This is a genomic window from Spirosoma endophyticum (assembly GCF_900112365.1).
In the GTDB taxonomy this organism is placed as follows: domain Bacteria; phylum Bacteroidota; class Bacteroidia; order Cytophagales; family Spirosomataceae; genus Spirosoma; species Spirosoma endophyticum.
Window position 1 is genome coordinate 48,054 of record NZ_FOLQ01000021.1, and the last position, 48,795, is coordinate 96,848.

At 48.6% G+C, this 48,795-nt stretch carries 52 protein-coding genes and 1 pseudogene; 25 read left to right on the forward strand and 28 right to left on the reverse strand.

From position 1 onward, the window contains the following. Positions 1–660: 660 nt before the first annotated feature. Positions 661–2,355, reverse strand: a complete 1,695-nt coding sequence (locus BM202_RS29865) for a hybrid sensor histidine kinase/response regulator (protein WP_093833141.1) — start codon at positions 2,353–2,355, stop codon at positions 661–663. 616 nt (positions 2,356–2,971) lie between these two features. Here BM202_RS29865 and BM202_RS29870 point away from each other — a divergent pair. After that, complete coding sequence (locus tag BM202_RS29870) at positions 2,972–3,499, forward strand: hypothetical protein (RefSeq protein WP_177236734.1); 528 nt, start codon at positions 2,972–2,974, stop codon at positions 3,497–3,499. Positions 3,500–3,520: 21 nt separating this feature from the next. Here BM202_RS29870 and BM202_RS29875 read toward each other — a convergent pair whose 3' ends face one another. From BM202_RS29875 to BM202_RS29885, 3 genes are all read right to left on the reverse strand, one after another. Then, positions 3,521–3,742 (reverse strand): hypothetical protein, encoded by a 222-nt coding sequence (locus BM202_RS29875; protein WP_093833144.1) that lies wholly within the window; start codon positions 3,740–3,742, stop codon positions 3,521–3,523. A 1-nt stretch (position 3,743) separates the two neighbouring features. Further along, positions 3,744–4,076: a hypothetical protein gene (locus tag BM202_RS29880; RefSeq protein WP_093833146.1), complete on the reverse strand. Its 333-nt coding sequence runs from the start codon at positions 4,074–4,076 to the stop codon at positions 3,744–3,746. Between the two features lie 86 nt (positions 4,077–4,162). Continuing rightward, positions 4,163–4,402 carry a hypothetical protein gene (locus tag BM202_RS29885; protein WP_218160624.1) on the reverse strand — a complete coding sequence of 80 codons (240 nt, stop codon included), beginning with the start codon at positions 4,400–4,402 and terminating at the stop codon, positions 4,163–4,165. A gap of 955 nt (positions 4,403–5,357) precedes the next feature. Between BM202_RS29885 and BM202_RS29890 the strand changes: the two genes are divergently transcribed. Continuing rightward, positions 5,358–5,540: a hypothetical protein gene (locus BM202_RS29890; RefSeq protein WP_093833150.1), complete on the forward strand. Its 183-nt coding sequence runs from the start codon at positions 5,358–5,360 to the stop codon at positions 5,538–5,540. A 513-nt stretch (positions 5,541–6,053) separates the two neighbouring features. Here the strand turns inward: BM202_RS29890 and BM202_RS37515 are convergent. From BM202_RS37515 to BM202_RS29905, 4 genes are all read right to left on the reverse strand, one after another. Next, positions 6,054–6,206, reverse strand: coding sequence for a hypothetical protein (locus tag BM202_RS37515; RefSeq protein WP_177236735.1), 153 nt, complete (start codon positions 6,204–6,206; stop codon positions 6,054–6,056). A 7-nt stretch (positions 6,207–6,213) separates the two neighbouring features. Next, the gene (locus tag BM202_RS37520) at positions 6,214–6,423 is read right to left on the reverse strand and encodes a hypothetical protein (RefSeq protein WP_093833152.1); all 210 of its coding nucleotides are present in this window, start codon (positions 6,421–6,423) and stop codon (positions 6,214–6,216) included. Positions 6,424–6,560: 137 nt separating this feature from the next. Then, positions 6,561–8,978 (reverse strand): hybrid sensor histidine kinase/response regulator, encoded by a 2,418-nt coding sequence (locus tag BM202_RS29900; protein ID WP_093833154.1) that lies wholly within the window; start codon positions 8,976–8,978, stop codon positions 6,561–6,563. Positions 8,979–9,855: 877 nt separating this feature from the next. Then, a complete protein-coding gene (locus BM202_RS29905) occupies positions 9,856–10,044 on the reverse strand; it encodes a hypothetical protein (RefSeq protein WP_093833156.1) in 189 nt (62 codons plus the stop codon). Between the two features lie 377 nt (positions 10,045–10,421). Here BM202_RS29905 and BM202_RS37525 point away from each other — a divergent pair, with 377 nt between their 5' ends. The 11 genes from BM202_RS37525 (at position 10,422) to BM202_RS29960 (ending at position 19,788) form a co-directional block, all read left to right on the forward strand. Further along, the gene (locus tag BM202_RS37525; protein WP_093833158.1) at positions 10,422–10,607 is read left to right on the forward strand and encodes a hypothetical protein; all 186 of its coding nucleotides are present in this window, start codon (positions 10,422–10,424) and stop codon (positions 10,605–10,607) included. A gap of 55 nt (positions 10,608–10,662) precedes the next feature. Further along, positions 10,663–10,935 carry a response regulator gene (locus BM202_RS29915; RefSeq protein WP_093833160.1) on the forward strand — a complete coding sequence of 91 codons (273 nt, stop codon included), beginning with the start codon at positions 10,663–10,665 and terminating at the stop codon, positions 10,933–10,935. A gap of 110 nt (positions 10,936–11,045) precedes the next feature. After that, on the forward strand, positions 11,046–13,880 hold the full coding sequence (locus tag BM202_RS29920; protein ID WP_093833162.1) for a PAS domain-containing sensor histidine kinase: 2,835 nt from the start codon (positions 11,046–11,048) through the stop codon (positions 13,878–13,880). Beyond that, entirely contained in the window at positions 13,877–14,983 is a 1,107-nt protein-coding gene (locus tag BM202_RS29925; RefSeq protein WP_093833164.1) for a response regulator, read from the forward strand. The genes BM202_RS29920 and BM202_RS29925 overlap by 4 nt, the downstream gene beginning before the upstream one ends. Before the next feature lie 172 nt (positions 14,984–15,155). Next, on the forward strand, positions 15,156–15,719 hold the full coding sequence (locus tag BM202_RS38440; RefSeq protein ID WP_245776841.1) for a fatty acid desaturase family protein: 564 nt from the start codon (positions 15,156–15,158) through the stop codon (positions 15,717–15,719). 134 nt (positions 15,720–15,853) lie between these two features. After that, complete coding sequence (locus BM202_RS29935) at positions 15,854–16,228, forward strand: hypothetical protein (RefSeq protein WP_093833167.1); 375 nt, start codon at positions 15,854–15,856, stop codon at positions 16,226–16,228. 94 nt (positions 16,229–16,322) lie between these two features. Beyond that, the gene (locus tag BM202_RS29940) at positions 16,323–16,679 is read left to right on the forward strand and encodes a hypothetical protein (protein WP_093833169.1); all 357 of its coding nucleotides are present in this window, start codon (positions 16,323–16,325) and stop codon (positions 16,677–16,679) included. A 168-nt stretch (positions 16,680–16,847) separates the two neighbouring features. Then, complete coding sequence (locus BM202_RS29945) at positions 16,848–17,327, forward strand: response regulator (RefSeq protein WP_093833171.1); 480 nt, start codon at positions 16,848–16,850, stop codon at positions 17,325–17,327. A gap of 313 nt (positions 17,328–17,640) precedes the next feature. Continuing rightward, positions 17,641–17,994: a hypothetical protein gene (locus tag BM202_RS29950; protein WP_093833173.1), complete on the forward strand. Its 354-nt coding sequence runs from the start codon at positions 17,641–17,643 to the stop codon at positions 17,992–17,994. Positions 17,995–18,966: 972 nt separating this feature from the next. Next, positions 18,967–19,224 carry a hypothetical protein gene (locus BM202_RS29955; protein ID WP_093833175.1) on the forward strand — a complete coding sequence of 86 codons (258 nt, stop codon included), beginning with the start codon at positions 18,967–18,969 and terminating at the stop codon, positions 19,222–19,224. Positions 19,225–19,455: 231 nt separating this feature from the next. After that, complete coding sequence (locus BM202_RS29960; RefSeq protein ID WP_093833177.1) at positions 19,456–19,788, forward strand: hypothetical protein; 333 nt, start codon at positions 19,456–19,458, stop codon at positions 19,786–19,788. 119 nt (positions 19,789–19,907) lie between these two features. On the opposite strand, the gene BM202_RS29965 is transcribed toward BM202_RS29960, so the two are convergent. Further along, positions 19,908–20,234 carry a hypothetical protein gene (locus tag BM202_RS29965; RefSeq protein ID WP_177236736.1) on the reverse strand — a complete coding sequence of 109 codons (327 nt, stop codon included), beginning with the start codon at positions 20,232–20,234 and terminating at the stop codon, positions 19,908–19,910. A gap of 681 nt (positions 20,235–20,915) precedes the next feature. Here BM202_RS29965 and BM202_RS29970 point away from each other — a divergent pair. Together BM202_RS29970 and BM202_RS29975 are read left to right on the forward strand one after the other, a co-directional pair. Further along, positions 20,916–25,085, forward strand: coding sequence for a hybrid sensor histidine kinase/response regulator (locus tag BM202_RS29970; RefSeq protein WP_245776842.1), 4,170 nt, complete (start codon positions 20,916–20,918; stop codon positions 25,083–25,085). Positions 25,086–25,664: 579 nt separating this feature from the next. Continuing rightward, on the forward strand, positions 25,665–26,015 hold the full coding sequence (locus BM202_RS29975) for a hypothetical protein (protein ID WP_093833181.1): 351 nt from the start codon (positions 25,665–25,667) through the stop codon (positions 26,013–26,015). 744 nt (positions 26,016–26,759) lie between these two features. On the opposite strand, the gene BM202_RS29980 is transcribed toward BM202_RS29975, so the two are convergent. The 3 genes from BM202_RS29980 to BM202_RS29990 all read right to left on the reverse strand — a co-directional run bounded on the left by BM202_RS29980 (position 26,760) and on the right by BM202_RS29990 (position 28,810). Continuing rightward, positions 26,760–27,701 (reverse strand): YihY/virulence factor BrkB family protein, encoded by a 942-nt coding sequence (locus tag BM202_RS29980; RefSeq protein ID WP_093833183.1) that lies wholly within the window; start codon positions 27,699–27,701, stop codon positions 26,760–26,762. Positions 27,702–27,835: 134 nt separating this feature from the next. After that, positions 27,836–28,276 carry a hypothetical protein gene (locus BM202_RS29985; RefSeq protein WP_093833185.1) on the reverse strand — a complete coding sequence of 147 codons (441 nt, stop codon included), beginning with the start codon at positions 28,274–28,276 and terminating at the stop codon, positions 27,836–27,838. Positions 28,277–28,546: 270 nt separating this feature from the next. After that, positions 28,547–28,810 carry a hypothetical protein gene (locus BM202_RS29990; protein ID WP_093833187.1) on the reverse strand — a complete coding sequence of 88 codons (264 nt, stop codon included), beginning with the start codon at positions 28,808–28,810 and terminating at the stop codon, positions 28,547–28,549. Here BM202_RS29990 and BM202_RS38820 point away from each other — a divergent pair. After that, positions 28,809–28,940 (forward strand): hypothetical protein, encoded by a 132-nt coding sequence (locus tag BM202_RS38820; protein ID WP_262507725.1) that lies wholly within the window; start codon positions 28,809–28,811, stop codon positions 28,938–28,940. The two genes, BM202_RS29990 and BM202_RS38820, sit on opposite strands and share 2 nt — an antisense overlap. Before the next feature lie 19 nt (positions 28,941–28,959). On the opposite strand, the gene BM202_RS29995 is transcribed toward BM202_RS38820, so the two are convergent. From BM202_RS29995 to BM202_RS30015, 5 genes are all read right to left on the reverse strand, one after another. Beyond that, on the reverse strand, positions 28,960–30,186 hold the full coding sequence (locus BM202_RS29995) for an OmpA family protein (protein WP_093833189.1): 1,227 nt from the start codon (positions 30,184–30,186) through the stop codon (positions 28,960–28,962). Between the two features lie 70 nt (positions 30,187–30,256). Further along, positions 30,257–30,508, reverse strand: coding sequence for a hypothetical protein (locus BM202_RS30000; RefSeq protein WP_093833191.1), 252 nt, complete (start codon positions 30,506–30,508; stop codon positions 30,257–30,259). Between the two features lie 86 nt (positions 30,509–30,594). Beyond that, positions 30,595–31,509, reverse strand: a complete 915-nt coding sequence (locus BM202_RS30005) for a YsnF/AvaK domain-containing protein (RefSeq protein WP_093833193.1) — start codon at positions 31,507–31,509, stop codon at positions 30,595–30,597. A 69-nt stretch (positions 31,510–31,578) separates the two neighbouring features. Then, the gene (locus tag BM202_RS30010; RefSeq protein ID WP_093833195.1) at positions 31,579–32,031 is read right to left on the reverse strand and encodes a YsnF/AvaK domain-containing protein; all 453 of its coding nucleotides are present in this window, start codon (positions 32,029–32,031) and stop codon (positions 31,579–31,581) included. Positions 32,032–32,429: 398 nt separating this feature from the next. After that, positions 32,430–32,696 carry a YtxH domain-containing protein gene (locus BM202_RS30015; RefSeq protein ID WP_093833197.1) on the reverse strand — a complete coding sequence of 89 codons (267 nt, stop codon included), beginning with the start codon at positions 32,694–32,696 and terminating at the stop codon, positions 32,430–32,432. A 592-nt stretch (positions 32,697–33,288) separates the two neighbouring features. Between BM202_RS30015 and BM202_RS30020 the strand changes: the two genes are divergently transcribed. Then, positions 33,289–33,690, forward strand: coding sequence for a hypothetical protein (locus tag BM202_RS30020; protein ID WP_093833199.1), 402 nt, complete (start codon positions 33,289–33,291; stop codon positions 33,688–33,690). Positions 33,691–33,800: 110 nt separating this feature from the next. Here BM202_RS30020 and BM202_RS30025 read toward each other — a convergent pair whose 3' ends face one another. Next, positions 33,801–34,895 carry an IS110 family RNA-guided transposase gene (locus tag BM202_RS30025; RefSeq protein WP_093833200.1) on the reverse strand — a complete coding sequence of 365 codons (1,095 nt, stop codon included), beginning with the start codon at positions 34,893–34,895 and terminating at the stop codon, positions 33,801–33,803. 410 nt (positions 34,896–35,305) lie between these two features. After that, positions 35,306–35,530, reverse strand: coding sequence for a hypothetical protein (locus BM202_RS30030; RefSeq protein WP_093833202.1), 225 nt, complete (start codon positions 35,528–35,530; stop codon positions 35,306–35,308). A 298-nt stretch (positions 35,531–35,828) separates the two neighbouring features. On the opposite strand from BM202_RS30030, the gene BM202_RS30035 reads away from it, so the two are divergent. Both BM202_RS30035 and BM202_RS30040 read left to right on the forward strand, forming a co-directional pair. Then, on the forward strand, positions 35,829–36,164 hold the full coding sequence (locus BM202_RS30035) for a LytR/AlgR family response regulator transcription factor (protein WP_093833204.1): 336 nt from the start codon (positions 35,829–35,831) through the stop codon (positions 36,162–36,164). Positions 36,165–36,287: 123 nt separating this feature from the next. Continuing rightward, positions 36,288–36,764 carry a response regulator gene (locus tag BM202_RS30040; RefSeq protein WP_093833206.1) on the forward strand — a complete coding sequence of 159 codons (477 nt, stop codon included), beginning with the start codon at positions 36,288–36,290 and terminating at the stop codon, positions 36,762–36,764. Between the two features lie 403 nt (positions 36,765–37,167). Here the strand turns inward: BM202_RS30040 and BM202_RS30045 are convergent, their stop codons facing one another. Then, positions 37,168–37,578, reverse strand: a complete 411-nt coding sequence (locus BM202_RS30045) for a response regulator (RefSeq protein WP_093833208.1) — start codon at positions 37,576–37,578, stop codon at positions 37,168–37,170. Positions 37,579–37,622: 44 nt separating this feature from the next. Next, a complete protein-coding gene (locus tag BM202_RS30050) occupies positions 37,623–37,928 on the reverse strand; it encodes a hypothetical protein (protein WP_093833210.1) in 306 nt (101 codons plus the stop codon). A 133-nt stretch (positions 37,929–38,061) separates the two neighbouring features. Between BM202_RS30050 and BM202_RS38445 the strand changes: the two genes are divergently transcribed. Then, positions 38,062–38,145 (forward strand): hypothetical protein, encoded by an 84-nt coding sequence (locus tag BM202_RS38445; protein WP_245776847.1) that lies wholly within the window; start codon positions 38,062–38,064, stop codon positions 38,143–38,145. A 522-nt stretch (positions 38,146–38,667) separates the two neighbouring features. Here the strand turns inward: BM202_RS38445 and BM202_RS30060 are convergent. Both BM202_RS30060 and BM202_RS30070 read right to left on the reverse strand, forming a co-directional pair. Beyond that, positions 38,668–38,874, reverse strand: a complete 207-nt coding sequence (locus BM202_RS30060) for a hypothetical protein (protein WP_093833212.1) — start codon at positions 38,872–38,874, stop codon at positions 38,668–38,670. 1,550 nt (positions 38,875–40,424) lie between these two features. Further along, a complete protein-coding gene (locus BM202_RS30070) occupies positions 40,425–40,898 on the reverse strand; it encodes an RNA polymerase sigma factor (protein ID WP_177236737.1) in 474 nt (157 codons plus the stop codon). A gap of 423 nt (positions 40,899–41,321) precedes the next feature. Here BM202_RS30070 and BM202_RS38825 point away from each other — a divergent pair, with 423 nt between their 5' ends. Beyond that, a complete protein-coding gene (locus tag BM202_RS38825) occupies positions 41,322–41,453 on the forward strand; it encodes a hypothetical protein (RefSeq protein WP_262507727.1) in 132 nt (43 codons plus the stop codon). Positions 41,454–41,615: 162 nt separating this feature from the next. Here the strand turns inward: BM202_RS38825 and BM202_RS30075 are convergent, their stop codons facing one another. Further along, entirely contained in the window at positions 41,616–44,159 is a 2,544-nt protein-coding gene (locus BM202_RS30075; protein ID WP_093833218.1) for a PAS domain-containing protein, read from the reverse strand. Between the two features lie 676 nt (positions 44,160–44,835). Between BM202_RS30075 and BM202_RS37905 the strand changes: the two genes are divergently transcribed. The 4 genes and pseudogenes from BM202_RS37905 (at position 44,836) to BM202_RS30085 (ending at position 47,433) form a co-directional block, all read left to right on the forward strand. Beyond that, a complete protein-coding gene (locus tag BM202_RS37905) occupies positions 44,836–45,039 on the forward strand; it encodes a hypothetical protein (protein WP_143100794.1) in 204 nt (67 codons plus the stop codon). Between the two features lie 36 nt (positions 45,040–45,075). Next, positions 45,076–45,456, forward strand: a pseudogene (locus tag BM202_RS39150) (sugar-binding domain-containing protein); the annotation flags it as partial. 75 nt (positions 45,457–45,531) lie between these two features. Continuing rightward, entirely contained in the window at positions 45,532–46,665 is a 1,134-nt protein-coding gene (locus BM202_RS30080) for a glycoside hydrolase family 2 protein (RefSeq protein WP_394333814.1), read from the forward strand. 282 nt (positions 46,666–46,947) lie between these two features. Then, positions 46,948–47,433, forward strand: coding sequence for an SMI1/KNR4 family protein (locus BM202_RS30085; protein ID WP_093833220.1), 486 nt, complete (start codon positions 46,948–46,950; stop codon positions 47,431–47,433). 13 nt (positions 47,434–47,446) lie between these two features. Here the strand turns inward: BM202_RS30085 and BM202_RS38450 are convergent, their stop codons facing one another. The 4 genes from BM202_RS38450 to BM202_RS30095 all read right to left on the reverse strand — a co-directional run. Next, positions 47,447–47,971 (reverse strand): transposase, encoded by a 525-nt coding sequence (locus tag BM202_RS38450; RefSeq protein ID WP_245776843.1) that lies wholly within the window; start codon positions 47,969–47,971, stop codon positions 47,447–47,449. 22 nt (positions 47,972–47,993) lie between these two features. After that, entirely contained in the window at positions 47,994–48,179 is a 186-nt protein-coding gene (locus BM202_RS38455) for a hypothetical protein (protein WP_245776844.1), read from the reverse strand. Between the two features lie 28 nt (positions 48,180–48,207). Next, the gene (locus tag BM202_RS38460; protein WP_245776845.1) at positions 48,208–48,453 is read right to left on the reverse strand and encodes a hypothetical protein; all 246 of its coding nucleotides are present in this window, start codon (positions 48,451–48,453) and stop codon (positions 48,208–48,210) included. Between the two features lie 39 nt (positions 48,454–48,492). Continuing rightward, positions 48,493–48,795, reverse strand: a 303-nt coding sequence (locus BM202_RS30095) for a transposase (protein ID WP_143100795.1), incomplete at its 5' end; no start/stop codon positions are given.

Consider the following 48,795-nt stretch of genomic DNA (forward strand, 5'->3'; position numbering starts at 1 on the left):
GCTATTGCAAAACCTCACTGTACAACAATCATTGTACACTAGCTTACATACGAAAAGCGTACAATGTGTGTATGTTGTACAGACAGAATCCAGTGTCCAGAAAAAGGACTATGCTAGTAAGTGGGGCTGCTACATTTTACTGGACATTAGATTAAGGACAATCTATCTTAGTAGACCGTGAAATCAAGGAGACAGTGCGGCCGCACGGGCGGCCCCGGATGAATTTAAAAAGTTAGCCGTGGAGCTGTCAGGGCAAAAGGTTTTTAAAAAGTAACCGTCATAACCCTATAAATTCATACATTTAAAGGCCAAAAAATAATGTTAAATGAACTTCTTAAATAACTACTATTCAGCTTATTGTACGCATTATAAGGGTATTTGGAAAATCGTTCACGTAAAACCTTGGCCAACTGGACGCTACTTGTTAAGCAGAGTAAAGTTCTGACTCTTTTTTTTAACGCCTAAAAGGGTTCAAGAAAAAGTTATCTTTTCTCAACGAATACTAAAAAAAGTATAAAGCCTAAATATAAAAATAATTAGATTTCCGAAAGCCTTTATACCCGTAAAGTACAATTCCAAGAAACCAAATAATTGGGGTATCAGACAAGTAGTATGGCTTCTCGTATCAGGCAAACCGACAATTGTACCGATTGAGCCTTGTTAGTCGGTTACTTCATCCGATTCTGAATTGGCCTGCTTCAGATGTAGCAGTTTAGCCATCAGGTTGAGGAGAACCGTTAAATCCACGGGCTTGACCAGATGCCCATCGAATCCAGCCGCCTGTGTACGCTGCTGGTCTTCTTCCTGACCATAACCCGTTAACGCAATCACTACTATATGCTGCCCCCAGGGTTGCTGGCGGATCTGCCGACAGGTTTCGTAGCCATCCAACTCAGGCATCCCAATATCCAACAGAATGGCCTCTGGTTGACCTTGTTCGGCCGCTTCGATACCCGCTCGCCCACTGGTTCGGGTATGAACTTCATAGCCTTTCAGCTTTAAGAGCATGCCCAGGGTCATAGCCGCATCGGCATTGTCATCAATCACTAAAATGCGTAAGACCCCCGCTTTACCGGGTGTCTCGGCTATTGGTTTCCTGGTGCCCCCGGTGACGACAGCTACCGTAGGTAGGTGAACCGTGAAGGTACTGCCCTGGTCTAGCCCTGCACTTTGGGCAGCCACCCGTCCCCCATGCAGCTCCACCAACCGCTTGACCAGCGTTAGTCCCAGACCCAGGCCCCCTTTGGAACGAGCCAGGGAGTTATCCACCTGCGTAAACAACTCAAAAATGGACGAAAATTGATCAGCTGGTAAGCCAATGCCGTTGTCCCGTACCACCAGGATGGCTTCCCCATCCTGGTGGTGAAGGCGTAGCCAAACCGATCCCTGCTCGTCGGTATAGCGAGCCCCGTTGGTCAGTAAGTTAGTCACCACCTGCGCTAATCGGGTGGCATCACCCGCCAGGTAAATCGGCCCCGTGGGTAGCTCCACGTGTAAGCGCCGCCCCTGCTGAAACAGTGACCGCACGGATTCGATGGCTTGTTGCACCAGGACCACCAGATTCACCCGCTCGGTTTTGAGCTCGATTTTTCCCCGGCTGATGCGGCTCACATCCAGCAGATCATCCACCATGTGCACTAAATGGTTCACCTGCCGATTCATCATTCCAACGGCTTTTTCCGTCATCGGGCCCGGTTCTTGGCTTACCGCCAGAATGGCTAGCCCACTCCGGACCGTAGCCAGGGGGTTGCGGAGTTCATGGGCCAGCATGGCCAGGAACTCATCCTTCCGCTGATCTGCCTGTTGCATAACTTGGGCGGCCTGCTCCATCAGTTGGTGGGCCTTTACCTGTTGAGTGAGCATCGCCCGGGCTTGCTCCAGGGTGTCAAGTTGCTGAATGTGAAAGGCAATCAACTCGGTGAAGGCCGTAAAAAGGCCTTTAATCTTAACGGTATCCAGCTGAGTTGGCTGGGGATCAATGGCACAGAGAGTGCCGAAGAACTCGCCCGATGGCAGAAAGATGGGGAAGGAAATATAACTCTGAAAGCCATACAGGGCCGGCGTCGGATGCTGGCAATAGACCTGGCTTTTCTGGACGTGTTCGATGAGAACGGGGTGGTGAGTATCCTGAATCTGTTGACAAATGGTGGTTTCAATCGGGAGTTCTCCCCCGGCTTCCAGCCCAAATTGGATCTCATCCCGCACCTGGCAGGCGATCCAGCGGTCAGACGTAACGCGGGCCACGACAGCAAAGCCCATACCGGTGGTTTGGCAGATGACCGCTAGCAGGGTGGGTAAGATGGGTATGTGTTTGACCCGTTCAATCTGGACGGTCAATGGAAGGTCTGCCTGCATCAGGGGCGGGGGCTTGTTCGTTTATAAAGGTATCGGTTTGTCAGATTAATTACGTTTGTTTTTCCTTATGATCGTTTAGATTAACTAGGATTATTGAATAACCAGGATTATTGCGTTGCAGCGGCTGAACTCGGGACGCTTCCGGGACTATCTAACGGTCAGGCCTCTTTATCAATATCTCGGTAGTGGCTGAACTGTGTTGATAATCGTTAATCCCAGACCAACGTGTGGATGGCTTTAAAGCATAAGTATGCCGCAATCAATATTTTATGGCTTATCTATTCAATGGTTACGTTTGCTAATCAACACAGCTGAGCCACTACCAAGCATTTTTCTTCTTTCTAAACGGATTTCTCCGGGTTACGTAAGCTACGTATTACATTTAGCCCTCTACATTCGGCTGAGTAATCCTATTAAGGCTTTTCAGTTAACACGCCAGAAATAATGGGCAAATCTTTGTTTAACATTTTCCTTAATTTGTCTAAACAAAAAATCCAAACACCCCGTATAGGTTTACAACATTAATGGGTTTAAGACGACTCCCGCCTGAGTTAATGAATAGGTCTAAGCAGGCCGTGTAATTAGTATGTACCACAAAACGATGCTCACACTTTATATGAAATCTATTGACAATCAGAAGCAGATTAGGACTTTTGAGTGTCAACTTTATCAGCTAGAGACGGTTCTTGACACGTTAAACTTGATTGCTGCTGCTGGTAATCTCCTTCTGGAAACGTATATCGTTGAAGATGGCCACCGGACCAATCTATCCCATCAGGCTTTCGACGGCCAAGATTTATTGCGGCCTATTCGGGCTTTGCAAACGCAATGGGAAGCCCTGTTAAGCCAGCCCAGAGTAGTGATTCTGGCCACAATTGATCGGTTTCTGCTGGAGATGGTGTTGCAACGCATTGATCAGTACGAAGTGGTCATGGCGAGTTACGATTGCACGATTACTAAACTGGAGAATCTCTTGTTAAAAACCCAGCAGCGACTCAGCGCGAGTGCTCAACGAGTGCACCTACTGAGCCATTATCAAACCATTCTTACCCGTCAGCGCCGCTATGTTGACCAGGCCCAGGTGGGCCGAGATGAATGGTTGGAAAAGCTTACCCGACTGAAACAAGCTCGTCAACCAATTTGACGGAGTAGTCGCCAATAAGGACTAGGGGCTAATTCGGACGGAGTAGTCGAAGATTCCCTTACCTCTGCCCCGGGTTGTGAGTCCCAGGAGTGCCTTGACCGATTGGCGTTTTCGCAGGGCACTCTCAATGCTAATTTGCATATGAGGCCGCTCCGTTAGCCACTCTTTAAAGCCTACCTGTTCATCCAGCGATAAAGTAGATTGATCAATTCCGCGAACGAGTTGTTTGATATCAGTGCCCATGCTAATCAAACTGATTTTGATGTTCCATTAACTGGTCTTTCGTCTCAAATAAACTGATCTGTAGCGGAATGAGCTGCACGTTAACATTGACTCTGGGCGAGCCAGCGTGGTCGCCAATGGGCTTTAAGCCGTAAATCGCATTCGTGATCGATAAGGCATGCTTTTCTTCAGGCTGTCGGGTCACCAGCGTATTGGCCAGGCTACCATCTAAAATAATCTGCATGATAACGCCCTGAAAATACGGAAATTCATGCGTGGCGCCAAACGGTTGATCCACCCAGACAGTGTCGCCGACCTTAAACGGAACATCAACGGGTGTAAGACTAAGTTTCATAAACGAGAACGATTAATGGATGGTTGATCAAAGCCTTGTAGCAAAAGTGGATCGTGATAATTACCTATCTTGGCATAGACGAGTTGTTACCAGTACCCATCTGGTTTTATTTCTTCGATTGATCCTGAGCCAATCAATACGTAGTCATCAAAGCCGTCCCGCACGGCTAGGCCCTTGGCTACGAATACGGTATACGTTTTATCCCGAAAGCGGTTCCTCTTTAATCTGTCTTCCAGGACATAGCTGGTTAGGCTGATCTTGGCAAACACATTCGCCTGGTGAGCTGAGTAATAAAAATCGTATTGTTGGGATGGTAAAGGGGACATTCGGATACTGTCCGTTGCAACTATAACCGTTGGCTGGCCTTGTGCGGGCGGCTGAGGCAGTGCTAGGCTGATACCGACTAAAAAAAACATAAGTTTCATCATCGAATATTGTTGGCAAAGGGACTAGTGTAAAACAGATGAGGCTTTCTAAAGCAACACCCCTAGAAATCGTAGGGAATCCCAAGTAGCCACTAAAGGCCTCAATTCAATTCCTCCTTTGTTAAGAAATTACTTGAGAAGGATACCAAAGAATTAATTCGTGTGGAGGTAAATAGGCGTTCAGGAAATCAAAACTAATGGTATCCCGTGAGGCTATCTATGATAGGCATCAGTGGTCACTATGACGGTTGTTAAATTAGACAAGGAGCGAGACCGATACAATTCCATACCTGATTAGAACTAGACTTGCCCTGCCCGCCCCACCTGTCTCCCGTGTGGAGCTTATGTTTTCTTGGTCACTAATTGTACACGTCGGCAACGACTTTTAACCATGAGCGATTCAACGTACACCGAAATTCTCAAACGGACAATGTCCGCAGTACCACCTTTGTCCCAAGAGATAAAGAGCTGCACCTCAAGAAAAAAGCCTGGACCCAGATTCTGGCCTCACTCCCCAAGCGGAATTGAAAAGGCTCAAGCATCCAGCCTAAGCAAACGGTAAGGATCTTGGCGACAACTGAATAGGTTCTCTCCTGTGAAGGTGTGTCTGCTAGCTCCTTAGGCCCACAATCTGCCAAATTATAAGGCCTAACAAGTAAAAATCAATAAGCCGCCCATATCGCCTGTAGGCGTGTCAATAAACAAAGAACCCGTCGTGATTGGCGGGCTTCCTTGTTTGATTCCAAACTATTAGTTTCAAATAGTATTGCCCCTCCTGACAAGGGGCAACTACATAATTTTGGGAAATAACTCAGCGTCAGCGTTGAAGGTTTATAGAAAAATTAGGGGATAAACGATGAACACCGACATTAATCCTGGCGACCAGGTTAAAGTAATCCAAATTCCGAAAGGAAGCTTTTACCGGGGACGCTATCAAGCAACCGTGATTGGCCACACCGATGGCAAGCGGATAAGGGTCAGAAATGACCAGGGCCAGTACTACGCCCCTTACTTCGCCCAGGTTCGAACAATCCCCTGATCAGCAATCAGACCTATGAGTGACGACTAAACGATTGCTTTCGTACTGGGTACCTACTTCGGCAAAAACCACTTCATTACCATTTCAATCGGCTATCTCAGCAACCAGTAGTTGGCGGTCACTATACGCCCAAAAATTCATTCAGGCGCGGCAATCCATGATAATCTTAGTGATTTAATTTAGGATATTGCCTTATATCGAATGTATAAGCGTTTTATGGCCCTTAAAATAATGGCCCCATCGTACCGAGAGACCTTCCTTGATGCCAGGCAACCTTGACATGGGCACCGAGCTTTGGGCTTAGGTTCCGGGAATATGTACGATGACGGTCGGTGGAAAAAATGCTGTAGCCACTTCCAGAATGCTGAAGGAAGTTTCAGGTCTCTTGGCGCTTCATTTACTTAACCAGATATAGAATCGAGCTGAGTGCGATACTGTATCTGGTTTGCTTTATTCCCCATTTGAGTCGTTTTCACAGCTTTGTAGCTCAAGTACGCTTACTATTTTCCTGATTTACCAAGTGCTCACGGCTACGCTGGCAGGCTTAATCGCAGTCCGACTTGTCGACGAACCGATGACTACTTGCGCCATGACCTTATAAAAGCCTTTAACGACTTCTTCGATACGTTTCCAGCCTTTATCACTACGTAGATCCAGGCCAATCATAGGGCGGTCATTCTGGGCTTGTATGGTTAGGAAAGATAAAGCCCCCTAATATTACGGCTGAAGTAGCCTGATGATCGCCCACCTCAATAAAAGCCAGTTGATTAACCAGCCGGATTAACTTCGTATCCAGGGTGCTACTGACTACATCGTTCAACGAATCCTTCTCCTGAACGGTGGTTTTAATTAATTCAGTATAAAGGGCTGATTGGGGTAACAAGAGCTGTATGACGGGAGACTTTCAAGTACGATTCCGTAAACGGCAAGGGCTGAAATGCTCTTGCCCACTCGACGACCCCACTTTGCTTACACATGAAATGAGTGTATAGAAACAAAGCGTTAAGTGCTCAATCTTGATTAGCCAGCAACAGGTAGACCGTCCAGCAAGCTACTTAAATCCCTTATATCCACTGGTTTGACCAAGTGATGGTCGAAGCCCGCTTCTTTGGTTCGTCGTTTGTCGTCAACCTGACCATACCCTGTTAGCGCAATCAGTATCATCGACTGACCCCAGGGCTGCTGTCGAATCAGGCGACACGTTTCGTAGCCATCCAGCCCTAGCATACTGATATCGCACAGAGTTACCGTTGGACGAAACGATTCGGCAACTAGTATCCCTTCCTGACCACTAAACACGGTAGTGACCGTATAGCCTTCCAGTTCCAGCAGCAGCGACAGGGTTTCAGCGGCTGCCTTATTATCATCGATGACCATCAATCGGTGCCCCCCAAGTGGCGACAAATCATAGATACCGGCCGAATGGATGACGGGTTTAGGTTCTTCCAGAAGCCGTAAGCCAACCACAAATTCACTACCCTGATTCAGTCCAGCACTGTGGGCCTTGACCCATCCCCCGTGCAAACTCACTAACTCATGCACTAGGGTTAGACCCAGCCCTAACCCTCCCTGCGAACGTCCCAAAGAAGTATCCACCTGAGCGAACATGTCAAAGATGCGCCCCAGCTCATGCGAGGGAATGCCGATCCCCGTGTCCCGTACCCGTAATACTGCTTCATCTGCCACTAGATCCAAATTCAGCCAGACCTGGCCACCTGCGGGGGTAAACTTGAAGGCATTATGAAGCAGGTTGATGACCACCTGTCGAAGCCGGGCGGCATCCCCGGCCAAGTAGATCGGTCCACTAGGCAGCGATACATTCAGGTTCTGGTTGGCCATGATAAACTGCATGCGGGCCGCTTCAACGGCTTCATCGACCAGCCGTACCAGATCCAGCCGCTCAATGGATAGCGATACCTTGCCCTGGCTAATACGGCTCACGTCTAAGAGGTCGTCCACTAAGCGTACTAAATGAGTCACCTCACGCTTCATCAGCGTGAGGGCCATGGGTAAGGTCAGCTTCGGCTGCTGGCCGCCTGTTAACTCCAGTAGCTGTAACGTGTTGCTAAGGGTAGCCAATGGGTTGCGCAGCTCGTGGGCCAACAGCGCCAGAAACTCGTCTTTCCGACGGTCAGCTTGTCGCAGCGCATCTTCGGCCCGTTTGCGCTTGTTCACATCGAACATCACCCCGCTCATGCGGGTAGCCCGACCCTCGCCCTCGTCTACCACCCGCCCGTAGCCACTCATCCACCGCTCAGACCCGTCGTCAAGCCGGGCGCAGAATTCGGTATCGAACACACCCCGGCTGGCAATGGCCGCTTGCAGCAGCTGGCTAACCCGATCGCGCTCGTCGGGGTGCACATGGTCCATAAACAGATCTGGATGAATGGGGTTGGGCCGGGGTTCCATACCAAATAGCCGGAAATGCTCCTCGTTCCAGACCACCTCATTGGTCACCAGGTTCCAGTCCCAGGTCGCCACCTGGGCGGCTTCGATGGTCAGCCGAAAATGGGTTTCTGACTCGCGCAGAGCCGTTTCGGCCCGCGCCTGTTTAACCGCGGCCCAGGTGCGTTCGGCTATTGCCTGGGCAAGGTCTACTTCTAGTCTCGTCCAGACTCTGGGTGAGCTTTGGGAAATACAAAAATTACCTACCAACTGGCCTTGCTTGATCACCGGCACAATGATACAGGCCAGAATGTTCAGCTGAATACAGAGTTGCCGGAGCTCCTCATCCAGCAGCTCCGTGGTATAGGTGTCGACCACCTCCAGAGGACGACCCGCCTGGCAGAAAGCTTTAAAGAGAGGCATACCGCACAGCGAATAACGAGTGGCCACGGAAAGCAAGTCAGGCCGGTAGGCATCCTGCCGGATGTGTACCTCATCACCATCTATTTCGCAATAGTAGCTCCGGTCTGCTCCAAAATAGGTCATGGTCATCTGGGACCCCGCAGCCTGGATGGCCACGGGGTCCGCTAGGGGCCGCAGCTCATCACTCAACTGAAGCAGAAAGGCCTGCCGCTGTTCATCCTGGCGCAGCGCTTCTTCGGTCTGTTTACGCGCAGTGATATCGGTAAACAGGACCGCGATCTGAGTAGGGTGACGTGCTTCAATCCGAAAGGCATGGGTGTCAATCCATCGGTCGAGTGTGGAGACGTAGGTTTCAAAATGAACAGCGACTCCTCGCTCAGCAACCTCCTCGTAGTGGACCAGAATAGGCTCTTCCACCTGTGGAACAACTTGCCGAAGTGTTTTACCCACCACATGGTCCAGCCCTGCATGCTGGCTAAAAGCCTGATTGGTCAGCAAATAGCGAAAGTCAGGGGGTGTGTCGGTTGGTGTATTTACTTTTTCCAGCAGGCAAAAGCCCTGGTTCATGCTCTCAAAAGCCATTCGATAAATTGGGTCAAATTGATCGGATAGCGGATTTGACTTAGTCATACGGAATAACACGAAGTATCTCAATAGAGAACTCGTTCAACTAAAATTAGTTATAAGACATCCAATGCTGCCCAGTAGAAAACGTTGACTGTTTGACGTTAAGCGGGGTTGAAACTGATAGAGGGTAGTTCGGGTGTTGATGTCTGTCAGATTCCATTAAACGAACTAACCTAGTTTAAACATCCCGTTCCAGCGACCTTTATCGCCTTTCCACGTTGATGCTAGTGGACATCGCAAAACCCGGTCTTCAGCGACCTTCAGGACTTTATGGCATTTTATGATCAGTAGGCTCCTAAACGGTGAGGGCTAGTTTTATTGGCTAATCTACCCATGTTGGCGTCTGAAGATATGCTGTCCAGGACGTTCATAAAAACCTGGCAACGCCCCACCGGCAACGTGTCAGCAATGGGCACCTACTGACCTTCCTATTGATGTTAGCGTATGCAGAAGGGCTGCTTACCAGTAGGCTGAAACCTATTTTTGTCCGACCATGAATACCGCTGTTTCAGTTGCCGTCACTCATAGGAGCCCCGGTACGATTTCCCGGACAAGGGGTGGGGTAGTCAAGCTAGTCATAAATCGCTATAGGGTAATCCGCTAAGAATATAACGAGTTGTAGTCTAATCAGCGGGCCTTGTTAACGAAGTAGCTTTGCTACGGGCTCACTTTCAACTACTTGTAGCCGTGGGCCGTTCGCATAAACAGAAAAACTTGAGGAATTGTCAGGCTCAGGAGCGAGCCGAGCTTTACGGAAATCTCTATCCAAAATTCACTGGCTCATTATACCCTGGTCAGTGTTATAAAAGCGAGCATGAGTGTCTCTATCGAACACAATGTATCTGCATTGAGGACAAACTTACCTAAGATTGAGTCAAACTCAATTATACCAGGCCACTGAGTTCATCACCAGGTAATCGGCTCTGACAAGATCAATGGCCGCTACGTCCATGAGTACCCGTATCGTTTCCAGGTACGAGTAGCCATATCGCTTTAGTTCAGCTATACAAATCTCGATACTTGCACTTTCCTGATATACTCGCTTAAATAACGCGTGTGCGTTTTGCATAGCCTCTAGGTTAAACCCGTTGTCGTTAGATTATATAGTATCAGGCTATTGAGTTGACTTACATCAATTAAGTATCGCTTGAACGCCTGCTTGCGGCGGCTTTATCGTACTAGCGCTCGAACAGGTTGACAACCCTTTTTATTGAATTAATCAACACTCTATCCACCCAAGCAAAATTACAAAACTGAGAGTTAACCAGTTATGACAGGTATCAGCAAGCCACATGACCAATAGTCATAATCTACCGACACGATATCATAGGGTTAGTCATTAGGTTGTAAATGGTCATGTCCCTAGCTATCCATTGTCATAAGTAATTTATTTGTCCCTACTCATCTTTGTCTGATCCATTTATTTCTTTACTTCGAACATACCTGATGAGCTACGTGAACACTGTGATTTATAGGGCTGATGACGACCGCAACGACGGACCGTCCGATGATCGGTATTTTATGCGCCAGTCTCTCCAGCATGGCTATCCGTCCGTACCCATTGTCGAAGCCCGGGACGGAGCCGAACTGTTGACCTTGCCGGGGGTAGGGAGTATGACCCCGTCCCCCTGACCGATCCAGGTGATTATACCGCAACGGCCGGTCCGCCGGTGCGGGACCGTTGGATATGAATATACCCAAATTAAACAATTTAGAGACCCTGACAGCCTTGACGGCAAATCCTTTATGTCAACACATCCCGGCCGTCAATTTCTCCACTGACGCCGAACCCCCACAAGTGGCTACTACATACCGAACCGGTGCCAGCCGGTATCTGGCAAAACCAGCTTACTATTCCGATCTGGATCAGAGTGTCAAATCGATCAGTTGTTATTTTGCCGGCCTGCCTACCGATTTGCCACTCAATGGCTCATTGCCCTGCTCAGTCAGGCAGGGGTGATGGCGTGGTGTTTTTTGTATATTTACGTAGGGCAACCGAGTTAACAGCACTAAGAAACCGGGTAACTTACGCAGTGGCCTACCCATGCATGCTGATAAAAAAGAAGGACTATGGGAGCACATAAAGCTACTACACTACCCTTCCTGGTCGGGGGCGGAGAGATGGGTGAACGCATTAGCGCCAACGACTGGTCATCAACCAGCCTTGGCCCACCTGGCCAGTGGCCCCAAAGCCTGCGGTCAGCCCTGGGTATATGCCTGAACGCGCCTGCCCCTATCCTGATTTGCTGGGGAGCGGACTTGTTGATGCTTTATAACGACGCCTATCGACTCATCCTGGGCAACAAACATCCCCAGTCGCTCGGCCGTAAAGCCCAGGCTGTCTGGCCAGAATTGTGGCATACCCTGGGTCCCAAGCTACTGGACGTATGTACCAGGGGGCAGGCCAACGGGGCGGACAATCAACTGCTGCTGATCAATCGGCATGGTTTCCTAGAAGCGGGCTATTTTAGTTTTTCCCACAGCCCGATTTACGACGAAACTGGCGGTGTTGGGGGCGTCTTTTGCCTGGTAACCGAAACCACCGACACCCATCTGGCCGAGCAGCAAAAACGGGAATTGATTTGGGCCGGTCAGGAAAACGAACGAAATTTAGCCACACTTTTTGATCAGGCCTCTGTCGGGGTCGCCATTATTGGCCCAGGCCCGGACTTTATCCTGGAAATGGCCAATCCCTTTTACGGCAACCTGGTGGGCCGATCGGTCGATAGTCTACTTGGTCAGCCACTGTTGGATGCCATGCCAGAATTAGTCGAGCAAGGCGTCCGGGAGGTAGTGATGCAGGTGTTGACGACTGGGGTGCCTTGCGTCAATCGGGCGCTACCCGTGGTGTTACTGCGTGACGGGCAGCGGGAAACGATCTACGTCGACAAGATCTATCAGCCGCGCCGGACAATCGATCCATCGAATGGGGTAGATATTATTACGGGTGTCGTGGTGATTCTCACCGACATCACCACGACAGTGCGGTCCCGTCAGCAGGTCGAAGCCAACGAGCGGGTACTCGACGCCATGATCCGGCAAACGCCCCTGGGCGTGGGTATTTGGTATGGCCCCGAGTATATCATTGAGCGCGCCAACCCGGTGCTGTGCCAACTCTGGAATCATACCCCGGATGAGTTGTTGAGCAAGCCCCTATTTGAGGCGTCTCCGGAATCGAAAGGGCAGGGCTTCGAAGCCATGCTGGACAACGTACGAACGACCGCTGTAGCCGTCAAAGGGTCCGATCAACCCGCCCGGCTTTACCGCAATGGACACCTGGAGACGGTCTACTTTGATTTTATTTATGAACCTCTTCTCAGCCCGGAGGGGCACGTTGACCGTATTATGGTTGTGGCCACGGAGGTGACCAAAGCCCGGGAAGAACGGCACCTCATGGCTGAAAACGCGAAACGGTTAGAAACCCTATTTGAACAGGCCCCTGTGGCCGTAGCCATCGTCGGCGAAGGACCCGCCTTTGTCTTTGAGCTGGCTAACCCCGTCTACTGCGACATCGCCGGACGAACGGTGGACCAGCTCGTTGGCAAGCCGATGCTGGAGGCGATACCTGAAGTGGTCGGGCTGGGCTTTGACACGTTGCTGGCGGGGGTTATTGAGACGGGTATTCCGTATGTCAGTCGGGAGTCTACGATCGATTTTATTCGCGAAGGACAACGAAATGTCATGTACGCTGATTTTGTTTACCAACCCCGGCGGGAACCCGACGGTCGAATTACGGGCGTAGTCGTTATTGCCACCGATATTACCCTGGCCGTTAAAACGCGGCAGCGGGTTGAAGTCAATGAGCGGCTCCTGAAGACCATTATCCAGCAGACACCCCTGGGCATTGGTATCTACCGGGGAAAGGACTACATGATCGAACTGACCAATCCCGCGCTCAAACAATTATGGGGCCGCTCGCTGGAGCAGTTGAATCAACAACCTCTTTTCGAGGCCGTCCCCGAATTAGCCGGGCAGGAATTTAAGGCCAGACTGGAGGCCGTCAGCCGAACAGGCCTGCCTTATGAGGGCCAGGAAATACCCACACAACTACTCCGCAACGGTCAGCCGGATACCATCTATTTTGATTATGTATTCGAACCCTTACACCAATCGGAAGAAGGTATCGACCGCATTATGATGGTGTGTACCGATGTGACGGAGCGGGTGATGGCTCGCCAGCAAACCGATCAGTTACTCATCCGGGAGCGGCAGCTCAACGAACTCAAGTCCAACTTTATCACCCTGGCTTCCCACGAGTTCCGTACGCCCATGGGAACCATTCTCTCCTCGGCCTCCCTGATCGGACGGTACGACGGGCCGAATGACAGCGAAAAGCGGGCGCGGCACGTGCAACACATTAAACTGGCGGTGCAAAGCCTGACGGGGTTATTGACCGATTTTCTTTCCATCAGTCAGATGGAGCAGTCCAGCCTGCGCGCCTTGCCCCATCCGTTACACATCGTCACGTTTTGCCAGGAGGTTATTCAGTACATGCAGGCCCAGATCAAACCCCTTCAGTCCATCGTCTACACCCACCGGTCGGGTGATCCGACCATGTTTCTCGACGGTCCCATGCTCAAACACATTCTGATCAATCTACTCAGTAACGCCAGTAAATACTCGGCCGATGGCCAGCCAATCGAACTCACTACGAGCGTGGCGGACGATAAGCTTTGGCTGGTGGTCAAAGACGATGGAATTGGCATTCCCGAGACGGATCAGGACCAACTGTTTAGCTCGTTTTTTCGGGGCCGCAACGTCGACCATGTCGAAGGGACGGGCCTGGGATTATATGTAGTCAAACGCTACGTTGATTTATTGGGCGGGGCGATACATTTTACCAGCCAGCTTGATGCGGGCACGGTCTTCACCATTCAACTTCCCCTAGTCCCCCCTTTCCCGTGAAAACCATTCTGGTTATCGAAGATACGCCGACCATGCGGACCAACATTGCCGAAATTCTCCAGTTAGCTCCCTATGAGGTGGTGCTGGCGGCCAACGGCAAAGAGGGCATTGAACGAGCCCGCAAGACCCGACCCGACCTGATCCTGTGCGACATCCGCATGCCCGACCTGGATGGTTACGGAGTACTCCACATTCTTCGTAAAGATCCCGACTTAGCCACGGTCCCCTTTATTTTTCTGACCGCTATGGCTGAAACAGTTGATTTTAGGGCCGGCATGAACCTGGGCGCGGACGACTACCTGACCAAGCCTTTCGATGATGTAACCCTGCTGGGTGCTGTGGAGCTCCGGCTTAAAAAAGGACTCGACCGACCGACCAATTTCGTTGCTGATTCGGATCGGCTGACGGCGCTCCGGCAGGCCATTTTATCGGAGAATAATGCCCGACATTCCTTGTGTGATCAATATCCAACCACGCAGTATAATCGCAAACACCAACTGTATACAGCCGGCAGTTGGCCAACGGCCTTATATTTCATCAGTTGGGGAAAAGTGAAACTAGTCAAAGCCGATACGGGGGGCAATGAATTTATTACCCGACTACTCGGTCACGGCGACTTGGTGGGCTATCAGGCACTGCTCAGCGAAGCGCCCTACACAGACAGGGCTGAATTGCTGGATGATTCCCTGGTCTGTACCATTCCAGTAGCCGATATTAAAGCCCTGCTGGATCACCAGCCAGCCGTGGCGAACCAATTTAACCGGATGTTGGCCAGTGAGGTAGCCAATTTACAGGAGAGACTACTAAAAGGCGCTTATCAATCGGTCCGTAAGCGGGTGGCCGAAGCGCTGCTGCTGGTGGAGCGAACGTTTTATTCCCGATCTGATGCGCATCGGTCGGAAGGGCGCCTACCTGACGATCAACCTTATAACCATTCCGTACCGCTGAGCCTGTCCCGCGAGAACTGGTCGGATTTAGTAGGCGCTTCCACCGAAACGGTCATTCGTATTCTGGGTGACTTACGAGCCGAAGGCCTAATTGAAATCAACGGCAGCCAGATTACCCTGCTCGATATCAACAAACTAGCTGGTTTAAAGCGTTGATGTAAGTCCTGGTCAGGAGCCGGTTCTGAAGCCAGTCGGTTTCACATCTGTTTGTTGAGAGTTGACAGGATCAACAGTACCTGGCCAACCTTTTTGATGCAAACCGATCTTCATTCGGCAGAGCGGTCTGGTATCTGTCGAATAAAACCAGTTAGCTTGCTTAGGCTGACTGATGGGGAAATCCATTGTCATTTCAGCAGGTGACAGGCATCATGAAGTCGACCGGCAAGTATCGTGCCTGGCCCGGTTTCGCTCATTGGCCTCCTCCGTGAAACCGGCGACTTTTGTCTCTATGGCCAATTCACCTCCGCAACGAACAACATCCTTAAAAATTAGCCTCGTTCGTCCGTCTTTATTCTTTTCCACAGCTCGGCAGCGAGTGGATGCTTACTTTACCCAACACGGTCTATTGCCCCACACGAATTCGATCATGTGGCAGAAATCCCAGTTTTTTCTTTTCACTTACCGCATCCTGTTCGGCTTAATCATCGCTAACCTGTTTGGTGTCCAGAGCCTATTTGGTTTAGCCGTCCTGCTGGGATTATGGGCTGGCTTTGTGGGATTCAATGTCTCCCACGATGCCATTCACGGCGCATTTTCAGCACGTGGCTGGGTTAACCAATTACTGAGTACATGTTTTTTTCTGCTGGGTGTCAGTCCGTACGTTTGGCGAACTACCCATACTGTGATTCATCATACCTACACCAACATTCCTGGTCACGATGAGGACATTTGATCGCGCTGTTTTCTTATGATCGACTTTAAAAAATTAGGTCCTGATACGTAAGGCCTGACATCCTCAGGCCAGGTAACGTAGGCTCAACCCAATAACTGATAAGCCAGGTGATTACTTGACAAGTCAAAAAAGCTATGAACAAGCTCATTACGTCAAATCGCCAAAATTCAAAGCCGGAATTTATGCTGGCTGTTGAATATAATGTCGACTCCTGGCTCATTCTGTATTGTGGGTTGATTTACTACGTCTCCGAGGTGAAACCAAGCGGGATCACTATGGCAGCCCAGACTTGTATCTATCTGGAAAACGGCCTGTCAGGTACAAGTCGGCCCCCACAATCAAGGGTAGACTATCATGCACCACCCTGGACTGACACGCTGGCATTGGGGGGCGAGTCTCGTGCCTATTACCAATGGCTGGTCAGGAAATATGTACTCCGGCATTACCGCTGGACTTGGGGCAACGTCTCCTTTTATCCGTTCCAGGCTTTTGGGTTAGCAACAACCTGACAGAAACGCTCCTGGCGCTACGTAACCCGAAGGCTTGCCCTGAAACCTTTCCCCGTTAAACTGTTCTTGATCTTTTCCCTTGCCAACCTGATAGATGGATCAACTTTACGACGAGTTTGAGGCTTTAGGCCGCTTTGTCAGGCTCATTAAGATTTACCGCCAAACGGCACTCGATTTCCTGACGAATGATCAGGAGTCTCTGGAAGCCTATTTGAACCAACACCTCTCAGGTCCGGACTGGCAGCTCTGGAAACGGCTGCAAGGTGACCAGACGGGGGAACGCGTAACTAACGAGGACGTTTCGTTGGCCCAGCCTATCAATGGACTTTCATTTAAACTTTTATTTAATCAGTATAAACGAGCTGGCTATGAGCAATACACGCGTTGGATTCAGTCGTTGCCAACCTCCTGTGATTGTACTGCCCCTAAAACTGGATCGCCCAATGAATAATAACAGGGCTAATCAGGACGGGGAGCGGGAGTGGCCGTCCAGTATAATTTACAGAATGGTATCCCTTAGCGGCCGGACAGCAAACGAGTTCCCTAAGTCCTGCTTCTACATTAACTCCACCTGCTTGATGACTTCTTTCGTTTTTCCTACCTACTCCATAGCTGCCTTATGAGACCGTTACGTGTCCCAAATCGACGGCGAACAAATTCAGTATCGGTCTTACTTGTTGAGCCAAACGCGGATCATTGGCTCCTTATCCGCTCGGCCCTGCACCAGTGCTTCCCCGAGGTAAAACCGGTCTGGATCACCAATCCTGCCCAGGCAATAACCTACTTGGAAACCTGTTTACGGGAAGAAAGCAACTTGCCCATCCTGATTTTGTCCGAATTATATTTACCCCGCCGACAGGATGGTCTGTCTCTTGTCACGTCTATTAAATCACACCTAATCTTTCAGGTGATACCAATTATCGTATTGAGTCACTCTCAGGACCCATTAGATATTGTTGATGCCTACCAGTACAATATTGCCTCCTATATCATTAAGCCAAGTACTTCGCATCAATGGCTAGTGACATTTTATCAGTTTCGGCGGTACTGGTGGGAATGGGTCGCGTTACGTTTTCACCTGCCACCCGCTCACGAATAAGCGTATGCCATGCGTCGACGAAAGCGGGCACCTTTAGAGTGGCGGGTAGAACCAATTCTATACGCCTACTTATGACGTACTGTCGATTTACGGCGAACAAACGCGCTTTTTTATCGGGCTTTTTATGTCGTATCCCTGGAGGGCGACAACGAGAAAGTTATTAATTTTTACTCTTTGTGGAGCAACTAAGTGGGCTACTAAAGGTGATTGGTCAATCTTGCCCGCACTGGATTTCCCCTCATGGGCTACATAAAGAGTCCTGACTACGTATCTAATACAGCATTCATAGCTAAATTCATTTCATTGGTAGTAAATGGGCAAGAAGTCAACCTCTTCAACCACTCAACAAGGTTGGACTTTACTCCGTCTGGCCCTGCTTCAAAATCAACAGCAGGAGCTTACTGACACCCTGGCAGCTGAAAGCCAGGCAAAGCGACGGCTAATGGAACGCCACCGACAAGAAATGGCCTCCATTAGTCTGTTCATCAACCCGTTGGGATGGGCAATAGCCATCACCCGCTATCAGACTCAACTAACGGAACTCCTGATAAGTAACCAGTTGCGCCGTCGATCATTCGCAACCCGACAAAAGAAAGAGTTGATCGAGCTTGATCAGTGGATTGCTCAACAGCGCCATCAAGCTGACGACGGGCTCCTCTTTGACTAACTTAACGAGTTATTCAACTGAACGTTGACGAGTTAGCGTCGACAGTCATATGAGCATTCTTTACGCCAGGGGAAATCGCTAATTGTTAAGAATCCTCAGAAACTAATCGCTTGTCTCTGACGCCCTGGCTCCATCGGGGTTACCCAGCGCTATATTGTTGTCACGGTAGACGTGGTGTCGGCCGGAACAGGCACAAATAGCTGCTTACACTGATTGAATGGGATGATCGGCAGAAGAACGGTAAAAAGCCTACTTAAATCTTTAATAAATGACTATATAAATGGGTCTGGGTACCACTAACCGACTCAAAGAACTGATAGAACTACCGGCCCTGCGCTAACCAAACTAACTGACCAGTATTAAACATCTAATTAAACCCAAAGAAATAGGAAAGTGATCGGAGATTGCCTCGGAATGGAAAAAAGTCTATAAGATGGGGTATCCTGTATAAGTGACGGTCGGCCGCTGCCGTACAATACTTTCACTTAGAGTTATAAATGCCTGTATTTAAGTCATATAAAATCATAGCTTTTGGGTCTGTCAAACCTAAATTACTCAAAACGTATGCCGAAGCGATTTGATTTCGCGAACGGCAAGTGGTACGCCACCGCGGATGAAACGTTTTTGAAGGCTATAAATGTGAAATTATCACGCTGTCTTTCCTTTTCACTCAATCGACCGTTTTTGCGAAATTATTTCACGTTATTCCATTAACAGCTAGATAGTTATATATCTTTCTGTAGGGGTAGATGAAACGTTATACGCTCCCGCTCCGGAAGGCCGGACCACGGTGTACCGGCCATTTAGGCACCAGGAAGACAGAATACTCCACTATTCAGCCCGGGCAGAAGCGAAGTCGTGGATTAAATATGGGATAAACTGGTTTCTTACGGTTGAAATATCCTTTTTATCTAAAAGCGAGTAAGGTTAGGGTATGGAGATTGATGAGGAAAAAAAGAACAGCGAAACCGTTTGAATCTCCTGCATCTAACCGAGTGGAATGGCCATTTAACTACCGAAGTACAAGCTCGAATCGCCTTAGATGACAAACACCAGGACGAACATAAACAGGCCTACCTAAACGAAATTGACGTTCGTGATCGGGCTATACTGGCGACTTGTCAGCTAGAGACGATTCACCAATTAGTCAGACAGAACCGGGCTATCCGGATTGCCATGCGCCATCGTCATCGGCAAGAAAACGAGGCTCTAAACCAAAAGCTGGCTTAAGAGTGAAGAATTTTACCCTTACAGGTCTAATTGACTTAAGTCGGTAAAGAACTTAGCCTCAGCCATTCACAGGCTGAGGCTTCTTATATACACTTTATTTTCAGATATTTACGATCGTAATTGATGGTGATTCGGTTAACCAATCGTTTATCAATGATCCTATATTCCTTCTCCGCCCTCTGTTCTATAGTCTAAGCTGTCAATCAAGTCACTTACCTTATCTGCTACAGCATGAAACTTACCTTGAAACCTACTGAACTCCCCTTTACCGTGGGGGATTCGGTGTGGGTGGACCAACCTTTCGGGCTTACTCATGAATTTCCCTTTTTCCAAGGCACCATCATGCAAATTATTTTGGATGGCAGCCTGGCCAATACGCTCTTTGTTCGGCAGCGTACAGATACGCACGAGCTAGTGGTGAGCAGTGCGATCTACGGCCTAAAGCCAATGGAAGAGCATACTGGATCGCCTAGAGTCAATGTCAATATTCAGCTTTTACCACTTCAAAAGAAGTTCTTTGCCACCAAAAAAGAACTGTTGGACTATCAGGACTGGCTAGAATAAAAGGGGCTGATTAGCTGGTTCTACCAGCCTATTCTCCTATAAGCGAGTGGTTGTGGCCAACAGCTGGCTTCCCCAGAAAGCACTTCGATAGACTGCCGAACTTTACCGTGTCGAAGTAGCTAGCTATCCATCGTAAACGTTATCGTCATCGTATCCCCATCAATCGAGCGATCTTGAATGCGCCAGCCTGTGTCTTCGTTGAACAGACGATCACCTACCATGGGTAAGATATGAAAGCTCTGGTGATACTTTTCGACACTACAAAAGCACATCGAAATTATAGCCTCCCAGGTAGCTATGACCAGCGGATCTTCATACCAGTTAGGCAGAGTTGACTGCTTACGGGCGTGTGTCAACAGCTTATCGGACAACATAAATTTTATGGTCCACTCCCTAACGGTCCATTCCGCGTATTCAAAAGGGTCAACAATTTTACGAACGATCATAGGGGTAGGGGTTTTAGCCTCAAAGAGGCTTCTGGGTTGGCTTTGTAGCCAGAGCTGGTTCCATTCGAAACCAGCTTGTTTGTAGCGAGCCATCAAGCTGGTAAACTCGGTCAAGGATAACGGGACGTACGCAACTGGATCGGCTGAATGCACAGACTGAAAAAGGGGACTAGAAAAGGGTTTTGGTTCTAGTCGTAGGGGCGTACCGATTTCAAAACGCAAAGGCCAGTTAAGCTTCATGGTTGAGAGTTAAGCAACTCAGCTACCAGCCAATAACCAGCACTTATATGAAAGAAGAGCAACTATAAGCAGACAACACGCCCTAAAGAGTAGTGTTTAGTAAGGAGCGAGTAAGTCCAAAATTTTTCGGATTGGGTCTGGCAAAGCCCGTTGCCTTACCTTAATGTCTAATTGGTTGTAAAAAATACAACCTAAAGGCATACGTTTCAACAAGTGTATTGATTATCGATTGTTCTTCGTCTGATAAAAATAGAGCTTCCGTTAAATCATATTAAAAAAAACATAGTTCCTGGCCAACGGGATATGCCACACACCCGAAATATTTATTAATTATTAAAATAATATATTAAATGTTACTATATTTAAAAAAAACATAATGATCTAGAGAGATTTATAATGCCGATGGTAGTCCGGTTCCTTTGTTTACTATTTTTCGAGCTTTTGTGGGGGCAGTCTTTACCCGCCCAGCATCAACATGTCCGATTCGCCCATTTAACCATCAATCAGGGACTCTCTCAGAATACGGTCACCTGTATTCTACAAGACAGGCGGGGCTTTATGTGGTTTGGTACCCAGGACGGCCTAAATAAATTCGACGGGTATACCTACACCCTGTATCGAAATAATCCCCAAAAAACGACCTCCCTTAGTCATAATTATATCCATACCTTATTAGAGGATAAGCAGGGACGCTTGTGGATCGGGACCGATGAGGGAGGCTTAAGCCTGTTTAACCCAAATACCGAAACCTTTACCAACTATAAACACACCCCTGGGGTGAATAATAGCCTCAGCCACAATAAAGTAATGGCCATTGCTCAGGATGAACAAGGCTACTTATGGGTGGGTACCGACGGGGGCGGTTTAAATCGATTTAATCCGGAGCAGCAGACGTTTACCCATTTCAGGCATCAACCAACGAACCCAACCAGCTTAAGTCATAATCGGGTTAGTTCGATCTGCCTTGATCGAGCTGGGTCGTTATGGATTGGCACGGCTGGGGGCGGCTTAAATCAGCTGGATCGTTTGAGGCATACATTCCGGCATTATCAACATGATGCCACCGATAGGCATTCCTTGAGCCAGGATAAGATTAACACGTGTTTTGTGGATGCCCGGAACCGACTCTGGATTGGGACCGAAGGGGGGGGCTTAAATCAGTTTAATGCGGCCACCGCTACCTTTACGCTGTATCAACATACCCCCCAACAGGCCCAGCAATTAACGCATAATGACGTGGTGACTTTAGCCGAAGACCGCCAGCATAATCTTTGGATTGGCACTCGGAACGGTGGTATTAACGTCCTCCACCCCGACGGTTCATTCACTTATTTTACCTACAATGAAGCCAATCGGTATGGCCTAAATAATGGGTCAATCTATAGTATATACTTGGATAAGACGGGAATCATATGGGTCGGCACGTATTCAGGTGGGGTGAATAAACTCGATACGTCAGCCCCTAAATTCAAACTCTATCAACGCCTTCAGGAGACTAGCAATAACTTATCGAATAACAATATACTCGCTATCGGGGAAGATCAACGAGGCGATTTGTGGGTGGGAACGGATGGGGGTGGGGTAAATGTGTTAAAAAAGGGAGCACGAGTTTTCTCGGTTTATGCCCATTCGTCCGGGTCAAAAAACAGTATTGGCAGTAACTATGTACTAGCCGTCTATGAGGATAAGCAAAAACGAATATGGACTGGTAATTTCAAAGGGGGACTCAGTTTATTTGATCGGGCCAGCGGTTCCTTTCGGGCTATTCCACAGCTTAACCAGCTAAGCGTGAGTACCATACTACAAGCAAGAGATGGGGCCATGTGGCTGGGTACCTTTGAGGAGGGTCTGTTTCGGTATGATCCTGTCCGGGATTCGCTCACTCATTACCCGGCAAATGCCGATCAACCGGGTGCGCTGAACTGTCCAATCGTTTTGACCCTTTGGGAGGATGTAACGGGAAATATCTGGGTGGGGACGGAAGGTGGGGGGGTAAATGTATTTCGGCTTCATCAAAACAAATTTACCCAGTATAAACACGACAGTCACAATCCCAAAAGCCTCAGTAATAACCTGGTCAATATCTTGTATGAAAGTGCGGATGGTCATCTCTGGGTGGGTACCAATGGGGGGTTAAATCAGTTTGACCGCCCCACACAAACGTTCAAGGCCTATGGCCAACAGGAGGGTCTGCCCAACGAGGTCATTCAGGGAATCCTGGAAGATAAACAAGGTACGCTGTGGCTTAGTACCAATAAAGGGCTGACCGCTTTCAATCCGACAACCCAGGCGCGTCGAAATTTTGATATCACGGATGGTTTACAGGAAGGTTCGTTTAATCGGAAGGCCTGTTTCAAGAACCAGCAGGGGTACCTCTTCTTTGGGGGCCAAAATGGCTTCAACAGTTTTCATCCGGATAGTCTGCGATACAATCCGTTTGTTCCGCCGGTATACATTACCGAATTTCAGATTTTTAACAAACCCATTAAGGTATTAGATGAACAATCTCTGCTTCAAAAACCAATCTATCTGACGCGCGACATTACGCTATCCCATCAGCAATCGGTTCTTTCCTTCGAGTTTGCCGCCCTGAATTACCGGGTTCCCCTTAACAATCAATACGCCTATAAGCTGGAGGGCTTTGATAAGGATTGGACGTATGCGGGGAAGAAACGAACGGCGACCTATACGAACCTGGACCCAGGCAATTATGTATTTCGCGTTAAAGCCTCCAACAATGATGGCGTCTGGAATCAAACCGGCACGTTTGTTAATCTTCATATCGTTCCTCCTTTTTGGCAAACCTGGTGGTTCAGGACCTTGATCGTCGTCCTACTGTTAACCGGCCTTTATTTACTATACCGACTACGGGTCAAAACGATTAAACAACAACAACGGGTTCTGCAAAACCTGGTCCATGAGCGGACACTGGCCATCACCCAGCAGAAACAGGCACTACAGGAGCAAGCCCTTGATTTGCAGCTATTGAATGAAAAATTAGAACGGCAATCGGGTCAGCATCAACAGGCCCGGCTGGAAGCGGAACAGGCCAACAAGGCCAAAAGTGTGTTTTTGGCTACTATGAGCCACGAGATTCGCACCCCCATGAATGGCGTTATTGGGATGACGGCCCTGTTGGAAGACACGGAGCTAACGCCTGAACAGCGTGACTATACGGATACCATTCGTACCTGCGGGGAAAGCCTGCTGGGGGTGATCAACGATATTCTGGATTTCTCTAAGATCGAATCGGGTCACCTGGAACTTGAGTTACAGCCCATTGATTTGACGGATTGTATTGAAGAAGTGCTCGATATGTTTGCCAGCAAGGCGGCTCAAATTGGATTGGATCTCATTTATCAGCTTGATCATCAGGTGCCGACGCACATTATCAGTGATAAGCTGCGGTTGCGGCAGATATTGATCAACCTGGTCGGCAACGCCATCAAGTTTACGCATCAGGGGGAAATTGTTGTTCGGGTTCGTCTGATCGCTGAGTTACCCGATCAGGCCATTGAGCTAGGCTTTGAGGTCAGTGATACGGGTATCGGGATTGCCGCTAACAAACTCGATCGACTCTTCAAGGCCTTCTCCCAGGTAGACTCCTCCCATACCCGTCAATACGGAGGTACGGGGCTGGGTCTGGTGATCAGTCAACGGCTAATCGAGTTGATGGGCGGGACCATTCACGTGACGAGTGAAGAGGGGAAGGGCAGTTCCTTTCGCTTTACCCTGATGAGTCAGGTCAGTCAGCAAGCTAAACGCCACTATGTTTATCTACATGCGGGCGATAACGAGGGGAAAACGGTCTTATTGGTTGATGATAACGAGACGAATCGAGTGATTCTTAAAGCGCAGCTCGAGCAGTGGCAGTTGAAACCCATCGTGGCCCGTTCTGGTCAGCAAGCGTTGGAATTTATGGGATTGGGTATGTCCTTTGATTTGGTCATCACTGACCGGCAAATGCCCCACATGGATGGCATTGAGCTGGCTAATCGGTTAAAAGCCATTAAGGCTCAGCTACCCATTATCCTGCTAAGTTCCGTCGGGGATGAAAGTCGAAAAGCGCATACCAACCTGTTTTCGGCGATCTTAACGAAGCCAGTCCATCAGCAACAATTAGCGCAGGTAGTTCAGCAAGTGCTTAAAGTACAACCGTCACCCGCTTTGCCGGTTGCTGCCCGTACCGAGTCAGTTTACAATCCGAACTTTGCCCAGCATCATCCATTACGTATCCTGGTGGCGGAAGATAACCTGATTAATGTAAAACTGCTGGTACGCTTACTCAATAAATTAGGCTATTCGCCCGCTGTGGCCAGTAATGGGAAGGAAGTATTGACAAGCCTGCCGGAGGGTTTTGATTTAATTTTTATGGATGTGCAAATGCCCGAGATGGATGGCCTGGAAGCGACACGGCTCATTCGCCAGCAAGCCATTGCCCAACCCTGGATTATTGCGCTTACGGCGAACGCGATGCAGGAAGATCGTAGTATTTGTCTGGAAGCAGGCATGAATGAGTATTTATCAAAACCTCTCCAAATTGACCAACTGACTCAATCCATCCAACAGGTAAGTCTCCTGAGCCGTCAGTCGAAGATTATTGTAACGTAGTAAAGGGTTTGTTTTTCATAGTACTCAATAGTACAACTATGTAGCCAGTTTGTCTATTTGTGCAACAGAAAACGATGGCTTGTTAACAGCCAATACCGAATTAGATTAAAATATTTTAATCTAAAGACGTTAGGGTTTATTGGACCTATATTATAGCCGAAGTAAGCCCAATGCTTACTGGTGTGGATAGAAGCCTAAATGCCCGATCAGTGATGAATCGGGTATTTTTTGGTATAAATACTCTAGTCGCCTACTGATTTGGCTACCCATTTTTAGAACAGGCTCAGGTTGAATTTTTGGTAGTGATAACTTTTAACTATTTACAGCATACCACACTCTTAAGGCAAACTATTTCAGATTTTACCAGGTCAAGCCGCGCTTCTATCGCTACGTTTCTGCTGACTTGTTAACTATTTCTCGCCAAAGGAGCGGGCCTCACTGCTGAAACATTATATAACTGCTCTTTCAAAAAGTACGCTATATATGTGTTCTTTTCGTAGTATATAACCAAATAATAAATAAGTAATTTTGCTTACATGAACATAAGTATATTTGACATAGATCACTGGAACAACCTCTATGCGACTATCATCTTCTTATCCTCTACCCGGTCTTTACCAGTACACATACCCGACATTTGCTGATACCCCTCAAACAGTCTGTGTTCATTTCCTGACCCCTGATCAACAACACGCCTTTGTTAGTTATCCGCATCACCCGAACCACAAAGCCGCTCAACTGATTGATGTGAGTTGGTTTAATTCGGTAAAGCTGGTAAAACTGAATGGCCAGCCTCAACTCATGCACTTTTTAGACGTAATATTACCCAGCCTGTTGGAAAGTTGCCTGGCTAAGGTAATGCCCCTTGATCCATTAACCACCAGGCGTTTAAATTATGGGGTTAACGAATTGCTTGTCGCTTTTGGCTAAAGCAACATAAGGAGCCTCGATACGCATAGAATCAAAAAGCCCATTTACGTTTTAAATGGGCTTTTTGATTCTATCTACCCAATAGAAAGTCTGAGCTTGTATTGGTACCAGTTCCATATTTCTCCCTTACAATCAAACTAATTGAGCCAGAGTCGCGTATGTGAAACTATTTTCATATATACTCTTAGGGCTGTTTTGATGCTTCAAGGGACAAACGCTCAACGAAAAAAAGGAGATGAAATGTCGATTCTAGTGGTGCTGGATAATGCCGACCCTTGGTTAATCATTCGGTCCGTTTTAAAGGAATGTTTCCCCGAACTGACTCCTAGGTGGGTGGCTGACCCCCACAGGCGTTAGTCTACCTCGATCCGAAATTTGAGAAGTAAATCTTGCCACTGAATCTAGGTTGTGTTGACTTTCAGCTGGGCATTTAAATGCTATCATTTTACTTTAAAATGAGGATAATCAAAACGGATTAGTTAACATCGTTTGTTTGTACATAGTAAAGAACATACCGTCAGATACCACTCCAGGTAGCTGACCCATCTTCGATTTCTTGATAGTTCGCAATTTGTTGTGTTTCATGATAGCGTGAGATTTATTCGAACAGCTTTAGATCGAAATTTCCGAATCTGACTAAACGTAAGCCGTGGTCAGGGTATTGCCTGATCAATTCATTATAAACGTAGTCTTACCCGTTCAGACCCAATAGGTCTTGTTCGAGAAAGTGCACTTGGGCCATTGTCATTTGCTGATTGTTTTATCAACTGCATTCGGCGTTTTGTCGTCCTCCAGATTATAAAGCGCCACATTCATTTCGAAACCCAAGATAAGCAGCAACGAAATCAGATTAATCCAGATCATTAGCGCGATCAGCGTGCCAATTGAACCATAGAGTTTATTGTAAGAGCCAAAATTAGAGACGTAATAGGAAAAACCCAGGGTCGTTAGTACAATCAGCCCCGAGGCCAGCACAGCACCCGGGGAGATGAGTTTCCAGTTCATATTGACGTCCGGTCCATAGCGATAGATTACCGTAACGGCGCCGACAAAAACCCCAAATACGACTCCGTAGCGAGCCAAAGACAGCAGTGTCACGATAAGGGGATTATTAAGGATACCGAATCGCAGCAGGTAGCTGCTAACCACCCCGCCGATGAGCAAGACCACGACGGCCAGCAGCAAGGCAAAAGCGAGGGTAAATGTTAGCCCAACCGCTACCCCCCTGATTTTAAAAAATCCACGGGTATCTTCCGATTCATGGGAGGACGTAAACGCATTCATCAGGGCTACCAGCCCACTGGTCGCCGAATACAAGGCTAAGAGGAAACCCAGCGATAAGATCCCACTCCGGGGTCGGCTAATGATGTCAAGAATCGTAGTCTCAACGGATCGAAACGTATCACCCGGTAGGAGTCGACCCAAAAAGGTCATGATGCGCGCCTGCAAGTTGTCCAGGGGGATATAGGGGATGAGGGTAAAGAAGAAAATCACCGTGGGAAACACCGCTAGGATGAGACTATACGACACGGCAGCCGCCCGCTCGCTGGTTTCGTTCGCCGCAATTTTGCTGGTCATCTTTTTGAGAAAGGCATACCAGTTTGTCTTTGACTGGAAAGGATGATGGTCATAGAGCCAGACACGGGTTTTCTGTAAGGCATTCAGCGTCATTAGTTTACCGAACATGGCAGTTGAGAATTTTTGTGTCTGTTTTGGTTATCGATCAATCGATACTAGGTAGCGTTTAGAAGAATTTGGTTTGAAACGCGTACTGGGTCATCGGGTAGGGTATAATAAAGCTTTTTCTTAGTAGGCTACGCCTATGTATATGTTTCGTCCAGAAAGCGGATAATACAAGGTGGTTGCTGGTCAACTGTTTCAGGTGGTGTCAATGCTGAAATCTGATCCTTGGCAGTCTCTAAACGGGGGAGCAGTTCGTACCATTCCAGGATCAGTAGACGCTGACGTGTGTTCTCTAACGAGTAACCGATGAAATAAGGGGCGGCATTGGCATCCTGGTGAACAAATTCACGGACTTCTCGCAGCACAGCCTGAAGGGTTTTGTGACGCCCCGTTAGGTAAAATCGCAGGTAAAATTCAAACAGATCAGTCGCATTCAGCTGAGTCAATGACGGTTGATCAATCTCATACTGTATACCCCACTGATAGTAATGAGGTGGCGTGCTGAGAAAATCTTTAATTGACGTATAGTCGAGGGTGGTACCTCGTAGGTGGTAGTTAATTAGGTCCTCAAATTTCATGGGCTACATAGGTTGAAAAAATCAAGGCTCTAATCCCGCTTGGTTTACCACCCCTTTCGTCCGTATCGCGCGCACTAGAACGTATCACCCGTATCCAGTGGCTTCTCTCAATGATCGTATAGCAGGAAGTCACCTGGATGGCTTTTCGCCAAATAAAACAGCAACGGATTGCGCCTTCATAAGGCCGTAACGGAGCTAACGGTCAGGTTGACTAGAAAGTAGCAAGGTATTCAGGTCAGTAGCTTCTGCGACTGAAGGGCGCGCTAGAATTTACGGCAGGGGTATTAAGTTTTCCAGATTGAATACGGCGTAAACCTTTTGCTCCCCGGCGTAATAATAGCACCTCGCTTTTTTAGGGTCTCGTGGGTGGTTGTGGGTGGCCAACCGGTCTGCCTCTGATCCAGGAATGACGGGGCGACTAACCAGGTAGGGATGGTCAACCGCCGTCATAACCCGGTCGGTGCCCCGTTCCAGCACGTCAATTTCCTTTCCGGCTTTAAGCGCATACCGAATGCGTTGGGAGGGTATATCCATGACTGTACTTGTTGGTCTACCTATTTCAGGCTACCGGCTCTGGTCAAGGCCGGTAGCCTGTGGCTGGGATGGTCAGTTGCGGGTTTGGATTGCGAACAAATTCGAACCATCAATCCCACTGGCCGGTTGATCGAAATGGATTTGCCGGGTTAGCGCTTCGTAATGACGACGTCGATGCGCCGGTTTTTCTGGCGACCGGCTTGGGTTTGGTTGCTGGCTACGGGCTTGGTATCCCCCCGCTCCCGGGTGGTCACCCGGTTGGCGGCTATACCGCCCTGGATCAGGGCCTGTTTAACCCTTTCGGCTCGCTCGCCGGATAACGGATCATTGATAGCGTCGTCACCAGTACTATCGGTGTTGCCCTCAATACGTATTTGCAGCGCTGGATACGCCTGCATAATCTGGATCAGATCATCGACGTGCGGCCGTGCCTGGGCTGTAATGCGAGCCGAATCCGTCTCAAAGGTTAAGTTATCGAACGTAAACACTCTAGGCGTTTGACTGCCTTTAGTCGCTAGATAGCGCGCTAAGTTGTCATTGAAGGAATGTTCAACAACGCTTAGTTTACGGCCACCGGGCAGATCGATACCGACCCGGACCTGGGGGCCATTGCCATCTACATCACGGGCGATCGAGTCAGTAGCCGTGCTGCTACTCGATTCGACGGTGGACGACTCTTTATCCCGATTACATCCACGAAGTAATAAGAATAGTAAGGCTAGTAGAGCCAGTACGCCCAGCACCCAACGCCACCAGCCCCTATTGGCGGGTTGGTCATCTCCCTGAGGGGGAGCGATCGGTTCAGTTCGTAAGGGTATAGGGCTGACGGGTCGAGGCGTACCAAGTAACCAGCCGACTACACCGGCGAATGCGGCTGGAATAGCGCTTTGAACCGGCTCGGTCTCACCCAGTAGCAGGGCCGTTAGTTGGGGCTGGGTCAGCCCTCGCGTGGTGACCTGCTGGCGCAGGAAACCCATTAACACCGACATCACCAGGCCTGTCAGCGTAAAGGCTGAACCCAGACTTACTCTACTGTATTGAACTGTCGCTTCAGCCAACCGGTTAGGCCGGTCGGTATAGAGCTGCTTCAAGAGCGCATTGCCCGACTCGGCAGCTTTTTGACGATGATCCCCCGTATCGACTAGCTGATTGATGGTGGGATCGGTCGCAAAGGGCGTGTCGCTCAGCAACTGATATAATTGGGTGGCCCCTTCCTGATCGGAGACCCGGTTGATGACCCCCGCCGTCACGGCGGGGATCAGGCCATCTAAGGCTTTTTGGGTGGGCGCGTTGGTTTCATTCAACGCTCGGGCCAACTCACTGACGGCTGACGGGGTAAAAACGGACCGAAGGTGGTCAAGCAGGATAGGGGTCATAGAAATCGTGTTGAGTTATGGTTCTACACTAAAGATGAAGGGGTGAGCGATCTCGCGGTAGGACGGCTGTTTAGGGAACAATGGGCACAAACTGGTGGGGTTGCACAAAACAGAGCGTCTGGTTGGCCAACCGAGCTAACTGCCAGGCCGGGCCGCTGCCGAAGGGTTCAGTTTGAAGCCAGATGGTTTCGCCTTGGCGAATCAGGCCCGTTTGGGGCATTGTCGGATTCGCCGGGTCAGCCACCCAGGTGGTATCCTGGACAGCCCGACAGGGAAAAGTAAACCCCTCGACTGGCCCGGCAACGGATATTTTTTTTCGCATCGTCTGGGTGATGTTTATAGTGACTGTTTCCGCTGGCGGACGCTTACGCCTGAATAGCAACACCCAACCAGCGGAAACAGACCCCCTTATTTGGTCGAGTACGTTACTTCATCCGTGTCCGTCCCCGCGGAACGCGTGGTGGAATCGGTCGTACCCAGGTTTTCGACATCCACTTCCGTTTTACGAACCGTATCGCGGATGACTTCCTCGCGTTCCGATACGTCTTTGCCGACCGAGATTTCTTCCACGACGTTTGCCGTTTTGGACACCACCGGTACTTCGGCGTGTTCGGTCAGTTCGATCTGTCCATCCTGAAAGGCGTTCAGGTCAGCGGCTGTAGCCGGACGGTTCACCGGCGTACGGTTCACCGTCACCCGCTCTTCCCGGAGCCGAATACTCTCTTCGACGGGTTTGGCCACAATGCGGCTCCGCAAACGAACCCCACCGGTTTCGACCGTGCGCTTGCCGACTGCCAGGTTTTCCTCAATCACTTTAATGGTTTGGTCGCTATCCGTGACCTTAGCTGGGTCAACGGTTGGCGTATCCATAAAAGCCGCGCCCATGGAGCCACTCGGTGCGGTGGTTAAACTATCGTAGGTCGCCGCCCGCTCATTGACGTCTACGGCCCCTGCTTCATCCAGGATGTCAGCGGCCTGTTCGGCCTGCTCATCCGTATCGGTATGCACCGTCACAATGGAGCCCCGGCTACCAACGTTGGCATACTTCCGGGTGTCTTCCTCATCATCCCCCCCGAACAGGGAACTAAAGAAACTGCCAATGCCGCTACCAACATCTTTGGTATCATCAACGATTTCTTCGGTCCGGGTGCCGGAGGTATTGACATGCCGATCCGGAATCAGCTCATTTGAGCCCGCGCTATCGCGGCTCACACCCGCTGAAAGATCAATGTTGCCGCGGCTAAAGCCTTGGCTGATTAACTGATCGACGGCTTGCTGGGCTTCTGGGGCATTATCAAAAATGCCGATTACTGTGTTTGCCATGACTTGTCTGGGGGTTTACTGGGGTTTGCGTTGAGACTAAAAATTGATCTATTAACGAAGGTCTGCTGTTCAGACCGGACGTTCGGGGTTTAAGGGCATTCGCTCGATGGTGATCTCCTCCCGGCGCAGGGGGACCGTATGGCTTTCTTCGGTTTGGGTTTGCTGGCGGGTCACCCGGATTTCTTCCACCAGCAGCAGTCGTTTTTGGATGACCAGCACTTCTTTGACGACCGGATAAATGGTGGCATCCCCTTCCTGACGGGTAGCGGGCAGTTCATCTACGTACTGATTGAGCGTCATCCTCTCGACCGTAAATTCCTCCTTACGAAGGGGGATGGTTACGGTTTCCTGGGTTTCGTGCACGGTTTTGGTGAGCGTCACCCGGCCTGTTTCAACCGTCCGGGTGCTTACCTGTAATTGCTCTTCAATTAGTGGAACCCGTACGATTTCAGGCGTTGTGGGAGCGGGTATCGATAAAACCGGATCGTTGCTCAATGGACCAAATTCATCTAGAGGATTCATCTATGTGGGAAGAATAAACGGTTGTGTCTATACGTTAGTTAATGTTGCTCAGCTGCTTGTCTATCGTACGGTCCTGAACGGATACTTATACCTGTTGTCGTCGTCTTGTGAGTCCCTGCCTAGCTGTGACAACGACCAAGGGTCGGCTTATCTATGTCAGGTAGCGCATTTTCGCCGTTCAGAAAAAACATGAGCCCCTAACCACCTGTTGGCAGGGGCTCTTTTGAGTGCGTTGAGTAATCGCAGCCGGTCGGCCGGTGCGGGCGAACCGTCAGAACGTATTTAGGTAGTCGTCAAGGCATCTTTAGCCTGGTTGATGTCCGATTTAACCCCAGCGGCCAACTCATCTACTTGATCGTTGGTACTCTCTTTTAGGTCAGCTTTTGGATAGACAGATGTCACTTCTTTTTAGAGGTATCTACTGTGTCCTGCGCTTTATGGGCAAAGATACCGGCCTCGTCTTTGACGTTCGTTAAGACCTCTTCTGCCAGGGCTACCGTCTTATTCCATTGGTCTTTTATTTCTTGCATGAACCCGCCCGTGCGTTCCTCTAAAGCATCACCCAGTTTTTTGCGATTTTTCTTACCTGATTCAGGCGCAGTAAGATAGCCAATCGCTAATCCCGTGAGCACACCCGTTAAGATTCCTGACCAATTGCGTTTCATAACAAATTGATTGACTGATGATTGGTTACAGATTTGACTGAAGCAGAATCATGCCAGTCAAGGAAATTCGACCAAACAGATAGACCAAGTGCTGGAAAGGCATTATTACCTGTTCTCGGTGCGGACTGTCGGTATATCGACTTGGGGTATTTGTTGCCCAGAATTGTGGATGACGTCGGGAAAAACACCAGCAGTTTTAAACGGAAAAGCTGGATTCGAGGTTTAAACTAGGATTGAACTTTAGAGAATTGACTCTAAGGCTCTATACCTATTTTTCTAATTTGGTTGTTGATCAATGGTATGCGTACGTTATCCAGGCGACCGACACACCTGGATACCATTTAGCGTATAGTACACTTAGCGGCCTAATCAGGACCTCAGTACTTTATACAATATTCCGTAAACACCGCTCACCAACAATTGCTTAGTGCCAGTTTGGGGTTCGTATTGCGGTCCATCCAACGGATTATTTTAAACAAGTTGACCTGAGGTTTAGTCGTAAACAATGCCTCCATACAATTTAGATTCTACTTTTGCCCACCAACCCATAAAGACCAACGAAATAAACTGTTCCGTAAATTCTCTGTTCCGAATGAAAAAGACATTGATACTCCTGGGCTTGCTGCTGGGTTTGTTCCTCCCGGGCCATGTGCTTGCCCAAACCGAACCTTCTGCTCAGAAAATGTCCGTCAATGACCGGCTCATAAAGGCCCGGGCGGCTAAAGCATATAAAAAGTCGACTAAAGCGATGGGTGGGGATGCTACTTTAGCCTCGCCACCATCTACCCAGTCTAATCAAACAATAGCTCAGACGAATGAACCCCAAGCAAAAACGACCTTTAAGACTCAAAAAGCTACGCCTGCCGATTATAAATCACCGGTTGATAAAACACAGCATGGCCCGAATGGAGAATTGATTTACACGGGGGCACGCGGGGCAAAATATTACATCAACAAAAATGGAAATAAGACCTATCTAAGTAGTAATTTATAAGGGTTGTCCAACTTAATTAGCTTAGCGGCCTCAAATGGCTATTTCAGCGATCAACCGTTGGTACTGTCGTGAAAAGCAAATTTTGAGATAGGATTTTTTTTATCTTTGGACTACAAGTAGGACAACTCGGCTTCGGCCACTTGATCCTGTGTAGTCCCGCTGGTCGGGACTATTTTTTTGTCCTTCTCGGCTCGGTTTGCTAAATACTCAGGGTCATACTTGACCTCATGACGCCATAAGGCGTAGGCCATCAAAAGCAATCGCTTCTGAACAGCCACGTAGGCTTTCATCTTGATATGAGTTCGTTCATAGACCCGATCATAAAGGGCTTTGCAAGTAGGTTCATTGAACCGAACGGCGTTAAAAGCAGGCATATGTAGAATACGACGTAGACGGCTATTGCCCTTTTTAGAGATTCGGGTTTTGCCCGAGTGGTTACCCGACTGATTCTCTACGACGTCATATCCCGCATAGCTGACTAAATGGCGCTGGTTGGTAAAGCCTTCAAAACCGTTGGTTTCAGCCACCAGTACGGCTACCGAAAGTAAAGCGAGCCCTTTGATGGCAATCAGCCGCTCAATACGAGGTTTGAGAATAGGATCTTCGTCAATGAGTTCTTTGATAGCCGTTTCCAACGCATCTATCTGTGCCTCGTAGACGGACACCAACTTGGTTAACTGTTTGTCAATGAAGCGGCTGTCAAAAACACTATATTCCAGGGCATGCTGCTGATTGGTGGACTGAGTTTTGAGTTCCTGTAGTCGTTGATGCTGACGGGTCAACAGCCGCAAGGCGTACAGGTTTTTAGAAAGTGGGCTCCACAGCGGCAGTTGCTGTTCCAGACCCATCCGGGACAAACCCTGAACGTCGATTTTGTCGTTTTTTGATTTGTAGCCTAAGCTTTTGAGATAATGCTTTGCCTTGTTAGGCAATAGAATACTGACCGATTGATCCTGCTGATGTAAATACCAAGCCACCGCTTCGTGGTAGACGCCGGTAGATTCCATCAGGTAAATTAGGGATAAATCTAACTTACGATGGCGGCTCACCCAGGTCAGTAGACTAGCAAAACCAACGGGCTTGTTGACCACTTTAGTAGTGGCTTTAACGCTCACCCGTCCAGTTTGATCAATGACCGACAAACAAGCTTGAAGCGTGTCTTTGCTGATGTCCAGCCCAACACAATAGCGCAGGAAAGATGTCATAAACAAAGGGGATAAAAAGTGAAACATGAACCTGACTACTTTCCTGACTCTGGCACATCGATGGCAGATCACAGTGACAAACTGCGTCTATGGGTACTGTCGGAGCTTGTTGGAAAGGGACAAGGGTACCAGCGCAGCCAGCGAGTTCAAGATCGGGCTATTCCCCGTCTCAGCCGCGGACCCGAGGTACTGGTAACCCCTGTCAGGTCTTACTCAAAAATTGCACTTTTTCTGACAACCTCAAATCAAAACAAAGATATGTGCCTCGGACCGTCCGCCGCTGTCCACTTTTGGTTGACGACGTACAGGTGAAATCTTACTGATTTATGCGTCGGCGGGTCAGATCGATTAACTCCTGTTGATAGAGGGGGAGAGGGCTAACCGGTCGGCTTTGGAGAGCTTGCCATTCCTCATTCTAAGGCACAAATCGCTGTCGAGGCCTGAAGTCCATCGAAGGGGGCTAGGGGCAGGTCGGTGCGAATTGCATCTTCCAGGACGTAAGCCTTCAATAAGCTATGGCCCTGGGCGACGACCCGATTCAGCAAATCAAAATTGGCTAAGTGGGCTGATAACGAATAGCTAAATTTAGGACAGGCTCCCTGTAGGAATAGTGCGGTTAAAAAAGGGGCAATCATGAGGATAACCAGTTGATTACGGTAAAATTAATTGGTTAAGAAAATCGGTATAATTCCTCACCTTTTCAGTCGAAAATAGGAGGGTATGGCAACTTAAATCTAAAGTGGCCAACCCCCGGTAGGTGTGCCCGTCGAGGTGTCTAGCCTATACTTGTAGCTAATCTTCTTAAAGCCCTTCCCCATGAAATGTATGGGGTTGATTCGTTCTGCTGACTCACCTGTTCCCTGGCCGTTATTAGCTTACAAAAAACTCAGGATCGTTGGCCCCCGTATATAAGCGCGTACCTCAACGTTCATCATGGAAACCATACAATTGCCGGGCTACCCCAACCCAATCCCTATGCAATCCATTCTCTGGCTGGAGGGCCAGGCTGGCTACACGCGATTACACCGACAGAAGGAGAAGGCCATAATGTTGACTCAACCCCTCCATACGTTCGAACACTACCCGGGTTTAGTACGCATTCATCGGTCAACGATTATCAACACCCTGCATATCCAAAAATTTGTCCAACAGAAAGGCCGATCGGGCTGGGTGGAACTAGCCAATCAGAAAGTCCTCCCGGTTTCCCGGGCTTATCTTCAGGTAACGGCGGCCCGGCTTGGTCATTTGATGACTTCGACCAGCGACTAATTCGTTTCACTCCCGGCTACGACTGATTCGATTTTGACTGGGATGATTTAGGACCCCCCAGCGATTGCAATCAAATAAGGTTATTATCCAGTTTGAACGTATATACTAATCTTAGTGCTATTGATGAGCAAGTCAGTAACGGCTGTCCAAGCTAATTTTCGTAATGCTAAGGTGTTGATTGTAGAAGATGATGAGGATCAATGGGTACTTATGGACCAAGCATGGCAGCAATGCTTAGGCGAGGTCACACTTAGGCGGGTTTCCTCCCTTCCGGCAGTGATGAGTTTGTTGGAAGAATGGCATCATCAGGAGTGGGAACTACCCAAACTGATTTTGCTGGATCTGTATCTGCCCGGTAAGGAGGCTGGCTGGCAATTTCTACAAAAAGTAAAAGCGATGCCCAGTATCGTAAGCCTGATTCCTATTATTATCCACAGTTCTGCCCCTATGCAGGCCGATATTATAAAATCATATAGCCTGGGCACATCGGCCTACTTAGTCAAGCCTGTAGACTTTGCGGAGTGGCTTACTTATTTTGGGGAACTACGCGCTTACTGGTGGGAAACGGTTACGCTACCCCCAATGAGTTATGGCCTGTAAGCCTGGTCAATAGATTTAAGTGGCTGAACAAACATTCATCTCCGAGGTATCCCATAAATTTTCTAGCTTACTTGGTTGGTATTGCCCCTCAGGAGGAGGGGCATTCTTGTTTCAGACCAATAGTTTGGAGTAAACAAAGCGCTTCGCTGATTGTATTGGGACTTCACAATTTTTTTACTTCTCTGATTCACCCAGAAATAGTAATTTTCGAGCAGGCAATGAAGAATGCCTTCTCATAGGTTTGTGTTAGCAGTAGCCAGCATCTTCTAGGTTCTGGCTGTATAGGCACTTGGCTGACGCAGGTTCGATACCTACCCGCAACCCTGAATTCCTGTCGATTCGGAAGCGATTACTTAAAGCTATGATTCATTTTGGAAGGGGCTATTTGGGGCCGACCGTCTGATTAGTGTTGCTGGTGAGCTTCGATATGGCCAACTACCGTTGAGATCAATACGTTTAAATCGTTCGAACTGACGGGCTTGATTAAATGATCAGTTGCACCAATCCGCATATAGCGTTCGTGCGGTAGTTCTTCGATCTGAGCCGAAAGCATAGTCAGACAAGCCTGCTGACAACTCGGATGGAGCAGCATGGTACTTAACCACTTGGTTTCTTCCCCCCTTGGCACGACGCCATCCAGCACCAGTGCTACTGGATTGGTTTTGCCCAGAGCCGCTTCGGATAGAAAAGCGTGAACTGAGGTAAACCAGCGCAAGTCTAAGTGGGAACCCCATGAATTGAACCCATACTGCCAGAATAAATAATCGTCCTCATCCTCGTCGAGTAAATCAACCCAGGGTTTAGTATCGTTCATTGTTGAGTGTGGTACATATTTAGCCCAGAGATTCCTACGTTGTTTTAATGTGTTAGATCTAAACGACGATCAAGAAGCGCCTTTTCTTTACTGTGTTGCTGCAAAAGATCAGCTCGCTTGTCTGTACACTGCTGCTTTAGCTCACGCCATTCCTGAGCCTGTTGGCTGGTCAGTAGATCTCGGCTAGACTTGGTGGCCTGCCAATCCAAGACCAGTAGATCCTGTTCCATTTTATGCTGGCAGCGTAAACGGTAATAAGCCTTCAACTCCAAGGTCAGGTGTTGATTCCGCTCTTTGAGCTGGTAATTGAACAGGAGCTTTAGTTCGACTTGCTTATTTTTCTTTACCATAGCGTAAGTGCCTCTCTATCTGGTTGGCTATGTAACCGCGCTGTAGGGCTATCGCGATTTTACTAATCCGTAATGTTAGGGACCGGACTAGGATAAGCTCCTAAACCAGGCCCTGTCTAAACAGCGGGCTAAAGTGGTAGCCAGTTATTTAACCCGGCAGGGGACCGCCGACGATCGGCTGACGATTCGAGGGTATGGGGGAGCCGTCCACTGGTAGCGAATACGACCGAAGCGCAACGGGCTCAAAAACTGCGTCCAGGTAAGTTGCCCAATAGTTAATTTCGTCAAATAATAACCTGGCAGGTAGCTTTTTTCCCTGCCCCGGTGTACACTTGACAGTGTATTATTACAGGTGAAATGAAGGCTACATTATTGGGCACTGACTCGCATAAGCCTGAACAGATCGTGGCGGACTGGCTAACGGCGGCTGCTTTGTTTTTGGGGTTTATAATCAATTACTGAGCCAGGCCAGGGAAGAAGTAAATCCGCCCGACCTGCGGGCAGAAAATCCCCCCGCTCAGCCTTCGCGCCACCAACTGCTTACGCTGGTGGTGGCGATGCTCACCCAGTCCCCACCCAGCAGGGATATCAGAAGCTGGCGGCTCATACCGTAATTTTAACGCGGTTGACGCAGCAGGCGCAAGCCAGACGTGCTGTAGGAACCAATCCTATTAGGTAGTCATACTGGAGGTCAGCGGCAAGACCGCTCGGTGGCAGTCAGCCCATCAGCCTTACCGCGCTAATTGAGGTTGTTTGGGGAAGGCTTATCCAGATCGCTTTTGTCAGGTAGGAGTAGACCAGGAGGTAGTGATACCGGTTCAATCTGCTTCAGGGGAGCAATAAGCCCATCCTGGGTTTCTTTCGGGACGTGTTCAATAAGGGTATTGGCCACCGAAAAAATATACTGCTCGAGTAGTTCAGTAAACAAAGGGTTAGAGCGTGCCATATTAAGTATCCCTCATGGTGTCATTATATCACTAGTATAGGAGGGTTATCTTCTAGGGGTGTCCTATTAAATGTATTGATCTATTTATGGCACAAAAGTAATCGGTTTTAGCCGAGGTAAAAAGGATTTCCTTGAGCGATTTGTCCAAGCCGTTAACCCAGCTCCCACTGAATAGAGTACCGATGAGTCGTTGAGCACCCGGCCCTAACAGGGCAAATCTTGGTCACAGCCGTGCGCTCTGGCAAACAAGACCTCCCCGTAACTCATACTTCCGGCTCATCCGTGTCTAGATTAAAATTGGTGGGGTATAAAACCTCAACATAAGACTACTTCAACAAAGGGTAAATAGTAAAACGCGAGTAACCGTTAGCTAATTACTTTTAAACTTAAGTCCTTCGGGCTTCTTCTGCTTTTAAATGGGCATGGTGTCTATCGTAGATCACTGCCCATATGGTACTATTAAATTTTTCCTGTTATAACCTGCATGGAGAGTACCAGGAATGTAGTTTCGGTGGAGACGATGTAGAAGCCTGTTTTGACGTGCTTTCCGAATTAGTTGCTTATGGCCTGCGATTAATCAGTGTAAGGCTTTCAGAATATCCCCATAGTCCCCTATCGTTACCCGTTGACGCTTTCGACGGAGAGCCCATGCACAGACCTCTGAAATTGCTACAGAGCGAATGGGAAGCTATACTAGGTCAAAGGTAAAATGAAGCCCGTCAATACTCGTCGGGCTTTTTTCATCATATGATATTATAGGCGTATCTTATGAACCTACAGAACAGGTGTTGATGGAAAGTGACAGGCAGAGGTTTAGTGAACTTCTAACGGAGTACGTGCTTTTGGTGGTCGAATCTTGCCTAACGGAAATGGACGAAAAAATGCAGGACAAACTAATTAAGCTAGGGATTGATATACATAACGATTCGCATAAGGTATAGCGAGAATACGTGCAGCTAACAAAAACGCTACCCTATCCCAGGTAGCGTTTTGTCGTGATGTAGACTTTTTGTTGAGCCCAATGTTTATGGAGGCAATTTCCAAACCCTGGTACTTATGGACTTACTGCGAATGGTTATTAACGAACAGAAGCACTCAGCTGATTGGTTGAAGCCCCTACGGTTAAGCCTGTTGTAAATAAACTAAGGTTAACAGTAGAAGCATGGAAGAAGATAGAACATATCCTGAATAATATTGAAGGAATAGTGCGCAGAAAGGAAACGGTTGATAAAAGACGGGCGGCACTTGAGTTGAGGACTGAGGTACTGCTAGGGGAGGTGCAACGTATTAAGAAAAATACAAACGGGACTAAACGAACTACCAATAGCACCCTGCTAAATAAATGAACGAGCCATACAGCGAGTTCTAGTCTCAATACAGCGAGGATTGCTGCGGAATAGTCAACAAGCAGGGGAAACGTATTTCGAGGGCCGTACTTTGCCGATCCGACTACAGGCTTATCCCCGTCTAACTTCCATCGCTGTCTCAGATCTTCGTAGTCGCTGTAACGCCTGCCGAACTCGGGTCTTGACGGTCCCCACCGGCAAGCCTTATTCGTCTGAAGCCTCTTGATAGGTATAGCCCTGATAGTACATTAACTGTATTAATTGACGCTGGTGGGGCGCTAGGGTTGATCGTATCCAGTGATCAAGACCAATCCAGTAGTAAGAGGGCGTACCCTTCCCTAGTTCTTCTAAGGATAAATTCTCCAACGATTCAGGGGATAATTTTGCAGATTTTACATGCGTCAACGCCTTATTCAGGACGATTCGAGCCATCCAGGTGAATAAGCGTCCTTTAGTCGGATCGAATTGATGAAAGTTGAGCCAAATACTGACAAAGCTATCCTGAAGCAAGTCTTCTGCCTGTTGCTTATCGGATATGAGGTGCATCAGCTTCCTCAGTAAAGTTGGCGCAAACCGGTGATAAAGCTCCTCAAATGCCTGCTGATCTCCCTCTTTAAGCAGGGCCACTATAGCGGGTTCATTATAGGGCCGGTTAGAGGGCGTTAAGGTACGAGCCAATGATTTATGTTTAACGTGAGTAGGCGAAGAGTACATTACTTACTATATGCCGAGCAAGAGCACTCCTTAAGTAACTTGCTATTCTCTATTTTTACCATAGAGGTAACAGGGATATGTACGAAACTGCTTTCTACCTAGATTGCTTTTAACGGCTTTTTCGCCAAAAATAGATGGCTTGGGAGTCTGAGGATTCGACTGAGAGATTATCCATCTTGAGTTAGTAGCAACCAAGCCCTTTTCCAGGCACTACTACATCCGAGACCTTTTCTGTACGGGGCCTGATTGCCCGTTCAGCATCCCGATTCACCCAAATAGTAGAGTCAATACCCCTTCTCAATTTGTATACAGTCAGCCCGAAACCGTGGGGCCGGATGAATATGAGCCGACTACCTTGCTTAGCTAGTAGGTGGTCCAGATAAACTGGTGCCAAATCCCACTAAAGGGGAGGGAAAGACGATGCTGCTGATTGAAATAGAGTTGGCCAAAGAGCAACAATGGCCCTTAGTTGACGTGCCGGAGGAGTTGATCCGGGCGCTTGGAATTGGGGAATTGTAAGGGGAGGAGCAATCGGGAACTGTTGGGTAATTAGTTTTTCGCTCGGGTACTACAACGGTAGCGAGACCGATTCAACACCCAAAAACGCTTATAGTTATATAAAGAACGAACTAACCAATACCTTTCCGCCAAGCATCTCCATTAGAGCGGGTTCACCTTTAATCAAGCCCTAAAGCAAGGTAAGTAAACGCAGAAGGTGGTGCCCTTTCCCGGTGTACTGTTCGCCGTTATACCCCCTCCATGATTGGCCACCACGCGGTCACAAATCGCCAGCCCAATCCCCGTTCCAGCAAACTCGTTTTTGCCATGTAACCGCTGAAAGACTTGAAAAATGCGGTCTAAATATTTGGCATCAAACCCGATGCCCTGATCCGTAATGCTGATTTGATGGAACTGGTTCGCAGTACTGGTGGGTCGGATTCGGGTTGGTAGCTCACTCTTGTCCCGAAGAAAATACTCGATTTGAATCTGAGGTTCCTCATCGGCAGGGGTAAACTTGATCGCATTGGATAGTAGGTTCTGAAAGAGCTGACCAAGTTGTGATTCATCGCCTTGGACGACCGTCATCGGATCGACCTCAATATGGGCGTTTCGCTGCTCAATCTGTAAGGATAACGTATCTAGAGCGGTACTAATAATCGCCTTGAGGGACACCAGGCCAAACGTTTGTTGCCGAGTAGTAATCCGGGAATATAACAACAAGTCCCTGATTAAAGCGGACATCCGAGATCCAGCGGATGTAATCCGCTGCAAATAATCGAGCGCCTGCTCATTGAGCTGGTTATCAAATTGTTGCATAAGCAAGGTGCTAAATGCCTGAATTTTACGCAAGGGCTCCTGCAAATCGTGTGAGGCAATGTAGGCGAACTCTTGCAGGTTATCGTTTGAACGCTGTAAATCCTGATTGGCCTGATGTAAGGCCTTTGTGCGCTCGTCAACACGAGCCTCCAGGTGTTGGGCTAATTGCCGGTATTGGCGTTCACTTTCTTCGACCTGCTGGCGAGACACTACACGCTCAGTTACGTCTACGGCCATATTCAGAATGGCATATACGTTCCCCTCCTCATCGGTCAGGGGCTGGTAGACGAAACTAAACCAATAACCTTGTAACCGACCATCCACGACTAAATAAGCCTGCTGTTCGGTCGTCCGGTAGGGTTGCCCCGTTTCATAAACGCTGTTTAACAAGGACATAAACGGCTGACCTTCCAACTCCGGCAAAGCATTTATAAGTTTTTGCCCGATGACTGCCGGCGTTTTTCCCCAGAGTTGAATCATAGCCTGATTGGCCACTGAAATAACTAGTTCAGCCGTTTCATAGACCCCGATCGCAAAGGGTGCCTCTTGAATGAGGCTACGAAATCGCGCCTCACTTTGTTCGATCTGTCGCCGAATTAACACTTGCGCCGTAACCTCGATAGCCAGAATCATGATCCCGGTAATCTGATGATCAGCATTCCGCAGGGGCGTATAGCTGAAATCAAAGTAAACATCTTCCAGGATTCCTTGCCGGACTAATCTGGCCAGAATACCATTGCCATAGTAAGGAGTCCCCGTATCAAATACCTCCTCCAGGAGTTGGAGAAAGGGTTGATCGTTTAGTTCAGGTAGAGCATCCGTTAGCCGCATACCCGTTATGGCTGAGGGCTTCCCCCACATCTCAAAAATTCGCTCGTTACCCAATTCGATAACCATCTCCCGGCCTTTTAATTGACCAATGGCCAGGGGGGTCTGCTCGACGATAGTACGAAAGCGGGCTTCGCTTTCCTGCAGTTTCCGTTGATTTTGAAGCTGCTGGGTAATATCTATGCTAAAGTCAACGATGCTCACCGTACCATCAGGCTCCTGAACCGGTTCAAAGCTGGCGTAGAAATAGGCTGTCTCTTCCTGATCGTTACGGTGAAGGGTTATGGGTATTTCGGGGGCAATAAACCGCTGGCCCGTTTGCCGAACCGAATCAAAAATTTCTTTCAGTCCCTGTTGCGCTAATTCGGGTAAAGCCTCTAATAAGGGCTTTCCCTGCATCTGTTGGATTGTCCGGCCGGCCATTTGGGCGATTCGGTCATTGACTAACTCAAAGACATGGTCAGGTCCCCCTAACAATCCAAGGCCAATTGGCGCATGGTCGAAAATAGTCTTTAACCGTTTTTGGTTAACTTCCAGGGCAGCTTTTTCGGCCTGGAAGCGTTTTTCGCTCTCGTCTAAGATTTTTGTTTTTTTTCGTAAGGCAAGCAGTCTAACCACTTGCTTGGCGAGAATCGTAAGGGCTGCTAATTGACTGGGGGTGAGTTGCCTGGGCTCATGATCGATGACGCACAGCGATCCCAAGGCAAATCCATTCTCATCGATCAATGGAGTACCCGCATAGAAAATGACATTCGGCTCACCCGTTACCAGTGGATTTTGAGTAAATCGACTATCCTGCCGTGAATCAGGGACGACCAGGGTCTGGTTTGGGTTGTTGATGGCATGGGCACAAAAGGAATCTTCACGTGGGATTTCCCTGACCAGAAGGCCTTGATTGGACTTAAACCACTGGCGTCTATCATCCACTAGACTGATGAGGGCAATGGGCGTTTGACAGATTAGGGAAGCCAGCTGGGTTAGCTCATCATATTCTTCCTCCGGTAATGTATCCAGGATACTATAACTGGCAAGCGCATCGAGTCGATTCGTTTCCTCAGGGCTCGATGGAGGAATGTTCATAGTTTAGATGGTTACGAAAACATAAACGTTAAAATTACCTGAAATTTTCAACAGGGCAACTTAGTTGACCCCATAAACCCAGACAACGAGCTGCTTTTCATAATGAGCCATATCTTGGAAATAGTCTACAACATTAAGGAGTGAGTTTACGAGGTTATCCATGTTGCTTTATCGTTTTAGTGCAATTTTGGAGGTAAGCCATTTTGTTCACGAAAACCCTTGGCTAAATGGAAGCTTTCTGTTAACAAAAGAAGTTGTCTGAATCCTGCTACTACTGCCTGAAAGCGTTCACGAAAAGGTTCGCAATGTGAACGGCAATTCTAAGTTGATAACTTTGCATGGGCGCTAAAGGATGAAGCTAAGACCGTTTATAGAAAGGTTTAGTTACTGGTACGATCACTAAAAAAAGTACAATAAAGAGAAACGGAAAATCCGTTATTCAATAGCTTACGTATCGGCAAAATGCTATTTTAAAATAGACAATATATTTTATAGTTGCCTATGTTTAAGACCCCCTAACAGCCCACCGTCAGGTCTGTCTTACTAGGCTTTGATAGCTAACGAAAGGTCTCAGGTACTGATCAGTATCGCTGACATCACCAAATTTCTTCCCGTTTCTGTTTTTCAGCCTTGGCTGGCTACTTTTGACCCACATTCCCCTTGTGCCAAACCCCCTATGTTAAAACGACTTTGCTTCCTTTCTATCTCCCTGCTGGTCACCAGCCTTATGGTCGCCACTCCAGGCGCTTATGCCCAGGTCGCCGATTTGCCAACCCGTTGGACGAAAGCAGCCCTGGCGGACCCACTTCCCCTGGGTGAATACCCCCGTCCCCAGTTGCAGCGGAGCGAGTGGCTTTGCCTGAACGGCACCTGGAATTAACAGGGTGGAAAAACGGTCACTTCGGCTAAAAACCCCACCAGCGTACTCCCCTTCCCGGCGACAACGGAAAAAATACGCGTGCCCTATTGCCCTGAATCGGTGCTGTCGGGCATTCAGCGAAAGCAGGAAATCAACATGTGGTATCAGCGGACCTTTACCCTGCCCGCTGCCTGGGCGGGCAAGCACATCTTGCTCCACTTCGAGGCCGTCGACCACCAGGCCACCATTTTTGTCAACGGCCAGAAAGCAGCCAGCCACGCTGGTGGGTATGATGCCTTTTCAGTCGATATCACCGCCTGGTTGGCAAAAGGGGCAAACAGCCTGGTGGTGGCCGCTTACGATGCCAATGACGGACGCACGCCTTCGGGAAAAAATGGCCCCCGGGGTGATTACACCTTCTCCTCCGGTATCTGGCAAACCGTCTGGCTCGAACCAGTCAACCCCGACTACATCCAAACCCTACGGCTGCTACCCGACCTGGCGGGCCAGCGGTTGAAACTAGACGTCAAGGCCCCTGGGGCGGCCCGAATTACGGCGGTCGTGTTCGATGGCAAAAAGGAAGTAGCCCGGGCCGAAGGAACGGCCGAAACCGCTTTCTACCTACCCCTTGCCAACCCCAAACCCTGGTCGCCGGACGCCCCTTTCCTGTATGATGTCAAACTGACCCTGACGGCGGCCAACGGGCGCGTGTCGGATGAGGTGATGAGCTACGTGGGCATGCGGGATGTTCAGCTGGGTAAGGTCAATGGCGTCGTCCGACCCTTGCTCAATGGGCAGTTTGTCATGCAGCTGGGCCTGCTCGACCAGGGCTACTGGCCCGATGGCATTTTGACCGCCCCGACCGAAGAGGCCCTCAAATTCGACATGGAGTATACCAAAAAAGCGGGCTATAACCTCATTCGTAAACACATGAAAACCGAGCCCCAACGGTTTTATTACTGGGCCGATAAGCTGGGGTTGCTCGTCTGGCAGGATATGCCCGCCATCTGGTATCCCAACGAAGATACCCTGGCCACCCGGACCCGGTTTCGGCACGAGCTCAAAGCCATCCTGGATGACCATTACAATTCCCCGTCCATCATTGCCTGGGTGCCCTTCAATGAAAACTGGGGCGCTTTCGATGTGGTGCGTATTACGGACTGGGTCAAGCGCTATGATCCGTCCCGACTGGTCAATGGCAACTCGGGTTTCAATAACAATCCGTCTTATCAGAAAGCGTACGGCGATCCGAAGAACGGTGATTTTGTGGATACGCACATCTACGTGGGGCCCACCAAAGCCTCGGAGCCTGACGAAAAGCGGGCGGCTTCGCTGGGCGAATTTGGGGGTGTGGGATTGTTTGTGCGGGGGCATATGTGGCCCGTCGAAAATAATGCTTACGCGTATGAGCCGACAAAAGCGGCCCTAACCGACCGCTACGTTTTCCTGCTGGATCAGGTTGACCAATTGATGCGCTACCGGGGGTTGAGCGTAGCGATTTACACCCAAACTACGGATGTGGAACACGAAGTAAACGGCCTGCTGACGTATGATCGGGGGGTCGAAAAAATGGAGACGGACCGCGTTCGAGCCGTCAATCAAGCCGTGCTACAAGCGGGTTATGAATTGGCAACTAAAAAAGACTAGTTTATCGGGGGGCTAATATACGTTCGACGCTTAAACCAGTTCTATTGGTCACGAGCTGTTACCCTCCTATAATACTATAAAATTTGTATTATTCTCAGTCAAGTTGCATATGCAGTCTTATGTTAAGGGAATATTCCGAGATTGACCACTCTATAGAAGCCGTATAAACTGACTGAATTATCCTTTGGAAAGGGGAGCAGAAAGTACTGCATTATGTTAATGAAATATCCGTAGATTGGCCCCATCAACTGCGAGTAAAATACCTTTGAAAAGAATGATTATATGGTGTCAATAGAATTCTGGGGTGAAAATTATTATGGACATCCCCCTCTTTCAGAGGACATAGTCAGCAAAGCGGAAGAGATCTTGAAAGTGAAGCTGCCAGCGTCTTACATTACCTTATTGAAACTTCAGAATGGCGGTTATACAAAAGGATTTCAATTCCCAATTGAGCAGGGAATAATTGATATGGATGAAATTCCGCTAGAACAACTTTACGGCATCGTACTTGATCCTTCAATCAAGTCATCTCAGAACATCCTAGATAGTAATTACCTAATTGAGGAGTGGGGACTTCCGCCAGATCAAGTGCTTATAAGCGGTAATGGCCACTGGTGGATCACCTTAGATTACAGATCAGGAAAAGACCCTAAGGTGAGCTTCTTAGATATGGACCTAAATGTTGAATTAGTTTTGTCTGAGACTTTTAGCGATTTTATTGAGAGACTAGTACCTGATTCTAGCTTCGCTGGGCAGGACTTTACATGAACTGTGTTAAAAGTCAAGCCATCGAGCGTAAAATAGGTTGATAATTTGGATTAAAATCCTCATCGAACTTCACAACCGCAAACGCCTGACGAAGCAGTTTGTTGACAACGGCCATTAAGGCAACATTAGTCACCTTGCCCGCAGCTTTCAGCCGCTGATAACACTCGCGACACGGTTTATTATAGCGAATAGCGGACAAGCTAGCCATATATAATTGACCCCTTAAATGAGCATCCCCTGAGCGATTGATTCCCTTGGTGATCCCTACTTTCCCCGATTGATAGATCACCGGAGCCACACCGATAAACTTGGCCAGAGCCTTAGCGGATGTAAAGTCGCGAAAGCCGTTCGTGGTCTCAATCAGGGCTGTGGCAACGGCATAAGAGTTACCCTTTATAGACCGTAATCGCTTGTACTGCTCGGCAAAATCAGCTTGGCAAACCTGATTGATTTCAGCCTTTAGTTGAGCAATGGCCGCCTGAAAATGAGCAATCATCTGTTGCAAACTATGTTGAACGGTAGCATCTTGTAAGGGCAAAGGCTGGAATGATTCCTGTAAATTAAGCAGTGCTACTCGCTGCCGCGTCGGCGGTCCGATTTTGGTATTGTCTAAGCAAGGTTCGTTTCTGCCTAAGTAATAGTAAACTATCATTACTCATCTGATAAACAGGCGGTTGAATCGCCCTTCCGTATTCAGACAATAAAATAGCATCGCTCGGATCGGTCTTGGTGATCGATAAATGCATTTTGGCGAAGTGATGACTCTGCTTCGGGTTAATGACTGATATCGTCACCTTGGCTTAGGTAAGCATATAGGTCACTAAAACAGAGTAGGAACCGCCGGGCCGCCGGAGCGGTGGCTTCCAGCACGCAGTGGGCCTGCTCGGGAAGTTGATTTATCAGCGAGCGAATGCCGTCAGGCGAATTGGCGAAGCTACTCACTTTCCAGCCCGTCGTTGGTTTTGGGATAGCCACAGAAAGACTATCTTTAGACACGTCAATACCAATGTAAGTGGTCATATAAATAGATAGTTACAAAGCCGGGCCGATTTCTATGGATCAAGCAAGGGGGAGGGCATAAGTTTTGTCATATTTTTTGCCTCGCTTGACCACTGCATAGACCCGATGGATGAGTTTATTTCGTAATGCGTTGATGACCAACATCTTATTTTTACCGTCGGCGACTTTACGTTGATAATAATCCTGTAACTCTCCTTTCACCTGTAGGGCCGACATGGCTGCCATATGGAGTAACGTTTTAAGTGATTTTCGGGCATGATGATTCACGCGGGTCTTGCCCCGTACACTACTGCCTGAAGAGTGCTCAAAGGGAGCTACGCCCGCATGGCAAGCCAGCTTTTT

Coding starts and splice junctions, on each gene's coding strand:
- BM202_RS29865 (WP_093833141.1), bottom strand. CDS start 2,355: ATGCAGGCAGACCTTCCATTGACCGTCCAGATTGAACGGGTCAAACAC.
- BM202_RS29870 (WP_177236734.1), top strand. CDS start 2,972: ATGAAATCTATTGACAATCAGAAGCAGATTAGGACTTTTGAGTGTCAA.
- BM202_RS29875 (WP_093833144.1), bottom strand. CDS start 3,742: ATGGGCACTGATATCAAACAACTCGTTCGCGGAATTGATCAATCTACT.
- BM202_RS29880 (WP_093833146.1), bottom strand. CDS start 4,076: ATGAAACTTAGTCTTACACCCGTTGATGTTCCGTTTAAGGTCGGCGAC.
- BM202_RS29885 (WP_218160624.1), bottom strand. CDS start 4,402: ATGTCCCCTTTACCATCCCAACAATACGATTTTTATTACTCAGCTCAC.
- BM202_RS29890 (WP_093833150.1), top strand. CDS start 5,358: ATGAACACCGACATTAATCCTGGCGACCAGGTTAAAGTAATCCAAATT.
- BM202_RS37515 (WP_177236735.1), bottom strand. CDS start 6,206: ATGATTGGCCTGGATCTACGTAGTGATAAAGGCTGGAAACGTATCGAA.
- BM202_RS29900 (WP_093833154.1), bottom strand. CDS start 8,978: ATGACTAAGTCAAATCCGCTATCCGATCAATTTGACCCAATTTATCGA.
- BM202_RS29905 (WP_093833156.1), bottom strand. CDS start 10,044: ATGCAAAACGCACACGCGTTATTTAAGCGAGTATATCAGGAAAGTGCA.
- BM202_RS37525 (WP_093833158.1), top strand. CDS start 10,422: ATGAGCTACGTGAACACTGTGATTTATAGGGCTGATGACGACCGCAAC.
- BM202_RS29915 (WP_093833160.1), top strand. CDS start 10,663: ATGAATATACCCAAATTAAACAATTTAGAGACCCTGACAGCCTTGACG.
- BM202_RS29920 (WP_093833162.1), top strand. CDS start 11,046: ATGGGAGCACATAAAGCTACTACACTACCCTTCCTGGTCGGGGGCGGA.
- BM202_RS38440 (WP_245776841.1), top strand. CDS start 15,156: ATGGGGAAATCCATTGTCATTTCAGCAGGTGACAGGCATCATGAAGTC.
- BM202_RS29935 (WP_093833167.1), top strand. CDS start 15,854: ATGAACAAGCTCATTACGTCAAATCGCCAAAATTCAAAGCCGGAATTT.
- BM202_RS29940 (WP_093833169.1), top strand. CDS start 16,323: ATGGATCAACTTTACGACGAGTTTGAGGCTTTAGGCCGCTTTGTCAGG.
- BM202_RS29945 (WP_093833171.1), top strand. CDS start 16,848: ATGAGACCGTTACGTGTCCCAAATCGACGGCGAACAAATTCAGTATCG.
- BM202_RS29950 (WP_093833173.1), top strand. CDS start 17,641: ATGGGCAAGAAGTCAACCTCTTCAACCACTCAACAAGGTTGGACTTTA.
- BM202_RS29960 (WP_093833177.1), top strand. CDS start 19,456: ATGAAACTTACCTTGAAACCTACTGAACTCCCCTTTACCGTGGGGGAT.
- BM202_RS29965 (WP_177236736.1), bottom strand. CDS start 20,234: ATGATCGTTCGTAAAATTGTTGACCCTTTTGAATACGCGGAATGGACC.
- BM202_RS29975 (WP_093833181.1), top strand. CDS start 25,665: ATGCGACTATCATCTTCTTATCCTCTACCCGGTCTTTACCAGTACACA.
- BM202_RS29980 (WP_093833183.1), bottom strand. CDS start 27,701: ATGTTCGGTAAACTAATGACGCTGAATGCCTTACAGAAAACCCGTGTC.
- BM202_RS29985 (WP_093833185.1), bottom strand. CDS start 28,276: ATGAAATTTGAGGACCTAATTAACTACCACCTACGAGGTACCACCCTC.
- BM202_RS38820 (WP_262507725.1), top strand. CDS start 28,809: ATGACTGTACTTGTTGGTCTACCTATTTCAGGCTACCGGCTCTGGTCA.
- BM202_RS29990 (WP_093833187.1), bottom strand. CDS start 28,810: ATGGATATACCCTCCCAACGCATTCGGTATGCGCTTAAAGCCGGAAAG.
- BM202_RS29995 (WP_093833189.1), bottom strand. CDS start 30,186: ATGACCCCTATCCTGCTTGACCACCTTCGGTCCGTTTTTACCCCGTCA.
- BM202_RS30000 (WP_093833191.1), bottom strand. CDS start 30,508: ATGCGAAAAAAAATATCCGTTGCCGGGCCAGTCGAGGGGTTTACTTTT.
- BM202_RS30005 (WP_093833193.1), bottom strand. CDS start 31,509: ATGGCAAACACAGTAATCGGCATTTTTGATAATGCCCCAGAAGCCCAG.
- BM202_RS30010 (WP_093833195.1), bottom strand. CDS start 32,031: ATGAATCCTCTAGATGAATTTGGTCCATTGAGCAACGATCCGGTTTTA.
- BM202_RS30015 (WP_093833197.1), bottom strand. CDS start 32,696: ATGAAACGCAATTGGTCAGGAATCTTAACGGGTGTGCTCACGGGATTA.
- BM202_RS30020 (WP_093833199.1), top strand. CDS start 33,289: ATGAAAAAGACATTGATACTCCTGGGCTTGCTGCTGGGTTTGTTCCTC.
- BM202_RS30025 (WP_093833200.1), bottom strand. CDS start 34,895: ATGACATCTTTCCTGCGCTATTGTGTTGGGCTGGACATCAGCAAAGAC.
- BM202_RS30030 (WP_093833202.1), bottom strand. CDS start 35,530: ATGATTGCCCCTTTTTTAACCGCACTATTCCTACAGGGAGCCTGTCCT.
- BM202_RS30035 (WP_093833204.1), top strand. CDS start 35,829: ATGGAAACCATACAATTGCCGGGCTACCCCAACCCAATCCCTATGCAA.
- BM202_RS30040 (WP_093833206.1), top strand. CDS start 36,288: ATGAGCAAGTCAGTAACGGCTGTCCAAGCTAATTTTCGTAATGCTAAG.
- BM202_RS30045 (WP_093833208.1), bottom strand. CDS start 37,578: ATGAACGATACTAAACCCTGGGTTGATTTACTCGACGAGGATGAGGAC.
- BM202_RS30050 (WP_093833210.1), bottom strand. CDS start 37,928: ATGGTAAAGAAAAATAAGCAAGTCGAACTAAAGCTCCTGTTCAATTAC.
- BM202_RS30060 (WP_093833212.1), bottom strand. CDS start 38,874: ATGGCACGCTCTAACCCTTTGTTTACTGAACTACTCGAGCAGTATATT.
- BM202_RS30075 (WP_093833218.1), bottom strand. CDS start 44,159: ATGAACATTCCTCCATCGAGCCCTGAGGAAACGAATCGACTCGATGCG.
- BM202_RS37905 (WP_143100794.1), top strand. CDS start 44,836: ATGTTAAAACGACTTTGCTTCCTTTCTATCTCCCTGCTGGTCACCAGC.
- BM202_RS30085 (WP_093833220.1), top strand. CDS start 46,948: ATGGTGTCAATAGAATTCTGGGGTGAAAATTATTATGGACATCCCCCT.
- BM202_RS38455 (WP_245776844.1), bottom strand. CDS start 48,179: ATGCATTTATCGATCACCAAGACCGATCCGAGCGATGCTATTTTATTG.
- BM202_RS38460 (WP_245776845.1), bottom strand. CDS start 48,453: ATGACCACTTACATTGGTATTGACGTGTCTAAAGATAGTCTTTCTGTG.